Raw genomic sequence first — 57,671 nt, 5'->3', positions numbered from 1 at the left:
GGTCAGCGCACGCCTGACCGATAACAACAATATGGTATTGGCCAGTGTCGAGCGCAATCTCAGCAATGGCCGCTACCGGTTGATCAGCGACTTCCTGTTTGGCGAAACCCGCCAGTTCGAGCGCAACCTGAGCCTCGATAACATGCCGAATGAACCTATCGGCACCCTGAGCCTGACCGTGGACACCTTTGCGTTCGGCAGCCCGTTCCTGCACCGTACTGAAATCACCCTGCTCAACAGCTTCGCCCGCAGCCTGCTCCTGGCCGCCATTCTCTGCGCCTTTTCTTACCTGGCCCTGACCAAGCCGCTGGTCGCCCTGATTCGCGATCTGACCCACCATGACCCTCGCCGCCGTGAGCAGCAGAAGCTGGTCTGCCCGCCCGGCCATGAACGCGATGAAATCGGCATCCTGGTCGAAACCGTCAACCGCCAGATCGAGACCGTCGCCAGTGAGTTCGCCCAGCGCCGCGAAGCAGAAAATCGCCTTACCACGCATTTGGACGAACTGGAAAACATCGTTGCGGCGCGCACCACAGAATTGAAGTCGAGCAACCTGCGCTTGAGCCAGTCCAACGAAGAACTGCAACAGGCACGCAGTACCGCGCTGGACATGGCCCAGGCCCGCTCGGCGTTCCTGGCGCATATGAGCCATGAAATCCGCACCCCGCTAAATGGCCTGCTGGGCATGCTGGCGCTATCGCTCGACGGCCCGCTGAGCGCCGAACAGCGCCAACAACTGATGATTGCCCACGACTCGGGCAAAGTATTGGTCGAACTGCTCAACGATATTCTGGACATGTCCAAATTCAATTCGGGTCATCTGGAATTCGAGCGCATTCCGTTCGACCTGTGCAACCTGATCGAGGACACCGCCACCCTGCTCTCGCAGAACAGCGCGCCCAGCGTTGAACTGACCTGCCTGATCGCGCCGGACTTTCCCTCACTGATCATCGGCGACCCGACCCGGGTCCGGCAAATTGTCAGTAACCTGCTGTCCAACGCCCTGAAGTTCACCCGCTTTGGCCGGGTTGACGTGCGCCTGACTCATTACCAGCAGCCGCAGAGCCTTGATTACCGGGTGCGTATCGAGGTACGTGACACCGGTATCGGTATCGCCCGGGAAGCCCAGGCGCGAATCATTCAGCCCTTTACCCAGGCCGAAGCCGCCATTACCCGCCAGTTTGGCGGCACCGGGCTGGGCCTGGCGCTGACTCACAATCTGTGTGAAGCCATGGGCGGCGAACTGAGCATCGAATCGCAGCCCGGGTTTGGCAGTCGTTTCTGCGCAGACCTGCCGCTGCCGGTGCACCTGTCTGCGATCATGCAGAACCGGCTCAGCGGTCATGTCACCGTCATCAGCATGGCCGGCAGCGGCCTGGTGGAATTACTCGGCAGCCTGCTGCCCGCCTGGGGCGTCACCCTGGAGCGCCGCAGCATCGACGAGGCCAGCACCTTGCTGGAGGCACCTCAGCAACCGGACCTGCTGGTCACCGACTGCCCGGAATGCCTGTTCGATATCCGCCGCATTACATCGATCCCGATTCTGCTGGTGACGGCCTACGGCAACTTCATGCCTGGCGAGCAGGTCACCGCGTTGGCGCCGCTGCAGCAACAGGCCCGCCCGCTGGCTCGCAACGCCTTGTACCAGACCTTGCGCCGCACCCTGCGCCAAGAGTCCAGTGACAGCGCCGAGCACACCGAAAAAAAACCCAGCCTGCCGCACAAGGCACGCATCCTGTTGGTCGAGGACAACCCGGTCAACCAGATGGTGGCCAAGGGCATGCTCAATAAGCTGGGCTGCGAAGTGATCATCAGCAGCCACGGTGGCGAGGCGCTGGAACAGCTGGAGTCCGGCAGCTTTGATCTGGTGTTGATGGACTGCAATATGCCAGTCATGGACGGCTACGAAGCCAGCCAGCAGATTCGCCGCAGCGGACGCTGGCCGGACCTGCCCATCGTCGCGCTGACCGCCAACGCGATGCCCGAAGAGCGTGAACGCTGCCGGGCAGCCGGAATGAACGATTACCTGGCCAAACCGTTTCGCCGCGCCGACCTGCTCAGTGTGCTGGATCAATGGCTGCCCGCCACTCAGGGCCTGCCGCCCATCGCCCTGTGAGGCTCAGCGCAGCAGCGCTTCGATCTCGTCGTGCAGTGCCTCGGGCTTGGTCAGCGGCGAGAAACGCTTGACCTGCTGGCCATTGCCACTGATCAGGAACTTGGTGAAATTCCATTTGATCTGCTTGCTGCCCAGCAAGCCAGGTGCGCGCTGCTTGAGCTGGACGAACAATGGATGGGCATTGTGGCCATTGACGTCGATTTTGCTGAACAGCGGGAAACTGACCCCATAGTTCAACTCGCAGAAGCCGGCGATCTCCTGATCGCTGCCCGGCTCCTGCTTGCCGAACTGATTACACGGAAAACCAAGCACCACCAGGCCGCGCTCGCGGTAGCTCTGCCAGAGTTGCTCCAGTCCCTTGTACTGCGGCGTGAAGCCACACTGACTGGCGGTATTGACCACCAGCAAGGCTTTGCCGGCATAGTCGCCCAAGGTCTTGCGCTCGCCACTGAGTGTGGTGCAGGCAATGTTCAGCAGGTCCTGGCTCATGCTTATGTCCCTTTGTATTCAATGGCAGATTGGTTGACGCCGTCAGGCGCTCGGCACCAGGTCAAGGCACACCGAGTTGATGCAATAGCGCAGCCCGGTGGGCGGCGGGCCATCCGGAAACACGTGGCCCAGATGCGCATCACATTGAGCGCAGACCACCTCGGTACGAATCATGCCGTGGCTGACATCGCGTACTTCAAGTACCGCACTGTCGTCCAGGGTCTGATAAAAGCTGGGCCAGCCGCAGCCGGAGTCGAACTTGGTCGCCGAATCGAACAGCGCCAGCCCGCAGCACACACAATGATAGATGCCCGCCGTTTTAGTGCTGTTGTATTTGCCGGTAAACGGCCGCTCGGTAGCCTTGAGCCGACACACCTGATACTGCAGCGGATCGAGCATCTCTTCCCACTCTTTGAGGGTCTTTTGCAACTTGTCCACTGATACACCTCCGGTTCGGAAAAACCCCGATCTGTGTCTTTTCCACGGGTCGGGTGGCACGTATGATTGCGCCTCATCAGTCATCAGTCTGTCACCCGCTTCAAGACCAGACAAACCCATTTTCACGGCCATTGCGCCGCACATCGTTGCCGCACGTCCATCTTCGGGATCATCAACATGCAGTTCAGCAAATCGAACAAGCTCGCCAACGTCTGCTACGACATTCGCGGGCCGGTGCTCAAGCACGCCAAGCGTCTGGAAGAGGAAGGCCATCGCATCCTCAAGCTGAACATCGGCAACCCGGCGCCATTCGGTTTCGAAGCCCCGGACGAAATTCTTCAGGACGTGATCCGCAACCTGCCGACTGCCCAGGGCTACAGTGACTCCAAGGGCCTGTTCAGCGCCCGTAAAGCGGTCATGCAGTACTACCAGCAGAAGCAGGTCGAAGGTGTCGGTATCGAAGACATCTACCTGGGCAACGGCGTGTCCGAGCTGATCGTGATGTCGATGCAGGCGCTGCTCAACAATGGCGACGAAGTGCTGATCCCGGCGCCGGACTACCCGCTATGGACCGCCGCCGTGAGCCTGGCCGGTGGCAACCCGGTGCACTATCTGTGCGACGAGCAGGCCAACTGGTGGCCGGATCTGGCCGACATCAAGGCCAAGATCACCCCAAACACCAAAGCCATGGTGATCATCAACCCTAACAACCCGACCGGTGCGGTCTACCCCAAAGAAGTGCTGTCAGGCATGCTTGAGCTGGCCCGCCAGCACAACCTGGTGGTGTTTTCCGACGAGATCTACGACAAGATCCTCTATGACGAAGCCGTGCATATCAGCACCGCCTCGCTGGCCCCGGACGTGCTGTGCCTGACCTTCAACGGCCTGTCCAAGTCGTATCGCGTGGCAGGTTTCCGCTCCGGCTGGCTGGCCATCTCCGGCCCGAAGCATGCCGCCCAGAGTTACATCGAAGGCATCGACATCCTGGCCAACATGCGCCTGTGTGCCAACGTACCGAGCCAGCATGCGATCCAGACCGCGCTGGGCGGCTACCAGAGCATCAACGACCTGGTGCTGCCACCTGGCCGGCTGCTGGAGCAGCGTAACCGTACCTGGGAGCTGCTCAACGACATCCCGGGCGTCAGCTGCGTCAAACCGATGGGTGCGCTCTACGCGTTCCCGCGCATCGACCCGAAGGTCTGCCCGATTCTCAACGATGAAAAGTTCGCGCTTGACCTGCTGCTCTCGGAAAAGCTGCTGATCGTTCAGGGCACCGCGTTCAACTGGCCATGGCCGGATCACTTCCGCGTAGTGACCCTGCCGCGGGTCGATGACCTGGAACAGGCGATCGGTCGGATCGGCAACTTCCTCAAGAATTATCGCCAGTAAATGGCTGCCGCCGATCCTGCCACCCTGGCAGGGTCGGGAATTTCCCCCGCTGACCCGATGTCCACTATCGGGTCACGCTCAGCCACTGTTCAGCCCGAAGGTTTTATTCTCAGGCAGGACGAGGCGACACAGTTTGAAATAGTCCCCCTGTTGAATAGCGACTGGCATCGCCTTATATACCCGGCATTACGCTGCAATTTATCCGAGGAGAACCTTTCGACCATGATGCGCATTCTGCTGTTCCTGGCCACCAACCTGGCGGTGGTGCTGATTGCCAGCATCACCTTGAGCCTGTTTGGCTTCAACGGGATCATGGCGGCCAACGGGGTTGATCTGAACCTCAATCAGCTCTTGCTGTTCTGCGCCGTGTTCGGTTTTGCCGGCTCGTTGTTCTCTTTGCTGATTTCCAAATGGTCAGCAAAGATGAGTACCGGCACCCAGATCATTACCCAGCCGCGCACTCGCCATGAACAATGGCTGCTGCAAACCGTCGAGCAACTGGCCCGCGAGGCCGGGATCAAGACTCCGGAAGTCGGGATTTTCCCGGCCTACGAGGCCAACGCTTTCGCCACCGGCTGGAACCGTAACGACGCGCTGGTCGCCGTCAGCCAGGGGTTGCTTGAGCGCTTTTCGCCCGACGAAGTGAAGGCCGTGCTGGCCCATGAAATCGGCCACGTGGCCAACGGTGACATGGTCACCCTGGCGCTGGTGCAGGGTGTGGTGAACACCTTCGTGATGTTCTTCGCACGGATCATCGGCAACTTCGTCGACAAAGTGATCTTCAAGAACGAGAGCGGCCAGGGCATTGCGTTCTACGTGACGACCATCTTTGCCGAGCTGGTACTGGGCTTTCTGGCCAGCGCCATCGTCATGTGGTTCTCGCGCAAACGTGAATACCGCGCCGACGAAGCCGGCGCGCAACTGGCCGGCACCCAGGCCATGATCGGCGCCCTGCAACGCCTCCAGGCCGAGCAAGGTGTGCCGGTCCAGATGCCGGCCACTCTCAGCGCCTTTGGCATCAATGGCGGCCTCAAGCACGGCCTGGCAGGCCTGTTCATGAGCCACCCGCCGCTGGAAGTACGGATCGAGGCACTGCGCCGTCGCGGCTGATGACAGGCCGCTACGCAAAGGGCGACCTTGGGGTCGCCCTTTTTTATGGGGTCAACGCTCCAGCTGATAGACCTGCTCCTGAAGCCGCGTTGCACCGGCCTTGCGCGCCTTGATGCTGTTGGGCAGCTCATCGACTTGCTCAAGCAGGGTGGCTCGCCAGCGCCATTGCGACAACAACCCGACCTCCTCGGGCGACACCGCAAAAGGCGGGCCCGGCAGTTGCTCCTGCTCGTAGTCGAGCGTGACCAGCAGCCCAGCGCAGGACGCTGGCAGCAAGCGATCCAGCAGCTCGACATAGCGCTTGCGCATCGGTACCGGCAAGGCAATCATCGCGGCGCGGTCATACAGCCCCTGCACCGGCCCGAGCAGCTCAGGGTCGAGATTGAAGATATCCCCGCACCACAACTCACAACCTGCCCCGCTGTACACCTCAAACGCACCGCGCCGGGTAATCTGCGGTTTCACCTGACGCTCGCTGAAGTAGTCCTGCACCGCTTTGGCCGACAGTTCGACGCCCACCACGTAATGGCCCTGCTCGACCAGCCAGGCCATGTCCAGGCTCTTGCCACACAGCGGCACCAGCACCCGTGCGCCGGGCGCCAGCGGCAAGCCGGGCCAATAGCGCGCCAGGTAGGGGCTGGGGGCAGCCTGATGGAAGCCAATCTGGCTGTTGGCCCAGCGCTCGTGCCAGAAGTCCGGCTCCATTGATCCTCCCGAAAATTCGATTAAAAGCCCGAAAAACTTATATTGGAACTGGATAGGTATTGTGCCTGAAGATGAAGGCTCACTCCCATCCGGTAGCCGTCCATGTTTCCCAGCCTGTTCATTTCTCACGGTTCTCCCATGCTTGCCCTGGAACCGGGTGCCAGCGGCCCGGCCCTGGCGCGCATCGCTGCGAACCTGCCGCGCCCACGGGCGATCGTGATTGTCTCGGCGCATTGGGAAAGCCCGCAACTGGAGGTCAACGTCAATCCACAGCCTGACACCTGGCACGACTTCGGTGGCTTTCCCGCCGAACTGTTCGCGGTGCAATATCCAGCCTCTGGCGCTCCTGAGGTTTCGGCCCAGGTTGCGGCGCTACTGAGCGCCGACGGCCTGCCGGTCAAGCTGAACCAAAGCCGCCCGTTTGACCATGGGGTGTGGGTGCCGCTGAGCCTGATGTATCCGCAGGCAGACATTGCGGTGGTCCAGGTGTCGCTGCCCAGCCAGCACGGCCCGCAGTTGCAGACCCGAATTGGCAAGGCGCTGGCACCGCTGCGTGACCAGGGCATTCTGCTCATCGGCTCCGGCAGCATTACCCACAACCTGCGCGAACTGGACTGGCAGGCCGATCCCGAGCGGGCCACTGATTGGGCATTGGCGTTTCGTGACTGGATGATCGACAGGCTGGGCAGCGACGACGAAGCGGCGTTGCATGATTACCGTCGCCTGGCACCCCATGCGGTGCGTAATCATCCGAGTGATGAGCATCTGTTGCCGCTGTATTTCGCCCGTGGCGCGGGAGGTGCGTTCAGCATCGCCCATCAGGGGTTTACCCTGGGGGCGCTGGGGATGGATATCTATAGGTTTGGATGAGGCGTTACACCTGAGTTTTCGCCGCCACAGACCTCTGTGGGAGCGACCTTGGTCGCGAAGGTTTTTCGGTCGGTGCAAGATTGTTTACCGCGGTTGCCTGTACCGCCAAGCCAAAAAATGCCTGGCTGTCGTGCAGGCAAAAAAAATCCCCGAACCAGTCGGGGATTTTTTTATTCGCTCAGATCAATCTTCGCGATAGCGGCGCAGTTTGAGCTGCTTACCGGCTACGCGGGTGTCCTTGAGCTTGGCCAGCAGACGCTCCAGACCTTCTTCGGGCAGTTCAACCAGGCTGAAGCTGTCACGGATCTGGATACGGCCGATGGCGTCACGCGCCAGACCACCTTCGTTAAGGATCGCACCCAGCAGGTTCTTGGCAGCGATGCCGTCACGGGCACCCAGAGCAGTACGGCAACGCGCACGGCCTTCACCCAGTGGCAGCGGTGCACGACGCTCGCGCTCTGGACGGTCACCACGCTCGGCGCGCTCACCGCGATCAGCACGTGGGGCGTTGTTTGGAACCAGCGGACGCTCACGCTCGATATCGGCCAGGGTCAGCGCCTGACCCAAGGTGGCCTTGCGCAGCAGCGCGGCAGCCAGGGCACGCGGGGTACAACCGATATCGGCAGTCAGGCGGTCCAGCAGCTCGCCATGGCTGGCTTCAGCATCAGCCACCAGCGGCGTCAGGCTGTTGGTCAGTTTCTTGATGCGGGCGCTGAGGATGGTCTGGGCGTCCGGCAGGCGGACTTCCGCAACCTTCTGGCCTGTTACACGCTCGATGACCTGGAGCATACGGCGCTCACGCGGGGTGACCAGCAGCAATGCACGGCCTTCGCGACCGGCACGGCCGGTACGGCCAATACGGTGCACGTAAGACTCAGGGTCGTACGGCATGTCGACGTTGAATACGTGAGTGATGCGCGGTACGTCCAGACCACGGGCGGCGACGTCGGTCGCGACCACGATGTCCAGACGGCCATCCTTGAGCGAGTCGATGACGCGCTCACGCTGGTTCTGGGCGATGTCACCGTTCAGTGCAGCAGCCTTGTAGCCTTTGGCTTCCAGGGCGCCAGCCAGGTCCAGAGTGGCCTGCTTGGTGCGTACGAACATGATCAGGGCGTCGAAGTCTTCGACTTCCAGCAGGCTCAGGACCGCGTTGGTCTTCTGGTCAGCGTGAACCAGCAGGTGAGCCTGCTCGATCTTGGTGACGGTCTGGGTCTTGGTCTGGATCTTGACGTGCTGCGGGTTACGCAGGTGACGCTCGGCGATCGCACGGATCGACGGCGGCAGGGTCGCCGAGAACAGTACGGTCTGACGGGTTTCCGGCATGGCATCGAAGATCACTTCGAGGTCATCCATGAAGCCCAGCTTGAGCATTTCGTCAGCTTCGTCCAGAACCAGGTGGTTCACGGTGGTCAGGACTTTCTCGTCACGACGCAGGTGGTCACACAGACGGCCCGGGGTGGCGACGATGATTTGCGCGCCGTTGCGGATAGCCTTGAGCTGCGGGCCCATCGGTGCACCGCCGTAGACAGCGACGACGTTCACGGCCGGCATCTGTTTGGCGTAGGTTTCGAACGCAGTGGCCACTTGCAGGGCCAGCTCGCGGGTGGGCGCCAGGATCAGGGCCTGGGGCTCACGCTTGCTCGGATCGATACGATTGAGGATCGGCAGGGCGAACGCGGCGGTCTTGCCGGTACCGGTCTGCGCCTGGCCAATCATGTCGTGACCGGCAAGAATGATAGGGATCGATTGTTGCTGAATGGCCGAAGGCTCTTCGTAGCCTGTAGCGATAACAGCAGCAACAATATTCGGATGAAGATCGAGAGCGGCGAAGCCGCCGTTTTCCTGGGTCATGGGTCTGCCTCTGGTGCATCCGCAAAGACCCATGCTGCAAAGCTGCGCGTGCCGTGTACGACTCAAGAGTCACCCTGGCTGCTTTGTGGCGGGGATTTGCGAAAACAATTGATGAATGGATCGTTCAGGATAGTCCGGCTTGCGAACCAGCCACCGAAGCAGGCTCCGGCTAATGCATCCCTCTGAACGACGGCCCGGTGAAAGGCCGGCGCGCACTATACCGGAATTGCCAGGTTAAGTGAGGGTTTTTTTATGAAAAATTGGCCATTTGACACACGTTTCATGCAGCGCGGCGCCGCCGTTTTCGCGGGTGATGCAGGCGCCGAGCAGCGTATATCGGTACATCCCGGCTAAATCGATTCATGTTCGCTGACAATGGCCCTGCCTGCGCCGTCTGTCTACTGCGACAATCTGCCCGCCGCCGCGTGTCATGAAGCCGGGCGAATGTCCTTGATCAGCGTCTGTAACGAGTAGCCCAAGCGTGGCGCCAGAGCCTCTGCACGGGCCATCAGGGCATCGACTTCAAGCACCTGTTCAAGGTCCGCCGGCACAATCAGAATGACATTGCCTTCCTTGACCGGCAGTTCCCAGTAATGCCGATGATAAAGCCCGCGCAACAGCGCCGCGCCCAGCGGCCTGCCGTCATCGTTCGCCCACTGGTTGATGACCAGCCAGCCGCCGGGGGTCAGACGTTTCTGGCAGTTCTCCAGAAAACTCCAGGCCAGATGCCCGGCACCCGGGCCGACATCGGTGTACAGGTCGACGAAGATCAGGTCGGCAGGCTCGGCGGTTTCCAGCAACTGCAAGGCATCGCCGACCCGGATATAGAGCCGCGGATCATCTTCAAGCCCCATGTACTCCATGGCCAGACGCGGTACTTCAGGGCGCAACTCGATGGCCTCGACGTCTTCCAGCGGCAGGAATTTCAGGCACGCCTGGGTCAGGGTGCCGGCACCGAGGCCCAGGAACAACGCGCTTTCCGGCGCCTCATGGCACAGCGCACCGATCAGCATGGCACGGGTGTAATCGTACTCCAGCCAGGCCGGGTCGGCGGTGAAGGTGCAGCTCTGTTCGATCGCATCGCCAAATTCGAGAAACCGATAATCTTCGACTTCCAGTACACGGATCATGCCGAAGTCATCGTGGACCTCGGCCAGGATTCGTTCTTCACGCTCGTCGGTCATGACCTCTCCTGGCGGCTGGCTCATGCAGTGCTGAGCGCAAAATGCGAATTGTCGACCAAATGCCGGGCCTTGTCACAACATTGATCTGCTGGCTGTCGTCGCCCGGCATTCGGTAGACCCCATCAAGCTGCCAGGGTCTGTTGCCGTTTCAGCACAGACCGCGTTGCAGCGCCAAATCGTGTCAGGCGGGCGAAGGACGCAGGAAATGGTCGCTGCCTTTTCAAGCCTTTCGAAGAGCGGAGCGCCGCCCGAGCTGGCGCGATTTGGGGCGCAAACCGTACGGCCGTGGCTGTGTTGTCACACGCATTCCAACAGAGTGAAGCCTATGCCGGCCGACAAACAGACCTCGACGCGGTTGTGATGAAACGGCAACAGCCCCTAACATGCGGCTCCCGACTTGCCCTGACATGAGCCGACAATGAACCAACCGTGGAGCCCGGACAGCTGGCGGGCCTTGCCGATCCAGCAACAACCCCTGTACCCCGATGCCGCTCATGTGCAGCGCGTCGAGCAGACCCTGGCCGGTTTTCCGCCACTGGTGTTCGCCGGTGAGGCACGCGAGTTGCGCCGCCAGTTTGCCGAAGTGACCGAGGGGCGCGCCTTCCTGCTGCAGGGCGGTGATTGCGCCGAGAGCTTCGCAGAATTCTCCGCTGCGAAGATTCGCGATACCTTCAAGGTCTTGCTGCAGATGGCAATTGTCATGACCTTTGCCTCGGGCTGCCCGGTGGTCAAGGTCGGGCGCATGGCTGGCCAGTTCGCCAAGCCGCGCTCGGCCAATGATGAAACCATCGATGGCGTGACCCTGCCGGCCTACCGCGGCGACATCGTCAACGGCATCGGCTTCGACAGCCAGAGCCGTGTGCCGGACCCGGACCGCCTGTTGCAGGCCTACCACCAGTCCACCGCCACCCTGAACCTGCTGCGCGCCTTCGCCCAGGGCGGTTTTGCCGACCTGCATCAGGTCCATCAATGGAACCTGGATTTCATCGCCAACTCGGCACTGGCTGAAAAATACAGCCAACTGGCCAACCGTATCGACGAGACCCTGGCCTTTATGCGCGCCTGCGGCCTGGACAGCGCCCCGCAACTGCGCGAAACCAGTTTTTTCACCGCACATGAAGCGCTGCTGCTCAACTATGAAGCGGCCTTCGTGCGCCGTGACAGCCTGACCCAGGACTTTTACGACTGCTCGGCACACATGCTCTGGATCGGCGACCGTACCCGACAGCTCGACGGCGCCCATGTCGAGTTCTTGCGCGGCGTGCATAACCCGATCGGGGTCAAGGTCGGGCCAAGCATGAACACCGAGGATCTGATTCGTTTGATCGATATCCTCAACCCGGACAATGACCCAGGGCGCCTGAACCTGATTGCGCGGATGGGCGCTGACAAGGTCGGTGATCACCTGCCGGGGCTGATCCGCGCCGTCGAGCGCGAAGGCCGCAAAGTGCTGTGGAGTTCCGACCCGATGCATGGCAATACCATCAAGGCCAGCAGCGGCTACAAGACCCGCGACTTTGCGCAGATCCTCAGTGAGGTGAAGCAGTTCTTCCAGGTTCATCAGGCCGAAGGCACCCATGCCGGCGGCATTCATATCGAGATGACCGGGCAGAACGTCACCGAATGCATTGGCGGTGCACGGCCGATCACCGAGGATGGCTTGTCAGACCGCTATCACACCCATTGCGACCCGCGGATGAACGCCGACCAGTCGCTGGAGCTGGCGTTCCTGATTGCCGATACGCTGAAACAGGTCAAGCGTTGAACCACCGCGCGCTCAGACCTTGAGCGCGAGGATCACCGCGCAAACCATCAGGAACACGCAGAACAGCTTGCGCAACTGCCGCTCCGGCAGCGAATGCGCAAGCTTGACGCCCCAACTGATGCTGGCCAGGCCGCCCACCGCCAGTGGCACGCCCATGTGCCAATCAACATGTTGGTGCCAGGCGTAGGTCAGCAACGTGATGCCGGTACTTGGCGCGGCCAGCGCCAGTGCCAGGCCTTGGGCCACCACCTGACTGGCACCGAACAGGCTGGTCAGAATCGGCGTCGCCACCACGCCGCCACCGACACCGAACAGCCCGCCGGTAATCCCTGAACCAACCCCCAGCAACCAGAGCCAGCGCTCGCGCTGAAGGCCAGCCCCGAGCCGGGTCGTGCTGCGGATCATCTGCATCAGATTGAAAACGATCAGTATCAGCAGAAAGCCGACAAACCCCAGGCGCATGCTCTGCGGGTCCAGGCTGACTGCCCACAGCGACATCAGCCAGGCAAAAATAAAACTGGGCACAATCAGCATCAGCGCGTGGCGCAGTTGAATCCTGTTGCGCTGGTTATAGCGCCATAGCGCCAGCAACACGTTGGGCAACACCATCAACAGCGCCGTGCCCTGAGCCAGTTGCTGATCCAGGCCGAACAACACGCCCAGCGCCGGGATCGCCACCAACCCGCCACCAATCCCGAACAAGCCACCCAGCGTGCCCATCGCCGCACCGAGCAACACAAACATCACCACATCAATCACGCCACTTCCCCGGTTCAGACTGTGCGCCGGCCTGAATTATCTGGCGCATTAAAGATCACAACACTAAATTACGCCCCTGCTTCGAATGCACCAGGAGTTTTCATGACTGACACACCTTCGACCTGCGACGCGCTGAAACTGGATAACCAGTTGTGCTTTGCGCTGTATTCCACCTCATTGATGATGACCAAGGTCTACAAACCGCTGCTCCAGGCGTTGGGCCTGACCTATCCGCAGTACTTGGCCATGCTGGTGCTCTGGGAACGTGACGGTCTGACGGTGGGAGAAATCAGCACCCGTCTACTCACCGACCCCGGTTCCCTGACCCCCTTGCTCAAGCGCCTGGAAGGCGAAGGCCTGCTCAGCCGTACCCGCAGCAAGGACGATGAGCGCGTGGTGCTGCTGCACCTGACCGAGCAGGGCCGTGCCCTGCAACTCAAGGCACAAGCCGTCCCCAATTGCATTCTCTCGGCCAGCGGCCTGGACCTGGAACGACTGGTCAAGCTGCAAGAGCAATTGCTGGACCTGCGCGACAACCTGAGCACGCATCGCTGATGCCGATTCAGCGATGTCAGGCTGGCAAGTGTCTAGGATAACCCTTTGATGCCAATTTGAAATATAAAGATACAATCGCAGCAGACGGCGACGCTGGAATGCCTTCTTGATAGTAAATGTAAAGCATTAACATTCGCATCCTAAATAATAACGCTTACACACACTCAGGATGCATCACCCATGTCTGCCCCATCACGCCTTTCGCCCTTGGCTATCGGCATCTCAGCCCTGCTTGGCGCAGGTTTTGTCAGCGCCGCCTCGACCACCCTGCCAGAACTGTCGATCAACGCCAACGCTGAACAGGAAGAAACCAGCCCACGGGTCAAAGAGGTCAGCACCGCGACACGCACCTCAACCCCGGTCCGCTATGTGCCGCAGGCCATCGACACGGTCAAGACCGCCAATGTACTGGACTATGGTGTCAAGGACCTGGGCACGGCGCTGAGCGGCCTGCCGAACATCAGCGACAGTTCCGATACCCGCTTTGACGGCCTGCGTATTCGCGGCTTCGATGCCAGCAACGACTTCTATCTGGACGGCATCCGCGACGACAGCCAGTACGTCCGCGACCTGCACAACACCGAGCGGCTGGAAGTTCTCAAAGGCCCGGCGGCGGTGCTTTACGGACGCGGCAGCCAGGGCGGTATCGTCAACCGGGTCAGCAAGGCACCGCAGGCCGGACGCCGCTCGACCCTCGAAGCCCAAGGCGGCACCAATGACCTGCGCAGCCTGTACGCCGACCTGAGCACCGACCCCAGCGAGAACATCAGCCTGCGCCTGAACCTGGGCAACATGGACAGCAACAGCTTCCGTGATGACATCTCCAGCCATCGCCAGTTATTCGCCCCGTCGATGAGCTGGCAACTGACCCCGAAGCTGAACTGGCTGGTGCAGTACGAGTACAGCCGCTTCGACCGCACCCCGGATCGTGGCATTCCGGGTATCGGTGGCCGCCCGGCGGACGTCAGCCGCGACACCACTTACGGCGACAGCCGCGACTACATCGACGACAAGGCCCAGTCGCTGCGCTCAAAGCTCAGTTATGAGCTCAACGAACGCTGGCAACTGCGCCAGACCCTGGGGATCTTCAAACTCGACAGCGATTTTGATAACACCTACCTGACCGGCTATACCGCCGCGACCAACCGGGTCACCCGCGCGCGCTTCCAGCAAGACCTGCATACCCGCAATATCTTCAACAACATCGAGCTTGAAGGCAGCTTCGACACCTTTGGCCTGGAACACCGGGTGCTGACCGGGATCGAAGTGGGCAACCAGCGCCGCGACCCCAGGCTCTACAGCGCCGCCAACGGTTCGGTGCCCTCGCTCGATCCCTATAACCCGGACCGCAACCAGCGGCACACCGGGCTGATGAGCCCGTCGAGCCACAACTACACCGAGGTCGACAGCCGCGCACTGTATGTACAGGATCAACTGCGCCTGAACGACCAATGGCAACTGCTCGGCGGTTTGCGCTACGACCGCTTCGAGGTCGACACCACCAACCGCCTGCGCGATATCAGCGAAGCCCGTGACAGCCATAGCACCAGCCCGCGTGTCGGCCTGGTCTGGACGCCACTGCCAGAACACTCGTTCTATGCCTCCTGGACCAAGACCTTCTCGCCGGTCGGCGGTGGCCTGATCGGTATCACCCCCGGAGCCACCGGCAATACCAATGATGTCAGCCCAGAGTTGACCAAGCAGAAGGAAATTGGCGTCAAGAGCGACTGGCTCAATGATCGTCTGAGCACCACCCTGGCCATTTATGAGCTGGAGCTTTACAACCGCCGCACAACCGATCCGAACGACCCGAGCCTGACAGTGCTCACCGGTATGCAGCGCTCGCGCGGCGTGGAACTGACAGCGACCGGGCAACTGGCCGGCAACTGGTACGTGCGCGGCGGCATCGGTATTCAGAACGCAACCATCGTCGAGGACAACAATGGCCTGGCGGGCAACCGGGTCAGCAACGTCGCCAAGCGCAACGGCAGTGTGTTCCTGACCTGGAAGCCGGAAAGCGGCTGGTACGCCGAAACCGGCCTGACCCTGGTCGGCCAGCGCTATGCAGATAACCAGAACACCACGGTACTGCCTGGCTACGGCCGCTGGGATGCCCTGGCCGGCTACCGGCAGAAGGACTGGGACCTGCGTGCGGCACTGAATAACCTGACCGACCAGAACTACTACAGCTCGGCCACCAGCGCCGGGCAGATCCGTCTCGGTGATCCGCGCAGCCTGGTGGTAACCGGGACCTATAGCTTCTGATCCTGATCGTTCAACGACTGTATGCACGCCGCAGGACCGGTTTGGCCCTGCGGCGTGCAGGTTCTGACACCTTCTTCTACCCTTGCTAAGCGCCAGCCCGAGAAATTCCCAACAATTAACTTGCGCGCAAGATAATTGCAGGATACATTTCACCTCACATTAGTTAGCGCGCTAAATTTTAGCGCAAAACAAAACCAACGAGGAAATCTCATGAAAGCGCTCTACACCGCAGTAGCAACCTCCACCGGTGGCCGTGATGGCCGTGCGATCTCCAGTGACAACATTCTCGATGTGAAGCTGGCCACCCCAAAAGAACTCGGCGGCGCGGGTGGTGAAGCCACCAACCCTGAGCAACTGTTTGCCGCCGGCTACTCGGCCTGCTTCATCGGCGCCCTGAAGTTCGTGGCCGGCCAGAGCAAGCGTAGTATCCCGGCAGACGCTTCGATCACCGCTCACGTGGGCATTGGTCAGATTGAGGGTGGCTTCGGTCTGGACATCGACCTGCATATCAGCCTGCCGGGCCTGGAACAGGCTGACGCCCAGCAACTGGTCGATGCAGCGCATAAGGTCTGCCCGTACTCCAACGCCACCCGTGGCAACGTTGATGTACGCCTGCACGTGACCGTCTGATTGCTGCAAACGGTTTGGCTTGCACTAACGGGAGATCCCTTGCGGATCTCCCGTTTTTTCATCCGCAACGAAAAAGCCCGCAACACTGTGCGGGCTTTTTCGTGAAGCGTGGCTACAAAGCAGTGCTTATTTGGCACGGCCTTTGTAGGAACCGCCTTCACGGGTATCGATCTCGATCATGTCGCCGATTTCGATGAAGTCAGCAACGCTCAGCTCGGTGCCGTTTTTCAGTTTGGCAGGCTTCATCACTTTGCCAGAGGTGTCGCCACGAGCGGAACCTTCGGTGTAGTCAACCTGACGCACGATGGTGGTCGGCAGCTCTACCGAAACCAGACGCTCTTCGAAGAACACGGCTTCGCAAACGTCGGTCATGCCTTCTTCGACGAATGGCAGAACGGCGTCGATGTCTTCGGCGTTCAGCTCGTACATGGTGTAGTCGGTGGTGTCCATGAACGTGTAGGTGTCACCGCTGATGAACGACAGGGTGGCTTCCTTGCGGTCCAGGATCACATCGTCCAGCTTGTCGTCTGCACCGTAGACAGTTTCAGTCTTGTAGCCGGTCAGCAGGTTTTTCAGCTTGGTCTTCATGATCGCGCTGTTACGGCCGGACTTGGTGAACTCAGCCTTTTGAACCAGCCAAGGATCGTTGTCGATACGAATCACGGTGCCGGGTTTCAGCTCTTTACCAGTTTTCATTGCAGATATCCGAATTTGGATGGAGTTAGCGAAGGCTCTGTACGAGAAGCAGCCTGTGCAGGCGGTTTTTCGTACAGAGCCTGATATCAAGGCCGCGTATCATAGCGAATTTCGGTAAAACTGTACCAGCGCTGAGGCGAGGTCGCTGCGCGCTGCCTGCTGTTGGCACCAATGTTCTGCATGCTCACGCATTTGCGGCCAATATCGATTCAGTTGCTGCCAGCCCTCTTGCACCTCCTCCCCGGCGCTCCAGGCGCGCCACAGCTCGGCAGTCGCCTGCGCAGCTTCTGCGGGCAACGTCGCAAGGTAGAGCGCCAGAAACGCCTCCAGCTTGGGCCGGTGGGCATCGTCCTGCTGCTGATAAATGTGCCAAAGCATCGGCCGCGCAGCCCATTGCGCCCGGACGAACGAGTCTTCGCCGCGCACCACATTGAAATCGCAGCACCACAACAAGCGGTCGTATTGTTCCTGAGCTACGAACGGCAGCACTTGAATGGTCAAAGCCCCGCGCCGACGAATGGCACCGGCTTGCAGGCCGCCCTCCCCCAGCCAGCGCTGCAAGTCGCCGACAATGCGCCCTTGCGGCACCAGCAAGTGGGTGACAACGCCTTCGCCGAGCAACTGGTCCAGCCAACTGCCTAATGCCGGATTTTCATAAGCGAACAGCGAAATCAACCGCGCACCGGACTCAGGCTGTACCCCAAGCCCGCGCAGGAAATCCTGCTGGGCAGCGGGGTCGGCCTGAAACGCCTGGCGTTGGGCAATCAGCGACTGCTCACGGAGCAAGCCGCCAGTCTGCTCGGTAAAGCCTGGAAAGAAGAAGAACTTCTTCAAACCATTGGCTTGCGGCGATGGCAGACCATGACAGCCACTGACCCAGTCCTCGGCACTCAGATAATCGAGGTTCAGCCATACCGGTCGCGGGCTGCGTTGCAACATGGCCTGGGTGTAGGCCTCGGGCACGCGACAGGCAAAGGCTTCGAGCACAACATCGGGAATTGAGGCAGGCTGCCAATCCTCAGGCCAGTGGCAGACCTCAACGCCGGCCTGGCACTGCCGGGCCGCCAGTGGATCGGCGTGCGGGCACAGGCGCACGAAGGCCGACAGATCGTTGATCCACAAGCGTACGGCAAAGCCATGCTCGGCCACCAATTGGCGGGCCAGACGCCAGGTGACGCCTACATCGCCGTAGTTATCCACGACATCGCAAAAGATGTCCCATGAAACTTGCATTACGCTTCCCGAAGCCGACCTCAAAGCGGCGATTGTCGCCCGTAACAAGCGCTTTGCACCAGCGCCGGGCGTGGCACAATGAATCATCTGCGCCCTCCACCGCCTACGCCGTCAAAGGAAGTGATCGCCATGTCCAGCCAAAGCCGTCGTCACGAACTCTACGTGTCACTCAAGTTGATTGTGTGCATTGCCCTGGGCATCTGGCTCGGCGCCGTTGCCGTGATCCTGACCGGCCCGCTGCTGCTCAAGGCCTTGCCTGAAACCCAGACCCGCGCCCTGGCCGAAGCGGTCACTCGGGTCGCCCCAGCGCCAGCGCCAGAACCGGCCCTTCAACAACCTGATGCGATGTTCAAGAAGTTCGAGCAAAGCCTGCGCGAAAGTGAAGCACGCCAGGCGCGTGAATACGCTGAGGCGCAGCAGAACAAACACTTCAATCGCGCCAAGTGCGACTTCTGGATGCAACAGGATCGCACCGCGCCCAGCGAAAAAAGCCGGGCCAGCATCAATGAATTCTGCGGATAACCCATGGACAAAAATCACCTGCTGCACCTGATCGTCGAACGCTTGCAGCATGACCTCGACATTGCCGTGCGTGCCGCACAAACAGCCTATGAGGCCGCGACCCACGAAGAGAACATTGCCGAAAACAAGTACGACACGCTGGGCCTGGAGGCCTCCTATCTGGCCGCCGGCCAGGCACGCCGGGTCGAAGAGATTCGTCAGGCGCTGAGCGTTTATCAGCAGACAGCGTGCAAACCCTTCGACGAACAACGCGGGATTCAGGTCGGCGACCTGGTGATGCTCGAAACCGAGCACGGTGACTCGCGCCAGCTATTTCTGGGACCCGATGCCGCAGGCCTGAAGATTCAGGCCGATGACCAGTTGATCACGGTGATCACCTCACGCGCACCGCTGGGCCACAGCCTGCTGGGCAAGGCTGAAGGCGATAGCGTGGAAATCGTCGTCAGCGGTCAGCGTCAGGTCTTCGAGGTCACGCAAGCACTGTGACGTCCTACCCATTAGTGGGCTTGCGGGTGCGGAGAGTTTGTGGGTAAGGTTCGTTGTCGCTGTAGGAAAGTGACGGGGCAGTTTGAAGGACTAATTACCCAAGGAGATTTTTCATGACGAACGTCATCGCATTTCCTGACGCCCATGAACGTAATCGCCTGAAGTCCAATGAGCATCCGGCGCTGAAGTACCTGAGCAAGAAGGAACTGCAACTGATCGAGCAGTTGCGCCTGACCAGCCATGCCGGCCGGCAGTACATCTACGACTATGCCCATCTCATGAGCCTGACCCGGCCACTGCATCCTGCGCCGCAGGATTGACCAGCGCCGCCGTCCCATCCAGCAAGGCGACGAGCACGCCCGCCGCCTGTCGCTGCAGGTCGTTTAGTGGGTCAACGACCAGACCAGCGCAGAAATCGCTACCACGCCGGACATCACCACAAACACGTTGGACAGCTTGCCCGAGTATTTGCGCATGGCCGGCACCTTACGGATCGCGTACATCGGCATCAGAAACAGCAACACCGAGATCACCGGCCCGCCCAGGGTTTCGATCATGCCCAGGATACTTGGGTTGATGGTCGCAACGATCCAGCACACCACCAGCATGCACAGCGCTGTCAGACGATCCAGAGCCTTGCTGCCCGGACGCGCGCCGGACTTCAGCACCAGCCCCTTGAAGCCCTCACTGGCGCCGATGTAATGCCCCAGGAACGACTTGGAGATCGCCACCAGCGCGATCAGCGGCGCGGCAAACGCGATGGTCGGGTTCTGGAAGTGGTTAGCCAGGTAGGACAACACTGAAAGGTTCTGGGCTTTGGCTTCAGCCAGTTGAGCCGGCGACAGGGTCAACACGCAACTGAACACAAAGAACAGCACCATCAATACCATTAGCAAATGGGCGCGGGACAGAATTTTGGAACTGCGTGCATCGGCCTGCTCACCGTACAGGCGCTTCTGATCCACCGCGAACGCCGAGATGATTGGCGTGTGGTTGAAGGAGAACACCATCACCGGGATCGCCAGCCACAGGGCTGGCAGGAAGGTCGCAGGCTCAGGCAGCGTGGAGGCCGTGCTGAGGATACCGCCATTCCAGTGCGGAATCAGGAACACCGCCAGAAACAGCAGCGAGACGATGAACGGATAGACCATCATGCTCATCACTTTAACGATGACCCGCTCGCCGCAACGCACCACCGCCAGCAGGCCGAGGATCAGCGCGAACGCCAGCAATGCACGTGGCGGCGGCGCGATGTGCAACTGGTTGACCAGAAAGCTGCTGACGGTGTTGGTCAGGCCAACGCTGTAGATCAGCAGAATCGGGAAGATTGCGAAAAAATACAGCAGGGTAATCATTGCCCCGGCGCCTTTACCGAAGTGTTCTTCGACCACCTCGGTGATATCGCCGCCGCTGCGACCCGAAAGTACGAAACGGGTCAGGCCGCGGTGGGCAAAGAAGGTCATCGGGAAAGCCAGGATCGCCAACGCCATCAAAGGCCAGAAGCCGCCGATACCGGCACTGATGGGCAGGAACAAGGTACCTGCGCCGATGGCGGTGCCGAACAGGCCCAGCATCCAGGTGGTATCGTTGCGATTCCAAGCAGCATTCTCTGCGGGGACTGTATCCAGGCGTTCTACGACGCTATTGGCCTGATCGTTCATCCGGTCGTGTCTCCGTTTCCGGTAATTGCACAAGCAAGGACGCCACGGATGGAATTGGCAGCGCGGCGCCCGCCCTGAAAAGCAGGGGCGCGATTTTCCGTGATCAGAACCGGAAAGCAAGGAATATCAGATCAACCGTGCGAAAAACACCGTAACAAATGGCAAAACGAGCACATTCATCTGGTTGACAGCACAAAGCGTGCATTGCGAGGTACACCCAGGCAGGCAGCAAACGTCTGTGGGGCTGAAAAACAAAGGCCGATCAGGATCGGCCTCGTTCATGCTGCGCTGACGTTACTCGATGGCCAGCTTGTCACGATTCCTGTCGAGCAGGGTCTTGCCGATGCCACTGACCTCAATGAGCTCGTCGACCGAGGTGAAGTTACCATTGCTTTCACGGTACGCCACGATGGCATTGGCCTTGTTAAGACCAACGCCGGACAGCGCTTTCTGCAGGGTCAAGGCATCTGCGGTATTGATGTTGATTTTGTCAGCGACCTGCTGGGCCTGGCCGGCCATGGCTTCAGCCCCCAGGGGCATGGTTTCAGCCGCCATGGGATTGGCAGCAGCCCCCATCGGGTTGGCAACAGACGTCAGGGAGGCAGTTGCCAGCAGGACGGACAAAACAGAAGAAAGCAATACATTACGCATGACAGGCACTCCTTGGGTTTATAGGTTCAAGCAGCATTCCAATGCTGCCCCTGAAAGCTAATCCAGTAAGCGAACCTGTAAAAGTGCCTGAGCGTGTCAGGGAATTACCTCACAAACAGTCACGAAACAGCCAGTTCTTACCCCGTTTCGCCCTGCTTTTTCAGGTTTCCCGGCGCCGCTCCTGATGAATCCAGTCAACGATATCTTCATCCGGTGCATAGCCGCTGACGGTCTCGCGCAGCAGCTGCCGAACCGTGTGGTAATCGTCCTTGTCGACCGCTGTCAGCAAGCGGGTCAATAACACTTTGAGCATATCCCAGGACAAGTAGTCCTCATTGGCACTCATGATCATCGGGTGCTCGGTGGCCACCACGTTGTCGCCGATCAACAACTCTTCATAGAGCTTCTCTCCCGGCCGTAAACCGGTGAACTCGATGGAAATATCGCCGTGCGGGTTTTTCTCCGAGCGAATGCTCAGGCCCGAGAGATGGATCATCTTTTCCGCCAGCTCGATGATTCTTACCGGCTCCCCCATGTCCAGCACAAACACGTCGCCGCCCTGCCCCATGGAACCGGCCTGGATCACCAGTTGGGCGGCCTCGGGGATGGTCATGAAATAACGCGTGATCTTCGGGTGGGTAACCGTTAAGGGCCCGCCAGTCTGGATCTGCTTGTGAAACAACGGAATCACCGAGCCTGAAGAGCCCAGCACATTACCAAAGCGCACCATGATGAAGCGGGTCTTGTTGACCTGATACACATTGGACTGATCACCAAACATCACCGGTGCCGCTTCGCGGCTGAGCGCTTGCAGGATCATCTCCGACAGGCGCTTGGTGCTGCCCATGACATTGGTGGGGCGCACCGCCTTGTCGGTGGAGATCAGGACAAAGTTGGAAACTCCGGCCTGCAACGCCGCCTGTGCGGTATTGAGGGTGCCAACCACGTTATTGACCACGCCCTCGGCAATATTGTGCTCGACCATCGGCACGTGCTTGTAGGCCGCCGCATGGTAGACGGTGTCGACCTTCCAGGTTTTCATCACATCGAGCAGTCGGGGATGGTTGCGCACCGAGCCCAGGATGGGCAACAACTTGACCGAAAGCGCTTCACGGGCCAGACGTTGCTCCAGCTCACTGACAATGGTGTAAAGGTTGAATTCGCTGTGATCCAGCAACAGCAGCGTGGCCGGCTTGAGCAGCAGGATCTGGCGGCACAGCTCCGAACCGATCGAGCCGCCGGCACCGGTGACCAGTACGGTCTGGGCCTTGATACAGTGTTCCAGCAGGTTATCCTGGGCCGGCACTGAATCACGCCCCAGCAAGTCCGCGATATCAACTTCCTGCAAGTCATCGACCTTGACCCGCCCTGCTGCCAGGTCCATGAAACCAGGCACACTGCGCACATGCAGCGGGAAGCCCTCCAGGTAGCCGAGAATCTCACGGCGCCGGCCACGGGTGCATGAAGGCACCGCCAGCAGGATCTCCTGGGCGCCGGTCACCTCGATCATGCGCTGGATATGCTTGGGCTTGTAGACCTGCAACCCGGAAATGACCCGGTTGGAAATCGACTCATCGTCGTCGATGAACGCCACGGGGCGCATCAACCGCCCCATGCGCAGTGCAGCTACCAATTGATTACCGGCGGCTCCGGCACCGTAGATAGCCACCTTGCGCAGGCCATCGTCGCGGCTGGCGAAGGGCACATGCTGCACGGCAGCAAACCAGTCACCGAGAAAATACTGGCGCATGGCAAGGCGCAGCCCACCGATCATGACCATGCTCAACCACCAGTAGTTGAACATGATCGACCGCGGCACGATCTGCTGATGGTTGCTGTAGACGTACACCACGCAACCGAGAATCAGCGCCGAAAGAGTCACCGCCTTGATGATTGCGATCAGCGCATCGTTGCCGAAATAGCGCATCACCGCCCGGTACATGCCGAAGCGAATGAACAGCGGGATCGAAACCAGCGGGGCACTGACAAACAGCCAGGTGTACTTGTCCAGCGGGTTGATCAGATCATCGACCCCAAGACGGACCACAAACGCCATCCACAAGGCGAACCAGACCAGCAGGACGTCAGTGCCGACCTGAATGATCCGTTTCTGGCGACGCGGCAGCGCCAGCAGAAAGGTTCGTATCTTGTCCATGGTGTCCTCAATCAATCCTTGCCACCTCGTTTGAAACCTCACTACAACCATCCAGGCCCCGAGCTCGTCGAAGCAATTGTTACAATCTATATGAAAAACCGCTGGTCCGCGCTGTCAAATCAGCCCCGCTCAACCTGCCCGGCCTTGAATTTCAAGGCCAGCCACACCAATGGCAACCAGCAAAGGACCAGACCTGTCACGCCATCGACCCAGCCTTTGGCCACCAACAGTGCCCAAGGCAATAACCAGACCAGATTGATCACCAGCACCGCCAGGGTTACCGGCAGATGCCGAGCGTAATGACGCGAAGCAAACTGATAGGCATGGCTACGATGCGCTTCATACACTTTCTCGCCGCGCAGCAAACGCCGGATCAGGGTCAAGGTAGCGTCCACCACAAACACGCCGAGCAGGATCAGCCATGCCCAGAACAGTGAAGGCGACACCCAGCCAGCCTGCAAGGACAGTACGCCGAGTACAATGCCCAGAAAACCACTGCCGGCATCGCCCATGAAAATTCGTGCCGGCGGAAAATTCCAGTACAGGAAACCTGCCACTGCAGCCGCCAGCAATGCGGGGACCAGCACCTGATCGCCAGGCCCGGTCAGCGCATAGATCAGACACGCACTGCCACACACAGTTACCGCTTCAATGCTGGCGATACCGTCAATGCCATCCATGAAGTTGTACAGGTTGAGCATCCAGACCAGATAAAACACCGCCAGAACGTTGCCCAGCCAACCCAGCTCCAGTGACCAGCCCAGCAGATGCAGCGGCGCCATACCGCCCAGCCACGCCAGTGCCCAGATCGCTGCGGCAAAATGCCCAAGCAGACGCCAGCGGGCGGCAATGTGCCCGTGGTCGTCCATAAAACCGATAACCGCCACCAGGCCACCGGCCCCGGCCAGGGCCATCAGCAGATCGGCAGGCATGCGTCCTGTCGCGCCTAACCACGAAACCGCCAGCAAGAATGCGATGACAATTGATACTCCGCCGCCACGGGGCGTCGGTATCGAATGCGAACTACGAGCATTGGGAATGTCCATCAGGCTACGAGCCAAGGCATACCTGCGCAGGACTGCAGTCAACAGCAAGGACAACAGCGCAAATCCGAGAACCCACAACCACTCAACCATGCTTTTTATTTTCCAGATAATGATTCGCGGTTTCGCGCAGCGCCTGATCGACACTTACCGGCGGCCGCCAATCCAACAGCGTACAGGTCTGCTCGATGTCGACCTGCAAAGAGCCGCACAGGCGCTGCGAAAACGCCCGCTTGCCCAATAGCGCGGCCAGTGTGCTCAACAACCACATTGGCACTGGCAATAACCTAGCGGGCTTGCCCAATGCCTTGCCAACACGCTTGAGTAATTCAGTGGTCGACAGATCCTGCGCATCACTGACCAGCAAGGTCTGGTTGGCCGCGCCTGGATGTGCCAGGCAAGTCACCAGCAGGTCCACCAGATTCTCCAGCGCCACCAGACTACGCCGGTTGTTTATCGCCCCCAACGGCAGAGGAACACCTTTGTCCAGCCAGCGCATCATGTTCAGAAAGTTGGCCTTGACCCCAGGCCCATAAACCAGCACAGGACGGACGATGACCACCTCCATGCCAGTACGCGCAGCCAGCTCACGCAGTTGCTGCTCGGCGGCCTGCTTTGACACGCCATAGGGATCTTCAGGGCGACCGGGGTCGCTGGCCTTGAAAGGCGAGCCAGCCAGCGAGTACTCGCCGTTGACCTTGATCGAGCTGATAAATACGAATCTTCTGACACCTGCGGCAACCGCCTGTTCCGCAAGGTTAAGCGTCGCGGCCACGTTAGCCTGGAAATATTCCGCCTGCGGGTCGACGGCAGACTCGTCGAGTACATGAACTCTGGCGGCGCAGTGCACAACCACATCGATACCTGCGACAAACTCATGCCAGCGGTTATCGGCAGACAGGTCATCGACCATGACCACTTCAACCGCCGGGTCCAGCCCGTGCCCAACCTGACGCACAGCCGCCCGCACGCAGGGCACCTCAAGGGCAACCAGACGCCGTACCAGAGCCCGGCCAACAAATCCTGTCGCGCCCGTTACCGCAACCGCTACAGGCTGGCGCATTCCCTGACTCTCAATATCTGACCTCTGAACACGGAAAAAACACGGATGGGTAATTCCAATAAGCAGCAAGTTTAACATCATGGCAGCCTGGCTGACCGACTGGACGCAGGATCAGCTATCACCGGGAATCAACAACTGCAGCGGCCTGTCGCCGGTCGCATAAAGCTGTTCAAGCGCCTTGCCCAGCGCACGTTTGGCAGGTATTTCGCCGTGCACCAGACGTATTTCTGAGGGCCAACGCTGCATGTCACGCACAAATGCCAATAACCCCGATTGATCGGCGTGCGCGGAGTAACCCGCCACCGTGCTGACCCCTGCCCGGATAGCAAAGCGTTGCCCGTCAAGCGACACCTCACCCTGCCCCGCCGCCTGCTGTATCAGTGAACCCGGCGTGCCCCTGGCCTGATAACCGACAAACAGCACATGGTGACGGGGCTCTTGCAGCATCGCCTTGAGGTAATTGACGATCCGGCCACCCACACACATGCCATGCCCGGCAATCACAATGGCGGGTCGCAACGTACTGCTCAGGTAGTTGACCACTTGCTGGTGCTGCGCGTGGCTGTCGATGGTAATCAACTGCGCGAATGCCAATGGTGCCCGACCCTCTGCCAGTCGTTGCTGCGCATCGTCATCCCAGTGCGCTTTGCATGCCTGATAGACCTGGGTAAAGCGGCTGGCCAGTGGCGAGTCAAGAATCACTGGCAGTTGCTGCCAGTCGATGTGCGCCAGCGCCTGCGGACAATCACCTGCCGGTAACTGCCCAGGCAGCGCCTTGCGCTGCAGAATATCCTCAAGCTCGTACAACAGCTCTTGCGTGCGGCCAATGCTGAATGCCGGCAACAGCACGGTGCCGCCATCAACCAGCGCCTGATCAATGAGCTTTTCGAGGCGCTGCTGACGATTGCCGCGATCCTTATGCAAACGGTCGCCATAGGTGCTCTCAAGCACCAGGATGTCAGCGTACTCAGGTGCACGCAGGTCGCGCAGGATCGGCGTCTGGCAAGCGCCAAGATCGCCGGAAAACACCACCCGTGTTGCGCGCCCGTCCTCCCCATGGCGAACATCACATTCAACATACGCCGAACCGAGGATATGCCCCGCCCTTTGCAGACGCAATCGGCAACATGACAGGCCTGTGCCGGGCAACTCGAACCACTGATCAAAGGCCAAGACCACCAGCTGCCGTTCGAGCTGGCGCAGCAGAGCCTTGTCCGCTACAGCGCAGTGCCTCAACACATCCTCGATAACCAGCGGCAACAGCCTGGCGGACGGCTCGGTGCACAGCACAGGCCCACGGTAGCCGGCAGCCAGAAGCGCTGGCAGGCGGCCGACATGGTCGTTGTGAACATGGGTGATCACCAGCGCTTTGATTACGCCCAGATCCATATCAGGCGCTGTCATGCTCAATTCGCCACTGTCCGCACCACAGTCAATCAGCAGGCTTTCATGAGGCGCCATAAACAGCTGGTGACACGACCCCGTAACCCGCTCGATCGCGCCATGGTGAACAATATGCGGGTAATCCATGCAACTTCCTCCAGCAACCTGTTCAGTTCGGGAGGCATTGTGCCTTGGGGAGAGGCACTTTCAAGCCGGGACGGGAATGCCCAGAAAGCCGGATTTTTGCAGCAAGATAGCCGAAGAAGGTCGGATTTAATCCGAAAAAGCTGAAACTCAAGAATTAACCTGAGCACTTAATCGAACATTCGCTCACAAGGTGATGAATATTCCTACAAGCGTAGAGAACATAGGCTACACAATAGCGAGAAAGATATCAGCCAAGCCTGTAGGCAAGCATGGCAGCAGCAGGCACAGCGCCCATAGCCCTGAGCTAAAGGACGTCTGCCGCTATCCCCATCAGGCGGTACGACTGGAGGCCGAACGCTTGGTCCGCAAGCTACCAAACCAGGCCAGCACAGGACCGATCAACATGCCCAGTAACAACGCCAGGATAACAGGCACAGCCAGCGCCAGCTCAGGTGCCGACCAACCGAAGAACACCAGGCCTACAGGCTGACGGTTCTCCAGGACGAACACTGTGGTCACCAGCACCAACAGCAAGACGATGGTTACCGCCAGCACTCGTTTGAAAATACGCATTCACTGATCCTTTTCTACGCTGTAGCCCATCGCCTCTTCTTCCTCATTCACCCGATCACGCAGCTCTTTACCGGGCTTGAAGTGAGGAACGAACTTGCCGTCCAGGCTTACCGACTGGCCGGTCTTCGGATTGCGCCCAACACGGGGAGCACGATAATGCAATGAGAAGCTGCCAAACCCGCGGATCTCGATTCGATCGCCGGTAGCCAGACATTGAGACATTTGTTCAAGCATGGTCTTGATAGCCAACTCGACATCCTTGGATGAGAGAAGACCCTGATGGGTGACAATTCGTTCGATCAACTCCGACTTCGTCATATTTTTCCCTTCTTTTTCAAGCAGCTAGATCAGTGCTTCGAAGGTTTTAGCATGACCGGATGATTTTGAACAGCCTGCATCTTGACTTATGTGCGGCCTGGTTGATACGGCATATTCAGGTGACGAGAGGATGACGCGCGGCAGCTTGCAGCCCGCCTCGCTTTGCGCCAGACCGGATGGATTTGCATCGCGCAACAAGGGCGTCCGGGATGAGTGACGAAATATTTCTTGCGCGCACAAAAAAGGGCGACCGAAGTCGCCCTTTTTCAATGGATCACAGAACTCAGTTCTGCTTTTCCATTTGAGCACGCAGCAGGTCACCGATAGTGGTAGGACCAGTGCTTTCAGTAGCTTCTGGCTTGTTGCGCAGGCTCTGAATGGCTTCTTTCTCGTCTTCGACGTCTTTCGACTTGATCGACAGGTTGATTACGCGGCTCTTGCGGTCAACGCTGATGATCTTGGCTTCGATCTCTTCGCCTTCTTTCAGAACGTTACGCGCGTCTTCAACGCGGTCACGGCTGATTTCGGAAGCTTTCAGAGTCGCTTCGATGTCGTCGGCCAGAACGATGATGGCGCCTTTGGCGTCAACTTCTTTCACGGTACCGCGAACGATCGCGCCCTTGTCATTGACAGTGACGTACTCGGAGAACGGATCGCTTTCCAGTTGCTTGATACCCAGGGAGATGCGCTCACGCTCCGGGTCAACCGACAGGATAACGGTGTCCAGCTCGTCGCCCTTCTTGAAACGACGAACGGCTTCTTCACCGGCTTCGTTCCAGGAGATGTCGGACAGGTGAACCAGACCGTCGATGCCGCCGTCCAGACCAATGAAGATACCGAAATCGGTGATCGACTTGATGGTGCCGGAGATACGGTCGCCCTTGTTGAACTGGCCAGAGAAGTCTTCCCATGGGTTGGACTTGCACTGTTTGATGCCCAGGGAGATACGACGACGCTCTTCGTCGATGTCCAGAACCATGACTTCCACTTCGTCGCCAACCTGAACGACTTTCGACGGGTGGATGTTTTTGTTGGTCCAGTCCATTTCGGAAACGTGCACCAGACCTTCCACGCCTTCTTCCAGCTCTGCGAAGCAGCCGTAGTCGGTCAGGTTGGTAACGCGTGCAGTAACGCGGGTGCTCTCTGGGTAACGAGCCTTGATAGCAACCCATGGGTCTTCGCCCAGTTGCTTCAGACCCAGCGAAACGCGGTTGCGCTCGCGATCGTACTTCAGAACCTTGACATCGATCTCATCGCCAACATTGACGATTTCCGATGGGTGCTTGATACGCTTCCAGGCCATGTCGGTGATGTGCAGCAGGCCATCGACGCCGCCCAGATCCACGAATGCGCCGTAGTCGGTGAGGTTCTTGACGATACCCTTGACTTGCTGGCCTTCCTGCAGGGATTCCAGCAGCGCTTCGCGCTCTGCACTGTTCTCGGCTTCCAGGACACTGCGACGGGAAACGACAACGTTGTTGCGCTTCTGGTCCAGCTTGATGACCTTGAACTCGAGCTCTTTGCCTTCGAGGTGGGTAGTGTCGCGAACCGGACGAACGTCGACCAGCGAGCCCGGCAGGAACGCACGGATGCCGTTGACGTCGACGGTGAAACCGCCCTTGACCTTGCCGTTGATGACGCCCTTGACCACTTCTTCAGCGGCGAAAGCTGCTTCCAGAACAATCCAGCACTCGGCGCGCTTGGCTTTTTCGCGGGACAGCTTGGTTTCGCCAAAGCCGTCTTCGACCGCGTCCAGCGCAACGTGCACTTCGTCACCGACCTTGATGGTCAGCTCGCCAGCGTCGTTGTAGAACTGCTCGAGCGGGATGACGCCCTCGGACTTCAGGCCAGCGTGTACGGTTACCCAGTCGCCGTCGATGTCGACAACGATACCGGTAATGATTGCGCCTGGCTGAAGATTCAGGGTTTTCAGGCTTTCTTCAAAAAGTTCTGCAAAGCTTTCGCTCATTTTAATTCCTGTGTGATCAAGGGCGAAGAATACGCCCATCTGCCACGTTCCAGACCACGTGGGTTTCGTTCATGTAAAAGGAAGCCTGCAGGATGTAGTCTGGTCTCCCGCATGGCTCCTTGATCATCCCGTGATATCGCGCAGGGCGACTTCACTGAGGATGCGTTGCAACACCTGGTCGATGGATAACTCGGTGGAGTCCAGCTGAATGGCGTCGTGCGCCGGCTTGAGCGGGGCTACCGCTCGCTGGGTGTCACGCTCGTCGCGAACACGTATCTCATCTAGCAGACTCGACAGACTAACATCATCACCCTTGGCCTTCAACTGCAGGTAACGACGACGCGCGCGTTCTTCGGCACTGGCGGTCAGGAAAATCTTCAATGGCGCATCGGGAAACACCACGGTCCCCATGTCCCGACCGTCAGCGACCAGACCCGGTTGCTCCTGAAAAGCCCGCTGACGCTGCAACAAAGCGTCCCGCACTGCCGGCAGCGAAGCCACTTGAGACGCGCCACTGCCGACCTGCTCGTTGCGGATCGCATGGGTCACGTCTTCACCTTCAAGAATGATGCGCTGCTGCTGACCGTTGTCACCGACCTCGAATTGCACATCGAGGTGCGCTGCCAGCAATTTGAGCGCCTCTTCATTGGTCAGGTCGACCCCGTGGTTACTGGCCGCGAAGGCCAGCAGACGGTACAGCGCACCAGAATCGAGCAGACACCAGCCCAACTGGGTCGCCAGCAAACCGGCAATAGTGCCTTTGCCCGAACCACTGGGTCCGTCAATGGTGATGACAGGTGCTTTGATTTTCACGATTGTTCCTCTTGCGCGACGGACATGCCAACCTGGGCGCACAGTGCCAGGAAATTGGGAAAGGATGTCACGACATTGGCACAGTCGCGGATCCGTATGGGCGCCGAGGCCCGCAAAGCGGCAACGCTGAACGCCATCGCAACGCGATGATCGCCACGGGCATCCAGCTCACCGCCCGTAAAAGTACCACCGTCGATAATGATGCCATCGGCGGTTGGCTCGACCTTGATACCCAATACCTGCAAACCGTCTGCCATGATCTGGATCCGGTCACTGTCACGGGCGCGCAACTCCTGAGCACCACGCAACACCGTGCGACCACGCGCGCAGGCTGCCGCGATGAACACCACCGCAAATTCGTCGACGGCCAGCGGTATCAACGCCTCGGGAATCTCGATACCGGTCAGCGGCGCCGAGCGCACCCGCAGATCGGCGACCGGCTCACCGCCAGCCTGACGCGGGTTCTCCAGCTCGATATCGGCCCCCATCAGACGCAGGATATCGATCACACCCGTGCGGGCCGGGTTGATGCCGACGTGCTCAAGCAGCAACTCGGAACCCTCGGCAATCGAGGCGGCGACCAAAAAGAACGCTGCGCAAGACATATCCGCTGGCACCTCGATGCGCGTGCCGTTCAGCCGATGCCCCGGCTCGATACTCAAGCGCCCCGCGCTGCGCTGGATCGGGTAACCAAACCCTTCCAGCAGCCGCTCGGTATGATCGCGAGTCGGTGTCGGCTCAATAATCGTAGTACGCCCTTGGGCATACAGCCCTGCCAATAACAAGCAGGACTTGACCTGCGCACTGGCAGTCGGCGCCTCAAAGACCTGCCCGACCAGTTGTCGGCCACCGCGAATGGTCAGCGGCGGACGACCCTCAGCGCCACTCTCGACGACCGCCCCCATGGCCCGCAATGGCTCGGCGACGCGGTTCATGGAACGCCGCGATAACGTGGCATTGCCGGTCAGGGTGCTGTCGAAGCTCTGCGCAGCCAGCAAACCGGCCAGCAGGCGCATCGAGGTCCCGGAGTTACCCAGGTAGATCGCCCCCGGCGCCGACTTCAGACCGTGCAGGCCAACGCCGTGGATCGCCACCCGGCCCTGATGCGGGCCTTCGATAACCACGCCCATGTCACGGAACGCCTGCAGGGTCGCCAGGGCATCTTCACCCTCAAGCAAACCCTCGACCTCGGTAACGCCTTCAGCCAGCGAGCCGAGAATGATCGCCCGGGTGGAAATCGACTTGTCGCCCGGCACTCGCACCCGACCAGCCAGCCGCCCGCCGGGGCTCGCCACAAACGCCAGATCAGCAGCCACCTCAGGTTCGACATAGGCACGCCGGGCAAGAATCTTGCCGAAATGCTCACGCGCCATGCGCGCCCGGGTGAACACACCGAGCAACTGGTGACCATCGCCTGCCTCGACCGCCTCGCGCAGCGCATCCAGATCGCTGCGATAGGTGTCCAGGGTCCGCAGCACCGCTTCGCGGTTGGCCAGGAAGATGTCATGCCACATCACCGGATCACTGCCGGCGATACGGGTAAAGTCGCGAAAACCTCCCGCCGCGTAGCGGAAGATTTCCAGGTTTTCGTTACGCTTGGCCAGCGAGTCAACCAGGTTGAATGCCAGCAGATGCGGCAAGTGACTGGTCGCGGCCAGCACTTCATCATGACGCTCGACGCGCATGTGCTCGACATCCGCGCCCAGTGCAGCCCACAACTGATGCACCACGCTGACCGCGTCCGGATCGGTCTGCGGCAGCGGCGTGAGGATTACCTTGTGGCGACGGAACAGGTCGGCATTCGAGGCTTCGACGCCGCTCTGCTCAGAACCGGCAATCGGATGCCCGGGCACGAATCGCGCCGGCATTGCACCGAATGCTTCTTGCGCGGCACGCACCACATTGCCCTTGGCGCTGCCGACATCGGTGAGGATGGCGTTGCCAAGGTCCAGCGGCGCCAAACGCGCCAGGACCTTCTCCATGCCCAGTATCGGCACCGCCAACTGGATCACGTCGGCGCCCTCACAGGCCTTGGCCAGATCCTCTTCGCAACGGTCCACCACGCCCAACTCGACCGCCAGGCGGCGCGACTGGGCATTGAGGTCAACCCCCACCACCTCGTGGCACAAACCGCTCTGGCGAATACCCTTGGCAAAGGAGCCACCGATCAGACCGAGCCCGACCACCACCAGGCGGCCGATCAGCGGCCCGTTGGATTGCACACTCATGATTTCAGAGCACCGCTTTGGGGTAGGAACCCAGCACTTTGAGCGCTACGGCTTCCTGGCGGATCTGCTCCAGCACGGCCTTGACCAGCGGGTCCTGATGATGCCCGACGAAATCGATGAAGAACACATAGGTCCACTTGCCGCTGCGCGAAGGACGGGTCTCGATACGGGTCAGGTCCAGGCCGTTTTCATGGAACGGCACCAGCAGCTCATGCAGGGCGCCCGGCTTGTTGCTCATCGACACGATGATCGAGGTTTTATCATCACCGGTCGGCGGCACTTCCTGATTGCCGATGATCAGAAAACGCGTGGAGTTGTCTGGACGATCTTCGATCTTTTCTGCCAAACGGGTCAGGCCATACAGGCTAGCCGCCATATCGCCAGCAATCGCTGCCGAATTCCACTCGCTTTTCACCCGCTTGGCGGCATCGGCATTGCTTGCCACCGCCACGCGCTCGACATTCGGGTAGTGCGCATCCAGCCATTTGCGGCACTGGGCCAGGGACTGGGCATGGGAGTAGATGCGGGTGATGCTCTGGGTCTTGGTGCTTTCGCCCACCAGCAGGTGATGGTGGATGCGCAGCTCGACCTCGCCACAGATCACCATGTCATGCTCAAGAAAACTATCGAGCGTGTGGTTGACCGCACCCTCGGTGGAGTTTTCGACCGGCACCACACCAAAGTTCACCGCACCGGCAACCACTTCGCGGAACACTTCGTCGATCGCGGCCATCGGCCGGCTGACCACTGCATGGCCGAAGTGCTTCATGGCCGCTGCCTGGGTGAAGGTGCCCTCAGGACCGAGATAGGCAACATTGAGCGGCTGCTCCAGCGCCAGGCACGAAGACATGACCTCACGGAACAGACGCGCCATTTCTTCGTTGCTCAACGGGCCACGGTTACGCTCCATGACCCGCTTGAGCACCTGAGCTTCACGCTCGGGCCGATAGAACACCGGCGCCTCGCCTTCGGCCAGGGTCGCCATCTTCACCCGCGCCACGTCCTGGGCGCAGCGTGCCCGCTCGCTGATCAGTTCCTGGATCTTCTCGTCGAGTGCGTCGATGCGCACGCGAAGCGCCTTGAGCTCCTGATCGGACATCAACCGTGCTCCTTCTCGAAGTCTTTCATGTAGGCGACCAGCGCATTGACGGCATCCAGGCCCACGGCGTTGTAGATCGAGGCACGCATGCCACCTACCGAGCGATGCCCCTTGAGGTTGAGCAGACCATTGGCCTGGGCACCGGCCAGGAACGGTTTGTCAAGGCGGTCGTCAGCCAGGCGGAACGGCACGTTCATCCACGAGCGGTCAGCCTTGTTGATCGGGTTGTTGTACAGCGCGCTGGCATCGATGTAGTCATACAGGGTGCGCTGCTTGAGATCATTGACCTTGGCCACGGCCTCGACGCCACCCTGCTCCTTGAGCCATTCGAACACCAGCCCGGACAGATACCAGGCCAGGGTCGGCGGCGTGTTGTACATCGAGCCATTGTCAGCCGCGACCTTGTAGTCGAGCATGGTCGGGCACAGGGCGCGGGCACGACCGAGCAGGTCTTCGCGGATGATCACGACAACAATGCCGCTTGGGCCGATGTTTTTCTGCGCGCCGGCGTAGATCATGCCGAACCGCGAGATATCCACCGGACGCGAGAGAATGTCCGACGACATGTCGGCAACCAGCGGCACGTCGCCGGTTTCTGGAATCCAGTTGAATTCCAGGCCGCCAATGGTTTCGTTCGGCGCGTAGTGGACGTACGCCGCGTTTTTCGACAGCGTCCACTCTTGCTGAGCAGGAATGGCGAAGTAATCGTAAGGCTTGGCGGTGGCAGCCAGGTTGATCTTGCCGTAGCGGGCCGCTTCTTCCATGGCCTTGTGCGACCAGATACCGGTGTCGACGTAGTCGGCTTCACCGTTTTCCGGCAGCAGGTTCAGGGCAATCTGGGCGAACTGCTGGCTGGCGCCACCTTGCAGGAACAGCACTTTGTAATTGGCGGGAATATGAAGCAGATCGCGAAGATCCTGCTCGGCCTTTTCGGCGATGGACACGAACTCGTCGCTGCGATGGCTCATTTCCATGACCGACAGGCCCTTGCCTTGCCAGTCCAGCAGCTCGGCCTGGGCGCGCAGCAGAACAGCTTCAGGGAGCGCAGCAGGACCTGCGCAGAAGTTAAAGGCTCGCTTGCTCATATCCACTCTCGTCAAATGCTTCGGGTCTGTTCACGCTACAGGCAGCCTGCCAGCACAGCGCTGGATGGCCGGCAGGCACCTCAATCCGGGACCGGTGCACAGGCATCACACCTTACTGCACCGCAAAGGCGCAGGGGCAGGCACGCGTTTTCACGAACGAACCTGCCCCCGAGCTATTTACTGCATTGCTTCAGTCTGCGGACTCTTCGTCACCCGCAGCGTCCGCTGGTTGCTCATCATCCGTCTCGCTGGCAGCCGCGCCTTCATCAAGCTCTTCATCTTCGATCTCGGAAGGCTCCTGAACCCGCTCCAGGCCAACCAGAGTTTCATCGCTGGCCAGCTTGATCAGGGTCACACCCTGGGTATTACGGCCCAGGCTGGACACTTCGTCGACCCGGGTACGAACCAGAGTGCCCTGGTCGGAGATCAGCATGATCTCTTCACCGTCGAGCACCTGGATCGCCCCGACCAGACGGCCGTTACGCTCGTTGCTGACCATGGCAATCACGCCCTGGCCGCCACGCTTGTACTCGGGGAACTCGCTGATAGCCGTACGCTTGCCATAACCACGCTCGGAAGCGGTGAGAATCTGGCTGCCCTCTTCCGGGATCAGCATGGAAATCAGCTTCTGCCCTTCAGCCAGACGCATACCGCGCACACCACGAGCGGTACGCCCCATGGCACGCACTTCGTTCTCGTTGAAGCGGGTGACCTTGCCACCGTCAGAGAACAGCATGACTTCGCGACTGCCATCGGTGATCGAGGCGCTGATCAGCACATCGCCTTCATCGAGCTCCAGGGCGATCAGGCCCACACTGCGTTGACGGGCGAACTGCTCCAGCGGCGTCTTCTTCACGGTCCCGTTGGCGGTGGCCATGAAAATGAAGTGGCCGACGGTGTACTCCTCGACCGGCAGCATGGTGGTGATGTACTCACCCTCATCCAGCGGCAGCAGGTTAACCAGCGGACGACCGCGGGCGGCACGCGACGCTTCAGGAATCTCGTAGGTCTTGAGCCAGTACACCTTGCCTTTGCTGGAGAACATCATCAGCGTGGTGTGGCTGTTGGCGACCAGCAGGTGCGCGATGTAGTCCTCATCCTTGATCCCGGTAGCAGACTTGCCCTTACCGCCACGGCGCTGGGCCTGGTAAGCGGTCAACGGCTGGGTCTTGGCGTAGCCACCGTGGGAAATGGTCACCACACGGTCTTCTTCGGTAATCAGGTCGCCCAGGGTCAGGTCGCCAGTCGACTCGATGATCTCGGTGCGGCGCGCATCGCCGTATTCGGCACGGATCAGTTCCAGCTCTTCGCGAATCACTTCCATCAGGCGCGTGGCGCTGTTGAGGATGCGGATCAGCTCGCCGATCTGGTTGAGGATCTCCTGATACTCGCCCAGCAGCTTCTCGTGCTCCAGACCGGTCAGACGGTGCAGACGCAGATCGAGGATCGCCTGGGCCTGTTCCGGCGACAGGAAATACTTGCCATCACGCAGGCCATATTGCGGATCGAGGTTTTCCGGACGGCAGGCATCGGCGCCGGCGCGCTCGACCATTTCCACCACCGCACTGGATTCCCAAGGCGTGCTGATCAGCCCTTCCTTGGCCTCGGCCGGCGACGGCGAAGCCTTGATCAGGGCAATGACCGGGTCGATGTTCGACAGCGCAACCGCCTGGCCTTCAAGGATGTGGCCACGCTCACGCGCCTTGCGCAGTTCGAACACGGTGCGGCGGGTAACCACTTCGCGACGGTGACGAACGAAAGCTTCCAGCAGGTCCTTGAGGTTGAGGATCCGTGGACGACCGTCGATCAGCGCGACAATGTTGATGCCGAAGACGCTTTGCAGTTGGGTCTGGGCGTAGAGGTTGTTGAGCACCACCTCAGGCACTTCGCCACGACGCAGCTCGATGACCACCCGCATGCCGTCCTTGTCGGACTCGTCACGCAGCTCGGTGATGCCTTCGAGGCGTTTTTCCTTGACCAGCTCGGCGATCTTTTCGATCAACCGGGCCTTGTTGAGCTGGTACGGCAGCTCGGTGATGACGATCTGCTGGCGGCCACCGACTTTATCGATGTCTTCGACGATCGAGCGGGCCCGCATGTAGATGCGCCCGCGACCAGTGCGATAAGCCTCAAGAATGCCGGCACGCCCGTTGATTACACCAGCGGTCGGGAAATCCGGGCCGGGGATGTACTGCATCAGTTCGTCGACCGACAGCTCGGGGTTGTCGATCAGCGCCAGGCAACCGTCGATGACTTCACCGAGGTTGTGCGGCGGAATGTTGGTCGCCATGCCCACGGCAATACCGCTGGAACCGTTGACCAGCAGGTTGGGAATCTTGGTCGGCATGACCGCCGGGATCAGCTCGGTGCCGTCGTAGTTGGGCACCCAGTCGACAGTCTCTTTGTGCAGATCGGCCATCAGCTCGTGGGCGAGCTTGGTCATCCGCACTTCGGTGTATCGCATCGCCGCCGCGTTGTCGCCGTCGACCGAACCGAAGTTGCCCTGGCCATCGACCAGCAGGTAGCGCAGCGAGAAAGGCTGGGCCATCCGCACGATGGTGTCGTAGACCGCAGTGTCACCGTGGGGGTGGTACTTACCGATCACGTCACCGACCACACGGGCGGATTTCTTGTACGGTTTGTTCCAGTCGTTGCCCAGTTCACTCATGGCGTACAGCACACGCCGGTGCACGGGCTTCAGGCCATCGCGAGCATCCGGCAGTGCCCGCCCGACAATCACGCTCATGGCGTAATCCAGGTAGGACTGTTTCAGCTCGTCTTCGATATTGACCGGAAGAATTTCTTTGGCCAGTTCACCCATGAGAAGCCTGATTCCTTTTTCTGGTGAAACCCCAACGCCCCCTGCGGAACGATCAAGGCTCGCCGCCCCCGGTTGACACCAGGCGACGACTTACGACAAATCAACGGGTTACGCCATGGATCTGCGCAGTTGGAGGGACTGCGAATAGCGCCCCCGAAAACCGCCGGATGTTAGCACAATCGCCGTCACGCTCACATCCCTTGCAAGCAATGGATGTGAGCCACTTGAGCGCGGCAACGCCGAGAGACGCTCTCAGGCCGCCAGAGAACCACCGACAATCCTGCCTGGCAGGCGACGAACGGCAATCAATGCAGGTGCTTGCGGCTCATCAACTGCGCCAGCCGGGCGGTATCGGGCCGTTCGACCACGCCCTTTTCAGTGACAATGGCGTCAATCAGGTCCGCCGGAGTGACATCGAACACCGGATTGAACGCGCCGACTCTGGCAGCCAGTGGCTGGCCGCCCACATCCAGCAATTCAAGGCCATCGCGCTCTTCGAGGACGATGCCGTCACCACTGGTGGTGTCCATGTCGATCGACGAACTCGGTGCCACGACCATGAACCGCACGCCGTGATGCATCGCTGCCACCGCCAGTTGATAGGTGCCGATCTTGGCTGCCACATCACCGTTGGCGGTGATCCGGTCAGCACCGACCACCACCCAGGTAATCCCCTTGGTACGCATCAGATGCGCTGCCGCCGAGTCGGCAATCACACTGACCGGGATGCCTTCGCTGGCCAGCTCCCAAGCGGTCAGCCGCGAACCTTGTAACCAAGGCCGGGTTTCATCGACATAGACCTGCTCGATCATGCCTTCCAGGTGCGCGGCGCGGATCACCCCCAGCGCCGTACCGAACCCGCCGGTGGCCAGCGCGCCGGCGTTGCCGTGGGTCAGCACCGCCTGCAGGTTGCCCTGCTGCTTGCGGATCAGTTCGGCCCCCAGTTGTGCCATGGTCAGGTTGGCATCGCGATCAGAGAGATGAATAGCCGCCGCTTCGGCCGCCAGAATTCGCAACGGGTCGTCATCAGACTTCAAACGTTGCAGGCGCTCTCGCATGCGGCTCAGCGCCCAGGACAGGTTGACCGCCGTGGGCCGCGCAGCGTCCAGCAAAGCGAAGTCGGCGTCCAGCGCCGACTGCCAGTCGCCACCGGCCGCCATCCGCGCCCGCGCCGCGAGCAGCACCCCATAGGCAGCACTGACGCCGATCGCCTGCGCGCCGCGCACCACCATGGCGCTGATCGCGGCCGCCACCGCCTGGACATCATGACAGGCCAGCCAGGCCTCTTCGCGCGGCAATACCCGCTGATCAAGCAAGTACAGGGCGTCTTCCCGCCAATCGATGGCCTTTACTTTTTCCGCAGCCAACAACTGATCGCGCATCGCCCACTCCATCGTCAACAATCCAGAACCTGAATAAAAAAGCGACCGATTATAGCGAGCCGGCCAACCAGACGCTCGGGTATACTTCGCCATTACCAGGCTCAAAGCCCGTGCTGCAAGTGACCCACCACCTTGCCTGACCACCGACTCACGCTGTCGTTGTACACAATCTGAACCAACCCCGGAAGTCTGTCATGCCCACAGCCAGTACACCCGTTGACCTTCTGCTCCTGCCGGACTGGCTGGTGCCGGTCGAACCTGCCGGGGTGGTGCTGAGGGAACATGGCATCGGCATCCGCGACGGCTGCATCGTCTGGATCGGCCCAAGGACCGATGCCCTGCGCCTGTCACCAACAGAAACCCGCGAGCTGCCGGGGATGCTGCTGGCTCCCGGCCTGATCAACGCCCACGGCCACGCGGCGATGACCCTGTTTCGCGGCATGGCTGATGATCTGCCGCTGATGACATGGCTGCAGGAACACATCTGGCCTGCCGAAAGCCGCTGGGTCGATGAAGCATTCGTGCGCGACGGCACCGACCTGGCCATTGCAGAGCAGCTCAAGGGCGGCGTTACTTGTTTTTCGGACATGTACTTCTACCCCAAAGTGGCTGCCGAGCGGGTGCACGACAGCGGCATGCGCGCCCAGATCTGCGTGCCGGTGCTGGATTTTCCGGTGCCCGGCGCACGCAACATCGACGAAGCGCTGCATGTCGGCATCGAACTGTTCAATGACCTGCTCCATCATCCGCGCATCAACGTCGCCTTCGGCCCCCACGCGCCCTACACGGTCAATGACGAGAACCTGGAACGGGTGCGGGTCATCGCCGATGAACTCGACGCCATGATCCATATGCATGTGCACGAGACCGCCTTCGAAGTGCAACAATCGGTCGAGCAGCGCCAGGAGCGTCCACTGGCCCGCCTGCAGCGCCTTGGCCTGCTGGGGCCGCGCTTCCAGGCCGTGCACATGACCCAGATCAGCAACGAAGACCTGGCCTTGCTGGTAGAAAGCAACACCAGTGTCATTCACTGCCCGGAATCGAACCTTAAACTGGCCAGCGGCTTCTGCCCGGTAGAGCGACTGTGGCAAGCCGGGGTCAATGTCGCAGTGGGCACCGATGGCGCGGCGAGCAACAACGATCTGGACCTGCTGGGTGAAACCCGCACCGCCGCCTTGCTGGCCAAGGCCGTCGCCGGCTCGGCCAGCGCCCTGGACGCGCACCGCGCATTGCGCATGGCCACGCTCAACGGCGCCCGTGCCCTGGGTATCGAGCAGCAAACCGGCTCGCTGGAGCTTGGCAAGGCTGCCGACCTGGTCGCGTTCGACCTGTCAGGGCTGGCCGTACAACCGGTCTATGATCCGGTATCACAATTGATCTACGCCAGCGGCCGCGATTGCGTACGCCACGTATGGGTCGCCGGCAAGCCATTACTGGAAGATCGCCGCCTGACCCGCATGGATGAACAAGCCCTGTGCGCAAGCGCCACGGCATGGGGTCGGCGCATTGCCGACCGCACTCAATGAATGTCCAGCGCCCCCTGACCATCCGTCTGTTGGCGGCTGCCGGACTCCACCGAATTCACATCTTCAAGAGGGACATCCGATGAGCAACGTCGATCGCGCTGAAATCGCCAAATTCGAGGCCCTGGCCCATCGCTGGTGGGACCGCGAAAGTGAGTTCAAACCTCTGCACGACATCAACCCGCTACGGGTCAACTGGATCGACGAGCGGGTCAGCCTGGCCGGCAAGAACGTCCTCGACGTCGGCTGCGGCGGCGGCATCCTAAGCGAGGCCATGGCCTTGCGCGGTGCCACCGTGACCGGTATCGACATGGGCGAAGCGCCGCTGGCGGTGGCCCAGTTGCACCAGCTCGAATCCGGGGTGCAAGTCCAATACCGGCAGATCACTGCCGAAGACCTGGCGCTGGAAATGCCCGAACAGTTCGATGTGGTCACCTGCCTGGAAATGCTCGAACACGTGCCTGACCCGTCCTCGGTGATCGCGGCCTGCTGCCGTATGGTCAAACCGGGTGGCCAGGTGTTCTTCTCCACCATCAACCGCAACCCCAAGGCCTACCTGTTCGCCATTGTCGGGGCCGAGTACATCCTCAACATGCTTCCGCGTGGCACCCACGATTTCAAGAAATTCATCCGCCCTTCGGAACTGGGCGCCTGGAGCCGCGCTGCCGGACTGCAGGTCAAGGACATCATCGGCCTGACCTACAACCCGCTGACCAAGCATTACAAGCTGGCCGTCGACGTTGACGTCAACTACATGATCCAGACCGTGAAGGAGGCCTGAGCATGCGCTTGAGAGCGGTCCTGTTCGATATGGATGGCACGTTACTGGACACCGCCCCGGACTTCATCGCCATTTGCCAGGCGATGCTGGCCGAGCGCGGTTTTGCGCCAGTGGACGACAAGCTGATCCGCGACGAAATCTCCGGCGGCGCCAAGGCCATGGTCTCGGCAACCTTCGGCCTGTCGCCCAGCGCTCCGGAATTCGAAGCCCTGCGCCTGGAGTTTCTCGAACGTTACCAACACAACTGCGCAGTGCACAGCCGCCTGTTCGACGGCATGGCCGAGTTGCTTGCCGACATCGAAAAAGCCGGGCTGATCTGGGGCGTGGTGACCAACAAGCCGGTGCGCTTCGCCGCACCGATCATGGAGCAACTGGGCCTGGCGCAGCGCTCGGCACTGTTGATCTGCCCGGATCATGTGACCCACAGCAAACCGCATCCCGAGCCACTGATCCTGGCCTGCAGCCGCCTGGACCTGGATCCTGCCAGCGTGCTGTTCGTCGGCGACGACCTGCGCGACATCGAGTCGGGCCGCGATGCCGGCACCCGCACGGCCGCCGTGCGCTATGGCTACATTCACCCCAACGACAACCCGAACCATTGGGGCGCCGATGTGGTGGTGGATCATCCGCTGCAGTTGCGCCAGGTCCTCGATAACGCTCTGTGCAGCTGCTGAGCACTGCCCGACTCCAAGGAAGACTGACAATGTTCGACTATTGCGCCCGCCCCGAGCTACTCAAAGGCCGGGTCATTCTGGTCACCGGTGCCGGCCGCGGTATCGGTGCTGCCGCAGCACGCAGCTACGCCGCCCACGGTGCGACGGTGCTGTTGCTGGGCAAGACCGAAGCCAACCTCAGCCAGGTCTACGACCAGATCGAAGCAGCCGGCCATCCGCGCCCGGCGGTGATCCCGTTCAATCTGGAGACCGCCCTGCCACATCAGTACGACGAACTGGCAGCGATGCTCGAAGCCGAATTCGGCCAGCTTGACGGCCTGTTGCACAATGCCTCGATCATTGGCCCGCGCACGCCGCTGGAACAGCTGTCGGGTGAAAACTTCATGCGCGTGATGCACATCAACGTCAACGCCATGTTCATGCTTACTCAGGCGCTGCTGCCGTTGCTCAAGCAATCGAGTGACGCCTCGGTGGTGTTCACCTCCAGCAGCGTCGGACGCAAGGGCCGTGCTTACTGGGGCGCCTACGGCGTGTCGAAGTTTGCCACCGAAGGGCTGATGCAGACCCTGGCCGATGAACTGGACGGTGTGGCGGCGGTCCGTGCCAACAGCGTCAACCCCGGCGCGACCCGCACTGACATGCGCGCCCAGGCCTATCCTGCCGAGAATCCCCTCGACAACCCCACTCCCGAACAGATCATGCCGGTGTACCTGTACCTGATGGGGCCGGACAGCGCTGGCATCAACGGCCAGGCGTTCAACGCCCAAAAATGATGTGCAAGGCGTCACATGCGGCGGCAAAACGACGCATAGTGACGCCGAAATCTGTTAAAACATGCCCCTGCGTCAAGCCGCTGCCGCTATCTTGGGCGCCATCTCATCTGTAAGACGTTGTTTTTTCTAGCATTCAGGATGAATGAACCGATTGGCATGCATTTCGCTCTAACCAAACCAGCCTCAAGGAATGTGCTGAGGAGTGAATAGATGAGTTCTCCACCCCGGATCGACCCAGTAGTCATTGATACCAGCAGCGTGCCGCGCCCATCCGCGCGCCCTCGCCTGTCAGTTCAGGAACACCCTGTGGACATGCGTCAACTGGGTTATCAACTGGCTCAGCAACTGCAGACCAGCCTGGAGGCCGACCGCATCCTGGAGATGTTCTGCAAGGGGCTGACCCAGGCCGGGCTGCTCGATGGCCTCACTTACAGCCATGCCGCCAGTGACCTGCAACTGTCGTTCGGCGACTGCACCCCACCTGCCACCCGTTACGATCTCAGCCATGCTGGCGAGCCGCTCGGGCAACTGGAACTGCATCACCGCCATCCGTTGGGTGCTGCGCTGGGCGATGACCTGCAAGGGCTGGTCAGCTGCCTGCTCTACCCTTTGCGCAATGCCTTGCTGTACCGGATGGCGATCAAAAGCGCGTTGCGTGATCCGCTGACCGATACCGGCAATCGTGTGGCGATGGATCAGGTTCTGACCCGGGAGGTGGATGACTCGCGGCGTTATCGCCAGCCGCTGTCGTTGCTGATGCTGGATATCGACCATTTCAAGCAGATCAATGACACCCATGGGCACGTCAATGGTGACCAGGTACTCAAAAGTGTGGCGCAGACGCTCAAGCAGCAAGTGCGCAATGTCGACCGGGTGTTTCGCTACGGCGGCGAGGAGTTCGTGATCATTCTGGCGAACACTGATCGCGAGGCCGCGGCGATGATTGGCGAACGTTTGCGCCAGACGGTGGAGGCGCTGGAGGTCGTTGGTCTGGATGGCCTGCGGCCAAGTATCAGCCTGGGCTGCGCGACATTATTGCCGGCCGAATCGGTCGACAGCTTGCTGCGCCGGGCTGACAGTGCGCTGTATGCGGCCAAGCGTGAAGGCCGCAACCGGATGATGATGGCGGGCTGAGCCCGCCACAGGAGCGGCGTTAGCCACGATACATTGCGTGTTTCGAATGTTCTTCGCGGATAAATCCGCTCCCGCACATCCCCACCCGACCCGTATCTTTACGCAGGTTCGGCGAGCAGTTCACGTACCGGCTTACTGCTGCGTTCAAGTTGCATACAGCGTTCCAGAAACAGGTACATGTAGTCGTAGCTGCGGGTAATGGCCTGACGCAATTCATATTGCTGCGCTTCGCTGGCATGGTTGCCGATCAGGGTGCAGATGATTTCCAGCGCTTCCCATGGATGGGCGTCGTCGTACTGGGCGTGCATCTTCAGCCATTTCATGGCCCGTTTGCGGGACTCATCCGGGAAGGCTTCGGCGTAGGTGCCGGTGGAGCACACCAGGGCAGCCCATTCGCCGGTAGCGCCCTCGATAGCATAGTTGGTCGCCGCCATGGCCACTGCCAGGCTGTCGCTGGTGCAGCTCTGCGAGCACCAGTGGCTCAACGCATGCAGCTCAGGCGCAACGCGCTGCGCCTTGAGGTCGCTGAGGCTGACGTCGTGGGCCTCGCACCAGTTGACCCAATAATCGGCGTGATTAAGTTCGACGCGAATATTGCGCATTAGCCAGCGGCGCGCCATGTCTTCACCGGGATGACGGCCAAAACGGGTCTTGATCAGGTTCTGCGCCATGTACACCGAAAACTGCTCCACCACCGGCCAACCGCCAATCAGGTAATGGCGCATGACCATAGGGCTCAGGCGTGCGTCACGCATCCGCTGGTACAGCTCATGCCCGACCACGCGAGCCTTGGCGCCACTGCAATCGTTGATCAATTGCTGTGCCCAACCCGGGTAACTGCCCGGTTCCATGAGTGGGCCAGTTCGGACAAAAGTGTCGATCATTGTATAACTCCATTTATTCGCACCTCACGGGTGCTACGTTTCGATCCTGCCCCGGTAGAGCGAAACCTCCTCCCCCCCTGCCGGAGCCATCCTTTCCCGTGCTGGCAGCACGCCACGCCGCACGGGCTCCTTATAAAGACTTTCGCGAGTCAATAATTCGGGGCGACCGATCAGGTAACCCTGCGCAAAATCCACGCCCATTTCCTGCAGAACCGCTTCGATCAAAGGCGTCTCGACATATTCGGCAATGGTCCGCTTACCCATCACATGGCCAATGTGGTTGATGACCTCCACCATCGAGCGATTGACCGCGTTGTCGAGCATGTCCTTGACGAAGCTGCCATCAATTTTGAGAAAGTCCACCGGCAAATGCTTGAGGTAGGCAAACGACGACATGCCCGCACAAAAATCGTCAAGCGAGAACTGGCATCCCAATGCCTTGAGTTCGTTGATGAACACGATCGCACTGCCCAGATCGGCGATTGCCGTGGTTTCGGTGATTTCAAAGCAGATGGTCTGCGGCGCCACGGCGTACTGGCTGAACTGCTCCTTGAGGTAGCCCAGAAAGGCCGTGTCGCCAATACTGGCACCGGACAGATTGATAGCACATAACACCCTGGGCTCGGCATGCTGTTCGTCGCTCCGGCACTCGGCAATCAGTTTGAACACGCTACGCACCACCCAGCGATCCAGCGAGGTCATCAGGCCAAAGCGCTCTGCAGCAGGGATAAAGCGATCCGGAACCACGATGTTGCCGGACTCGTCACGCAGGCGCAGGAGAATCTCGATGTGCCGTACCGGGTCGCCATCATCACCGAGCGGGGCAATTTCCTGAGCGTACAGACAGAAACGGTTTTCTTCCAGCGCACGATGCAGGCGCTGAATCCAGGCCATCTCGCCAGAGCGCAGCGACAACTCCAAATCATTGGGGTGATACAGCTGGATACGGTTGCGGCCCTTTTCCTTGGCCATATAACACGCCAGGTCGGCGGCGCGCAGGGCATCCTCCAGGCTGATCTGAGCCGCGCCGATCAGTACCACACCGATGCTCACAGTGATCACCAGCGCGCGGCCTTTCCAGACAAAATGCAGGTTCTCCACCACGCTGCGCAGCCCTTCAGCGACGCCCTGCACTGAATCGGCCGGGCAATCGTGCAGCAAAATGCCAAACTCGTCGCCGCCCAGCCGCGCCAGGGTGTCACCCTCACGCAAGCCTTGCGGCAGCACCGTGCACAGGTGTCGTAACAGGGCATCACCGGCCGCATGTCCGTAGTTGTCATTGATCAGCTTGAACTGGTCCAGATCGAGCAACATCAGCACTCGCTCGAGCTCTTGCGCCACCGGCTGTTCAAGCAGTTGCTCAAGCCGATATTCGAACTCGCTGCGGTTGACCAGCCCGGTCAAAGGGTCATGAGCGGCGTGCCAGGAAAGATTGGCGATGTATTGGCGCTCTTGGGTCAGATCGTGCAGCACCAATACCGCGCCGCTGATCTGGCCGTCGGTGAGAATCGGCGCACCGACCAGAGAAACCGCAACAGTGCTGCCGTCCAGGCGCTGGATCAGTTTGCAATGCAACGCGCCGCTCTTGAACTGACCGCCGAGGACATGCTCGATCAGCGTGGCACTCTCGCGCCGGGCATGCTCGTCCAGCAGGTTGAACAGCGCTGCCAGCGGCGTGCCGGCCGCCTGGTCACTCTGCCAGTGGGTCAGTTGCTCGGCGGCCGGGTTCAGGTACAGGATATTGCCTTGCACATCCGTGGTAATGACCCCGTCAACAATTGACTCCAGCGTAACCTGGGCGCGTTTTCTTTCGCGTTGCAAGTCATCGGCAATCGCCCGGCGCAGCACCAACAGGTTGTGGGTGCGCAGCAAGGCCAGCGCAATCAGGATCAGGGCCGTCAGCAGATTGATGACGATCAGCACCCGCAATAACGATCGAGACCCCTGCCCCAGCGCCTCACTGAAGGCCATGGCCGCCGGGGTGATACGGGCATTGAGCTGCTCGATTCGCTCGCGCCATTGCGCCACGGTCTGCGCATCAGGCTGCCCTTGAGCGATGTGCTGGCGCATGCTGCTCGCCAGCTCATCAAGCTCGGCCAGATAAGCATCGCCCTGCAACCACCAATGCAACGCTTGCTGCATGGCCCCGATGTCACGGAAATGGCGATACAGCCAGATGATGCGTGCGACATCTTCAGGATGATTGCCGCCTTGTAGAACACCCGCACGCGCCGCGGCGAGATCAGGTTCAGGGAGATCGAGCGCCTCGCGCAGCTTGCGCCCGCCCTCAGGGATGGCAATCGCCTGGCGATACCTGAGGTAGTCGTGCGGGTCATGGCTCAAGGCATACAGGTCCAGATAACGGACCGCGTCCTTCTGACCTTTGGACCAGAGGCTTTCACCACCGACATAGCTGCGCATGGCCGACATCATGTACAGGCTGAAGCAGCCGAGCAGCGCCTGAAACAGCACCACGACAATAAAAGGCCATACGATGCCCAGCAAACGCGGTCGGGCAAGAGTCCGTGCGGGCTTCATGAAGTTCGTTTCACCGATTGCCTGACTGATGATCCTCAGCCAAGCCTAGGCCAAATCCATGATCGCGGCAGGGCGATTGGCGACAATTGCCAGAAATGCTGCAACGCGTCTCAAACCTGCTGCAGATGCCCGTACAACCGAGCATACAAACCGCCGTCAGCGATCAGTTGCTGATGGTCGCCGTCTTCGGCAATGCGCCCGCCATCGAACACCAGCACCCGGTCAGCCTGCTTCACGGCGGACAGGCGGTGGGCAATGATCAGCGTGGTCCGGCTTTGCAGAAAGCGGCCCAGAGCCTGGTGCAGGCTGTACTCGGTCGCAGCATCCAGCGCCGAGGTGGCCTCATCAAGAATCACCACCTGCGGCTCAGAGAGGATCATCCGCGCAATCGCCAGGCGTTGCCGCTGGCCGCCGGAAAGCCGTACCCCGGAACGTCCAACCACGGTATCGAGCCCCTGCGGCATGCTGCGCACGGTGGCGTCCAGTTGCGCGATCTGCAACGCCTGCCAGCAAGCCTCATCACTGCGATCGCGTCCCATGGTCAGGTTGGCGCGGACACTGTCGTTGAACAGTGCCGGATGCTGCAACACCACTGCGACGCGCTCACGCAACCGCTCAAGGCCGATCTCCTGCTGGGTTGCACCGCCAAACCGGATGCTGCCGGCATCAGCTGTGTACAAGCCCAGTAACAGCTGCACCAGGGTGCTCTTGCCGCCTCCGCTGGCGCCCACGATGGCGACCTTTTCACCGGGCGCAATCGACAGATTCACCTGATCCAGGACCCGCTCGGCGCCGTAACCGAAACTCAGGCCACACACTTCAATGCCCACTGTCTGCCGGCCGGCAAACGGGTCGGCGTGGCCGGGATAACGCGGTTCATCGGCCCGCGCCAGCAGTTCGTTGATACGGCTCAGCGCGCCGCCAGCGGCGTACCAGGCGTATTGCAGGTTAAGCAACTGCTCCACCGGGCCAATCATGAACCACAGGTAGCTGAACACCGCCAGCATCTGACCGATGGACAGATCAGAGAACAGCACAGTGAGCATCGCCGCCGCACGAAACAGATCGATACCGAACTGGAACAACAGCGCACTGGCGCGCCCTGAGGCATCGCTTTTCCATTGTGAATTGACCGCGTAGTCACGCACCTCGCGGGCACGCAGGCCAAGCCGGCCCAGGAAAAAGCCCTGGTGATTGCCGGCACGAACCTCCTGTATCGCCTCAAGGGTCTCGCTCAAGGCTTCGCTGAAGCGTGCGGTGCTGTCGTTTTCCAGTTTTTTAAGGTGTTTGACCCGCTTGCCCAGCCGTACGGTGGCGAAGATCACCAATGGGTTGAACAGCAAAATCAACAGCGCCAGCTTCCAGTGCATCCACATCAGGACGGCAGCCGTGCCGGTCAGGGTCAGCATCGCTACCAGAAAGCGGCTGAGGGTATCGCCGACGAACTTGTCCAGCGTGTCCAGATCAGTGACCAGATGGGTGGTCACCGTCCCGCCGCCGAGACTCTCGTATTCACGCAGGGCGATACGCTTGAGGCGCTCGATCAGACGCAAGCGAATGCGATAGACAATGTCTTTGGACAAGCGGGCAAACAACCGCGCCTGCAACACGTTGAACAGCAGCGCCCCCAGACGCAGCAGCAAAGTCGCCAGCAGCATCAGGCCGATATAGCCCACCGCCTGGTGCAGGCTTTCAGGCAGCAGCCGGTCCATGAAGCGCAACGCCGTATCGCCATGGCCCAATAGCACTTCATCGACCAGCAGCGGCAACAGCAAGGGAATCGGCACACTGCACAGGGTGGCCATGATCGCCACGCCATTGGCCGTCCATAACGCCTTTTTGTGGCGCAACACCAGCGCGCGAATATCCGCCCAGCTCAGCCGATCGGTCGTGGTGGAAGTTGCCGCCGTGTCGCCGGGTGTATCAGGCACTGGCAGCGCGCTCCAGCCAACGGGCCAGCAATGGCGCCAGGGCGTCCACGGGCTGGTAGCCGTTGGTCAGCAACGCCAGTTGGCCGTTACGTTCGGCCAGCAAAGTCGGAAAGCCGGCAATCCCCAGCCCCTGAACCCAGGCAAAATCCGCCGCCGTGGCGCTTTTGAGTTCGGCGCTGTCGAACAGCTCGGCAAACTGCAGGCGATCCAGCCCCGCCTGCTCGGCCAGCTCGGCCAACAGTGAACCTTGAGTCACGTCGCGGCCTGCGGCATAAAACGCTGCCTGAATCAGGCCCACCAATCGCCAGGCCGCCTGCGGGTCGAGCTGTCGTGCGGTGACCACCGCCCGGCACACCGGGGTGGTGTCATAGACAAAACCTTCAGGCAAAGCCGCGTCGAACAGAAACGGCTGGCCGGTGGTCTGCTGCACCGACTGCCAGTGATCAAGGATGTAGCGCCGGGTGGAAGGGTCCAGCGGCGCATCGTTGGCGCGCAGTCCGCCCATCACCAAGTGCAGTTGCACACCGCTGTCCTGTGCCTGGCGCACCAGAGCCTCGGCGACCGGAGCGAAGCCCCAGCACCATGAACAAAGCGGGTCCATCACATACACCAGACGAGCGGACATGGCTCAGGCCTCCGTTTCCGATGCTTGGCGATAGTTGTAGCCGATCGGGTGTGGCTGATTACGCGCCTTGGCCAGCTCGATCTGCTTCTGCCGGTCGATGGCGCTGCGGCGGGTCTTTTCGCTCAGGGTATTCCAGCAATGCGGGCAACTGATACCCGGCACGTAATGCTCGCTGGCACGGTCCTCGACACTGACCGGATTACGACAGGCATGACATTGATCGTAGTCGCCTTCAGACAAGTCGTGACGTACCGTTACGCGGTTGTCGAACACAAAGCAGTCGCCGCGCCACAGGGTCTGCTCCTGCGGCACCTCTTCGAGGTACTTGAGAATCCCGCCCTTGAGGTGATAGACCTCTTCGAAGCCTTCACCGAGCATGTAGCTGGAGGCCTTTTCGCAGCGGATGCCGCCGGTGCAGAACATGGCGACCTTCTTGTGCACCTTCGGGTCGAAGTTGGCCTTGATGTAGTCGGGAAACTCGCGGAAGGTGGTGGTTTTCGGATCGATCGCGCCTTCAAAGGTGCCGATCGACACTTCATAGTCGTTGCGCGTATCGATCAACAGCACTTCAGGGTCGCTGATCAGCGCGTTCCAGTCCTGCGGCTCGACATAGGTCCCGACCGCCTTGTTGGGGTCGACGCCTGGCACGCCCAGGGTCACGATCTCTTTCTTGAGCTTGACCTTGGTGCGATAGAACGGCTGTTCGTCGCAGTAGGATTCCTTGTGGTCGATGTCCACCAGCCGCGGGTCACTGCGCAGCCAGGCCAGCAAACCGTCGATCCCCTCGCGGGTTGCAGACACGGTGCCGTTGATACCTTCCTCGGCAATCAGCAGGGTGCCTTTGACGCCGTTGGCGAGCATGGCATTGAGCAGCGGCTCACGCAGCTCAAGGTAATTGTCGAGGGTGACGAACTTGTATAGCGCAGCCACGACGATCGGCGCGGTCATCGACGTTTGAGTCATCAATATCTCCAGGTGGTGACCCTCGCAAAGGGCCTACCGGACAGAACAGAAATGAAAACGCGCCGGCCAAGTGCGGCGCGGCGCGGATTCTAGCAAAAAACCTGAGCTGGCAGACAGCGCTGGATATTGACCTGGATCAATAAGCCGCAGGCCTCAGGCGTGACCGCCTGCGCAGGTCGGCGACGCCGGTACATCGCTGTTTGCCGCCCACTCTTGCGGGGTGTAAGTGTGCAGCGCCAGCGCGTGAAACTCTTGCATCAGGCCGCCGAGAGTGGCATAGACCTTTTGATGACGCTTGACAGCATTGAGCCCCTGGAATGACTCGCAGACCAGGATCGCCTTGTAGTGCGTCTCCTGGCCCCGGCTGTGCATATGGCTTTCATTCAGCACTTGCAGGTGCAGAGGTTGCAGGTCGGCCAGGGCCGTTTCGATACGTTGCTGCATGCTCATGATCGGTACGATGTCTCAGAGTGGAGGCTCAAGGTTTTTTCGCAGGTGCGGCCTTGGCCGGCTCAAGCTCGGCACTCATGTCGGCGAGCAGCTTGTTGACCACAGGACCTGCGCTTTCCAGACGAGTCTGGGTCAGTTGCACTGACTGCTGCGACAGCTCAGGCATTTTGCTCAGCACCTTTTTGCCGACCGGTGACTGATAGAAATTCACCAGTTCTTTGAGCTCGGCCTCAGTGAAGTTGCTGGTGTAGATCTTCACCAGCTCAGGTTTGAGCTTGTTCCAGCCAACCGCCTGGTCCAGCGCTGCGTTGGCCTTGGCCTGATAGGTCTCCAGCAGGGCTTTCTTCGAAGCCGGCGCCTTGGCCTCGGCGAAGCGCTGGGCAAACAACTGCTGAACCTGCCCGTAGATCGGCGTGGTGAGTTTGTCAGCGTTGGTCAGCTTCAGAAGCGTCTCGGCGCTGGCATTCTGGCTGGCCGTGTCGGCAAGAACCTGACCGCTGGCACACGCCAGAGCCAGCACGGTGAACATGACGCGAAGACGGATCATCGGGTTTCCTATTTGGGCAAACGAGGCATGGCCTCAATGTTTTTCATTCTGCGCAGATGTTCGCATCGGCCTCAACCCCTGCGTTGCCAGCGGTCATGAGCCTGCGGGGAACCCGAGGGTGATATCGGCGACTAAACTCTACCGGTCAGCAGCACAGACCGAACGTATTTTCGAGGAGTCGTACAGTGAGCCGTACCGAAACCGATAGCCTTGGTCCGATTGAAGTCCCGCAAGATGCCTACTGGGGAGCGCAAACCCAGCGCTCGCTGATCAACTTCGCCATCGGCCAGCAGCGCATGCCGCTGCAAGTGGTGCATGCCTTGACGCTGATCAAGAAAGCCGCCGCGCGGGTCAACAATCGCAATGGCGACCTGCCCGCCGATATCGCCCGGCTGATCGAGCAGGCGGCTGACGAAATCCTCGACGCCCAGCTCAATGACCAGTTTCCGCTGGTGGTCTGGCAAACCGGCAGTGGCACGCAGAGCAACATGAACGTCAACGAAGTGATCGCCGGACGCGCCAACGAGCTGGCCGGCCAGGGTCGCGGCGGCAAGTCGCCGGTGCACCCCAACGATCACGTCAATCGCTCGCAAAGCTCCAACGACTGCTTCCCCACGGCCATGCACATCGCGGTCGCCCAAGCGGTTCAAAATCAACTGCTGCCGGCTGTCGCAGAACTGGCTGAAGGCCTGACCGAGCAGTCCAGACGGCATAGCCAACTGGTCAAGACCGGCCGTACCCACATGATGGACGCCACGCCGATCACCTTCGGTCAGGAACTGTCCGGTTTCGTGGCCCAGCTTGATTACTCGGTCAAAGCCATTCGCGCCACCCTGCCAGCAGTGTACGAGCTGGCTCAGGGCGGCACGGCGGTGGGGACCGGCCTCAATGCCCCGAAAGGCTTTGCCGAAGCGGTGGCGGCCGAACTGGCAGCGCTCTCGGGTTTACCATTCGTCACCGCGCCAAACAAATTCGCCGCCCTGGCCGGTCACGAACCATTGGCCGCCTTGTCCGGCGCCCTGAAGACCCTGGCCACCAGCCTGATGAAAATCGCCAACGACTTGCGCCTGCTCGGCTCCGGCCCGCGCGGCGGGCTGGCCGAAGTGCGCCTGCCGGCCAACGAACCGGGCAGCTCGATCATGCCCGGCAAGGTCAACCCGACCCAGTGCGAGGCCTTGTCAATGCTTGCCTGCCAGGTCATGGGTAACGATGTGACCATCGGTTTTGCCGCCAGTCAGGGGCATTTACAGCTCAATGTGTACAAGCCGGTGATCATCCATAACCTGCTCGAATCCATCGAACTGCTGGCAGACGGCTGCCGAAACTTTAATGAGCACTGTGTGGCTGGCATGGAGCCAGACACCGCGAAGATGGCTGAGCATCTGGAGCGCGGACTGATGCTGGTCACCGCACTCAATCCGCATATCGGTTATGACAAAGCCGCACAGATCGCCAAGAAGGCCTACACCGAAGGGCTTACCCTGCGCCAGGCAGCTCTGGACCTGGGCTACCTGAGCGACGAGCAGTTCGACGCCTGGGTACGCCCGCAAAACATGCTTGAGGCGGGTAGTCATGGCTGAGGCCCGTAGTGGCGCCACTCCGCTTGAAGGTAATGGCAAGCGAATCCTGCTGATCTATGGCACCCCCAAGGCTGGCGGGTTATGCCATGCACTGGGCGATGCCTACGCCCTGGGCGCGCGCGGTGAGGGCCATGTCGTGCGCAGCCTGAAGCTGGGCGAAATGGCATTCGATCCGATCCTGCGTGGCGGCTATGAGCAGGGTCAGCCACTGGAGGCCGATTTGCTCGATGCCCAGCGGCTGATTCATTGGGCCGAACATCTGGTGCTGGTCTATCCGGTCTGGTGGAGCGGCCTGCCCGCGCTGCTGAGTGGTTTCTTTGATCGGGTCCTGATCCCGGGCTTCGCCTTCAGGCTCCATGGACGCGAAGACCCGGACAATCAACTGCTCAAGGGCCGCAGCGCGGAACTGCTGATTAGCCTGGACACGCCACCGCGCTACTTTCGCTGGATCTTCGGCCGCTGGATTTTCGGCGCCCCGCCCCACCGGCAGATCACGCGCACGATTCTGGGTTCTTGCGGGATCAGGACCACTCGCCTGACCGAGTTTGCCCCGGTGCGCAGCGCCAGCGAGGCACAGCGCCAGCAATGGGTGCGCCAGGCAGAGCAGTTGGGCCGAGGTTAAGGTTTATCTGCGGCTACCTGAATGCCAGGCAAAAGCCGAACCCTGTAGGACCCGTGGGAGCAGCCGGGGACATTAAGCACTTAACCGAACAATATTGGCTTTAGCCATGAAGCTTGCCGTTCGACAAACGAGCATTGCGGGCCCGCCAACCGGCCATCAGCGACGGCACCAGGGCGGTAAACGCCGAACCGGTCACCACCAGCACCGCGCCCCCATACCCCAACAGATTAAGCTGCTCGCCCTGCACATGGTCGGGCCACAGCCAGGCCGCTACCGCGACGCACGCCAGCGTAATCAGCGGCGTCAGCGCCAGAGTCGCGCTGATCCTTGAAGCTTCCCAATGCACCAGCGCTTCGGCAAACGCGCCGTAGGCCACCAGGGTGTTGAGACAGCAGGCGAACAGCAGCAAACCCTGCACGGTATCGAGCTGCAGCACTTGCAGTGGGTGCGCCCACGGCGTGATCAGCAAGGCGCAGAACAGGTAGATGACCATCATCACCTGGCGTGAGTCCCAGACCGTGAGCAATTGCTTCTGGCTAAGGCCATAGAAGGTCCAGACCAATGACGCCAGCAATATCACCAGCACACCGACGGTGTAGCTGCCCAGTGAGCTGAACAGTTCGGCCAACCGCTCGTTGAAGAACAGCACAAAGCCGGCCAGCATGATTAGCAGCCCCATGCCCTGCCCCAGTGTGAAACGCTCCTTGAACACGAAGATACTGGCGATCAGCAACATGATCGGCCCGGTCTGGATCAACAGTTGCGTAGTACCCGGGCTGAGCAGCTTCAACCCCACCAGATACAGCACATAGTTGCCCACCAGCCCCAATACCGCCATGACCACCAGCCCCTTGCCGGTCTTGCCCAGCGGTTTGAAGCTCGGCAGGCCCCTGCTCGCCTTGAGCCAGATGAACAGCAACAGCCCGGAAACGAGCAAGCGGTACCAGGTCACCGTGACCGGGTCCATGACCTGCAGAACCTGTTTGAGTTTGACAGGCAGGATGCCCCAGAGCAGCGCGGTCAACAGCGCCAGACCGAGGCCCAATAGCCAACGGCCGGAAGATACGTGCATGAATGGTTCCAGAATGGCGGGAAAATGGTGCGGTCACGATCATTCTAGATAGCGGGCTATCGAGCTGACAGTTACAGCTACCTGCAAATACAACCTAACAGCGGCCTGTCTGCGATGACAGAGGCCGTCCTTGATGGTCGGGCACCTCACCCATGGTTACGCCGATAAACCTCATCACCCATGGCCGCAATCTGCCCGTCGATCAACGCATCAAAAGGCTTTAGCAAGGCATCAAAGCCTGTGGGCGCCTCCAGCACTTGCAGTGCCTGGACGATCGACTCCAGGGTCGACAGCGCCTCGGGACCAGGCGCTTTGCGCAGCCGATAGCGAGAAGCCGTTACCTGCGCCAGACTTAGCCGGGGCAACGCTGCCAGCGCCGGGTTCAGATGCAGCAGCTTACGCGCTTTGCGCCAGGTGCCGTCAGGGACCACCAACAAGGTCGGCAAGCCATCAGCAGGCACCGGTGCAACCACCTCAGCCTGCGCCCCCGGAAACAGCAAGCGCGCCTGATAACCGGGCTGATGGAGCAATTGCGGCAGGTCATCGAACACTTCACCCACCAGCAACTGCGCATTGCGCAGCCCCAGAGTCGCCAGACGCGCAGTATTGAGGGCGTGCCCCACCTCGCTGGGATGCTGCAGCACCAACACCCGGGTACGACTATCAAGACTCGGAATCAGCGCACACAGGCAGTGGCTGAGCGGGCGCAGGCAACGCTCGCAACGCTGGCGGGACATCGGAAACCTCGAAATCGGCCAATCTACAACAGCCCTTTACCGAACAGAAGCGGCGCGTCTGTCGGCACTGCCTCTGAGCCGGGAAAGGATTGCGTTAACCTGCCAAGGCTGGCACTGCGGTAATGGTGCCAGGTGAGCAGCCAACACCCGGAGGTCCCTATGGATCGCGAGGGGGTCACCCAGCGCGTGCTCGATGCACTGGGCATCATTCTGGTGGACAAGTCACACATACGCGACAACGCCACGTTCGCAGAAATGCTGCTGGACGACGACGATGTACAGATGCTGCTTGAGCGGCTCGAAGAGACGTTTGGCTGTCAGTTCCCGCAGCGGGTCCGCGAAAGCGCCAGAAAGCGCCCGGACCGGGTCTCGGTGCCGGTGATCGTTGACCTGATCATGCTGATGGGCCGGGACCTGCCTGGCCGACGCCTGAGGCGCTAGCCCCGAGAGCATCAGGGCTTGCACGGCAGCTGGGCTGTTATCGACGGCGCTGGCGTCGCTCGTCGTCGCTACGCACGGGGATCGGCTGCAATTTGGGCCGTTCTATCAGGCCCAGGGCAACGCCGAGATCATGAAGCCATTCCTGCAATTTGTTGTTCATAACGCCCCCTTGGGGAAAAACCGGCGACTACAGACTATCGGCCGCCTGTACTGATTCTAGAGCCTGACCGGCATGCCGCCAGTCACCGCTCTGCAAACATGGGCAATGTGACATCTATCAGCCCAATCGTCATCCATTGGCGATGAACGGCCCGGCTACTCAGGCAAGTGCAGCGTGCCGTCTTCGTCGGTCATTGCCCGCTCGAGCAGGTCGGCCGGAAGACTCTTGCTGGCCCGTGCCCCCAGTAGACGCAGCTGTTCACTACGGCTGACCAGATTGCCACGCCCTTCAGTGAGTTTATTGCGTGCGGCCGCATAAGCCTTATCCAATTGTTGCAAGCGATTGCCGACTTCATCGAGGTCCTGAATGAACAAGACAAACTTGTCGTAAAGCCAGCCGGCCCGCTCGGCGATTTCCCGGGCATTCTGGCTCTGTCGCTCCTGCTTCCACAGGCTGTCGATCACCCTCAGGGTGGCCAGCAAGGTAGTCGGGCTGACAATCACGATGTGGCGGTCAAACGCTTCCTGAAACAGATTTGGCTCGGCCTGAAGGGCCGCGGCAAAAGCCGCTTCGATCGGCACGAACAGCAGCACGAAATCCAGACTGTGCAGGCCTTCCAGACGTTTATAGTCCTTGCCGGACAAACCCTTGACGTGATTGCGCAGCGACAGCACATGCTGTTTCAGTGCTGCCTGGCCCAGCACCTCGTCAGGAGCATTGACATACTGTTGATAAGCGGTGAGGCTGACCTTGGCATCGACCACCACCTGCTTGTCACC

At 60.4% G+C, this 57,671-nt stretch carries 53 protein-coding genes (2 of these 53 running past the window's edge); 19 read left to right on the top strand and 34 right to left on the bottom strand.

All coding sequences use genetic code 11. The features are described from left to right. Positions 1–2,116, top strand: the 3' portion of a protein-coding gene (locus tag NRB16_RS16710) for a response regulator (RefSeq protein WP_253115099.1). 251 nt of this gene lie to the left of the window's left edge; only the last 2,116 of its 2,367 coding nucleotides appear in the window; its start codon lies beyond the left edge, outside the window; it ends in the stop codon at positions 2,114–2,116. Between the two features lie 3 nt (positions 2,117–2,119). On the opposite strand, the gene NRB16_RS16705 is transcribed toward NRB16_RS16710, so the two are convergent. Continuing rightward, the gene (locus tag NRB16_RS16705; RefSeq protein WP_045481939.1) at positions 2,120–2,605 is read right to left on the bottom strand and encodes a glutathione peroxidase; all 486 of its coding nucleotides are present in this window, start codon (positions 2,603–2,605) and stop codon (positions 2,120–2,122) included. A 42-nt stretch (positions 2,606–2,647) separates the two neighbouring features. Continuing rightward, positions 2,648–3,043 carry a peptide-methionine (R)-S-oxide reductase MsrB gene (gene msrB / locus NRB16_RS16700; protein WP_045481942.1) on the bottom strand — a complete coding sequence of 132 codons (396 nt, stop codon included), beginning with the start codon at positions 3,041–3,043 and terminating at the stop codon, positions 2,648–2,650. 177 nt (positions 3,044–3,220) lie between these two features. Here msrB and NRB16_RS16695 point away from each other — a divergent pair, with 177 nt between their 5' ends. Together NRB16_RS16695 and htpX are read left to right on the top strand one after the other, a co-directional pair. After that, positions 3,221–4,432, top strand: a complete 1,212-nt coding sequence (locus NRB16_RS16695; RefSeq protein ID WP_045481946.1) for a pyridoxal phosphate-dependent aminotransferase — start codon at positions 3,221–3,223, stop codon at positions 4,430–4,432. Between the two features lie 222 nt (positions 4,433–4,654). Further along, on the top strand, positions 4,655–5,542 hold the full coding sequence (gene htpX / locus NRB16_RS16690) for a protease HtpX (RefSeq protein ID WP_045481949.1): 888 nt from the start codon (positions 4,655–4,657) through the stop codon (positions 5,540–5,542). 51 nt (positions 5,543–5,593) lie between these two features. On the opposite strand, the gene NRB16_RS16685 is transcribed toward htpX, so the two are convergent. Further along, a complete protein-coding gene (locus tag NRB16_RS16685) occupies positions 5,594–6,247 on the bottom strand; it encodes a thiopurine S-methyltransferase (protein WP_257106531.1) in 654 nt (217 codons plus the stop codon). 102 nt (positions 6,248–6,349) lie between these two features. Between NRB16_RS16685 and NRB16_RS16680 the strand changes: the two genes are divergently transcribed. Then, a complete protein-coding gene (locus tag NRB16_RS16680; protein WP_257106530.1) occupies positions 6,350–7,117 on the top strand; it encodes a class III extradiol ring-cleavage dioxygenase in 768 nt (255 codons plus the stop codon). Positions 7,118–7,300: 183 nt separating this feature from the next. Here NRB16_RS16680 and NRB16_RS16675 read toward each other — a convergent pair whose 3' ends face one another. Next, positions 7,301–9,004, bottom strand: a complete 1,704-nt coding sequence (locus tag NRB16_RS16675) for a DEAD/DEAH box helicase (RefSeq protein ID WP_173426679.1) — start codon at positions 9,002–9,004, stop codon at positions 7,301–7,303. Positions 9,005–9,399: 395 nt separating this feature from the next. Continuing rightward, positions 9,400–10,155, bottom strand: coding sequence for a spermidine synthase (locus tag NRB16_RS16670; protein ID WP_045481961.1), 756 nt, complete (start codon positions 10,153–10,155; stop codon positions 9,400–9,402). A 418-nt stretch (positions 10,156–10,573) separates the two neighbouring features. On the opposite strand from NRB16_RS16670, the gene NRB16_RS16665 reads away from it, so the two are divergent. Further along, entirely contained in the window at positions 10,574–11,920 is a 1,347-nt protein-coding gene (locus tag NRB16_RS16665; protein ID WP_257106529.1) for a class II 3-deoxy-7-phosphoheptulonate synthase, read from the top strand. Positions 11,921–11,932: 12 nt separating this feature from the next. Here the strand turns inward: NRB16_RS16665 and NRB16_RS16660 are convergent, their stop codons facing one another. Continuing rightward, positions 11,933–12,664: a sulfite exporter TauE/SafE family protein gene (locus NRB16_RS16660; protein WP_144403360.1), complete on the bottom strand. Its 732-nt coding sequence runs from the start codon at positions 12,662–12,664 to the stop codon at positions 11,933–11,935. A gap of 117 nt (positions 12,665–12,781) precedes the next feature. On the opposite strand from NRB16_RS16660, the gene NRB16_RS16655 reads away from it, so the two are divergent. From NRB16_RS16655 to NRB16_RS16645, 3 genes are all read left to right on the top strand, one after another. Continuing rightward, positions 12,782–13,234: a MarR family winged helix-turn-helix transcriptional regulator gene (locus NRB16_RS16655; RefSeq protein ID WP_045481970.1), complete on the top strand. Its 453-nt coding sequence runs from the start codon at positions 12,782–12,784 to the stop codon at positions 13,232–13,234. Between the two features lie 180 nt (positions 13,235–13,414). Further along, positions 13,415–15,499: a TonB-dependent siderophore receptor gene (locus NRB16_RS16650; RefSeq protein WP_257106528.1), complete on the top strand. Its 2,085-nt coding sequence runs from the start codon at positions 13,415–13,417 to the stop codon at positions 15,497–15,499. Between the two features lie 210 nt (positions 15,500–15,709). Next, positions 15,710–16,129, top strand: a complete 420-nt coding sequence (locus tag NRB16_RS16645) for an organic hydroperoxide resistance protein (RefSeq protein WP_253115089.1) — start codon at positions 15,710–15,712, stop codon at positions 16,127–16,129. 126 nt (positions 16,130–16,255) lie between these two features. On the opposite strand, the gene NRB16_RS16640 is transcribed toward NRB16_RS16645, so the two are convergent. Beyond that, positions 16,256–16,825: an elongation factor P gene (locus NRB16_RS16640; protein ID WP_045481975.1), complete on the bottom strand. Its 570-nt coding sequence runs from the start codon at positions 16,823–16,825 to the stop codon at positions 16,256–16,258. 99 nt (positions 16,826–16,924) lie between these two features. After that, complete coding sequence (gene earP, locus NRB16_RS16635; RefSeq protein WP_257106527.1) at positions 16,925–18,058, bottom strand: elongation factor P maturation arginine rhamnosyltransferase EarP; 1,134 nt, start codon at positions 18,056–18,058, stop codon at positions 16,925–16,927. Between the two features lie 129 nt (positions 18,059–18,187). On the opposite strand from earP, the gene NRB16_RS16630 reads away from it, so the two are divergent. The 3 genes from NRB16_RS16630 (at position 18,188) to NRB16_RS16620 (ending at position 19,386) form a co-directional block, all read left to right on the top strand. Continuing rightward, entirely contained in the window at positions 18,188–18,580 is a 393-nt protein-coding gene (locus NRB16_RS16630; RefSeq protein WP_045481978.1) for a hypothetical protein, read from the top strand. 3 nt (positions 18,581–18,583) lie between these two features. After that, complete coding sequence (locus tag NRB16_RS16625; protein ID WP_045481981.1) at positions 18,584–19,066, top strand: elongation factor GreAB; 483 nt, start codon at positions 18,584–18,586, stop codon at positions 19,064–19,066. Between the two features lie 113 nt (positions 19,067–19,179). Then, the gene (locus tag NRB16_RS16620; RefSeq protein WP_045481983.1) at positions 19,180–19,386 is read left to right on the top strand and encodes a hypothetical protein; all 207 of its coding nucleotides are present in this window, start codon (positions 19,180–19,182) and stop codon (positions 19,384–19,386) included. A gap of 63 nt (positions 19,387–19,449) precedes the next feature. Here NRB16_RS16620 and NRB16_RS16615 read toward each other — a convergent pair whose 3' ends face one another. From NRB16_RS16615 to mtnA, 15 genes are all read right to left on the bottom strand, one after another. Continuing rightward, positions 19,450–20,727: an aromatic amino acid transport family protein gene (locus NRB16_RS16615; RefSeq protein WP_045481985.1), complete on the bottom strand. Its 1,278-nt coding sequence runs from the start codon at positions 20,725–20,727 to the stop codon at positions 19,450–19,452. Positions 20,728–21,021: 294 nt separating this feature from the next. After that, positions 21,022–21,378: a helix-hairpin-helix domain-containing protein gene (locus tag NRB16_RS16610; RefSeq protein WP_045481987.1), complete on the bottom strand. Its 357-nt coding sequence runs from the start codon at positions 21,376–21,378 to the stop codon at positions 21,022–21,024. 160 nt (positions 21,379–21,538) lie between these two features. Further along, positions 21,539–23,533: a nucleoside-diphosphate sugar epimerase/dehydratase gene (locus NRB16_RS16605; protein ID WP_253115083.1), complete on the bottom strand. Its 1,995-nt coding sequence runs from the start codon at positions 23,531–23,533 to the stop codon at positions 21,539–21,541. Positions 23,534–23,652: 119 nt separating this feature from the next. Continuing rightward, positions 23,653–24,669, bottom strand: a complete 1,017-nt coding sequence (locus NRB16_RS16600; protein ID WP_045481992.1) for a glycosyltransferase family 4 protein — start codon at positions 24,667–24,669, stop codon at positions 23,653–23,655. Further along, complete coding sequence (locus NRB16_RS16595; protein ID WP_045481994.1) at positions 24,662–25,639, bottom strand: SDR family oxidoreductase; 978 nt, start codon at positions 25,637–25,639, stop codon at positions 24,662–24,664. The genes NRB16_RS16600 and NRB16_RS16595 overlap by 8 nt, the downstream gene beginning before the upstream one ends. A 111-nt stretch (positions 25,640–25,750) precedes the next feature. Continuing rightward, positions 25,751–27,169: an MBL fold metallo-hydrolase gene (locus NRB16_RS16590; protein ID WP_257106526.1), complete on the bottom strand. Its 1,419-nt coding sequence runs from the start codon at positions 27,167–27,169 to the stop codon at positions 25,751–25,753. Between the two features lie 330 nt (positions 27,170–27,499). Beyond that, positions 27,500–27,742 carry a LapA family protein gene (locus tag NRB16_RS16585; RefSeq protein WP_045481998.1) on the bottom strand — a complete coding sequence of 81 codons (243 nt, stop codon included), beginning with the start codon at positions 27,740–27,742 and terminating at the stop codon, positions 27,500–27,502. Continuing rightward, entirely contained in the window at positions 27,743–28,060 is a 318-nt protein-coding gene (gene ihfB / locus NRB16_RS16580; protein ID WP_045482001.1) for an integration host factor subunit beta, read from the bottom strand. It lies immediately after the preceding gene. Positions 28,061–28,343: 283 nt separating this feature from the next. Then, a complete protein-coding gene (rpsA, locus tag NRB16_RS16575; protein ID WP_045482004.1) occupies positions 28,344–30,029 on the bottom strand; it encodes a 30S ribosomal protein S1 in 1,686 nt (561 codons plus the stop codon). Positions 30,030–30,152: 123 nt separating this feature from the next. Continuing rightward, a complete protein-coding gene (gene cmk / locus NRB16_RS16570; protein ID WP_045482007.1) occupies positions 30,153–30,842 on the bottom strand; it encodes a (d)CMP kinase in 690 nt (229 codons plus the stop codon). After that, the gene (locus tag NRB16_RS16565; RefSeq protein WP_253140782.1) at positions 30,839–33,046 is read right to left on the bottom strand and encodes a bifunctional prephenate dehydrogenase/3-phosphoshikimate 1-carboxyvinyltransferase; all 2,208 of its coding nucleotides are present in this window, start codon (positions 33,044–33,046) and stop codon (positions 30,839–30,841) included. The genes cmk and NRB16_RS16565 overlap by 4 nt, the downstream gene beginning before the upstream one ends. A gap of 28 nt (positions 33,047–33,074) precedes the next feature. Further along, complete coding sequence (pheA, locus tag NRB16_RS16560; RefSeq protein ID WP_045482010.1) at positions 33,075–34,169, bottom strand: prephenate dehydratase; 1,095 nt, start codon at positions 34,167–34,169, stop codon at positions 33,075–33,077. Further along, positions 34,169–35,254, bottom strand: a complete 1,086-nt coding sequence (gene serC / locus NRB16_RS16555) for a 3-phosphoserine/phosphohydroxythreonine transaminase (RefSeq protein WP_257106525.1) — start codon at positions 35,252–35,254, stop codon at positions 34,169–34,171. The genes pheA and serC overlap by 1 nt, the downstream gene beginning before the upstream one ends. Positions 35,255–35,444: 190 nt before the next feature. Next, positions 35,445–38,075, bottom strand: coding sequence for a DNA gyrase subunit A (gene gyrA / locus NRB16_RS16550; protein ID WP_257106524.1), 2,631 nt, complete (start codon positions 38,073–38,075; stop codon positions 35,445–35,447). A gap of 305 nt (positions 38,076–38,380) precedes the next feature. Continuing rightward, on the bottom strand, positions 38,381–39,457 hold the full coding sequence (gene mtnA, locus NRB16_RS16545) for an S-methyl-5-thioribose-1-phosphate isomerase (RefSeq protein WP_253140700.1): 1,077 nt from the start codon (positions 39,455–39,457) through the stop codon (positions 38,381–38,383). A gap of 194 nt (positions 39,458–39,651) precedes the next feature. Here mtnA and NRB16_RS16540 point away from each other — a divergent pair, with 194 nt between their 5' ends. The 5 genes from NRB16_RS16540 to NRB16_RS16520 all read left to right on the top strand — a co-directional run bounded on the left by NRB16_RS16540 (position 39,652) and on the right by NRB16_RS16520 (position 44,342). Continuing rightward, complete coding sequence (locus tag NRB16_RS16540; RefSeq protein ID WP_045482022.1) at positions 39,652–40,983, top strand: TRZ/ATZ family hydrolase; 1,332 nt, start codon at positions 39,652–39,654, stop codon at positions 40,981–40,983. Between the two features lie 79 nt (positions 40,984–41,062). After that, positions 41,063–41,761, top strand: a complete 699-nt coding sequence (ubiG, locus tag NRB16_RS16535) for a bifunctional 2-polyprenyl-6-hydroxyphenol methylase/3-demethylubiquinol 3-O-methyltransferase UbiG (protein ID WP_257106523.1) — start codon at positions 41,063–41,065, stop codon at positions 41,759–41,761. A 2-nt stretch (positions 41,762–41,763) separates the two neighbouring features. Continuing rightward, positions 41,764–42,435 (top strand): N-acetylmuramic acid 6-phosphate phosphatase MupP, encoded by a 672-nt coding sequence (gene mupP / locus NRB16_RS16530; RefSeq protein ID WP_045482027.1) that lies wholly within the window; start codon positions 41,764–41,766, stop codon positions 42,433–42,435. A gap of 29 nt (positions 42,436–42,464) precedes the next feature. Continuing rightward, complete coding sequence (locus tag NRB16_RS16525) at positions 42,465–43,208, top strand: YciK family oxidoreductase (RefSeq protein WP_045482029.1); 744 nt, start codon at positions 42,465–42,467, stop codon at positions 43,206–43,208. A 210-nt stretch (positions 43,209–43,418) separates the two neighbouring features. Next, the gene (locus tag NRB16_RS16520) at positions 43,419–44,342 is read left to right on the top strand and encodes a GGDEF domain-containing protein (RefSeq protein ID WP_253140699.1); all 924 of its coding nucleotides are present in this window, start codon (positions 43,419–43,421) and stop codon (positions 44,340–44,342) included. Between the two features lie 98 nt (positions 44,343–44,440). Here the strand turns inward: NRB16_RS16520 and NRB16_RS16515 are convergent, their stop codons facing one another. The 7 genes from NRB16_RS16515 to NRB16_RS16485 all read right to left on the bottom strand — a co-directional run bounded on the left by NRB16_RS16515 (position 44,441) and on the right by NRB16_RS16485 (position 52,280). Next, positions 44,441–45,226 (bottom strand): TenA family transcriptional regulator, encoded by a 786-nt coding sequence (locus NRB16_RS16515; protein ID WP_257106522.1) that lies wholly within the window; start codon positions 45,224–45,226, stop codon positions 44,441–44,443. Between the two features lie 33 nt (positions 45,227–45,259). After that, a complete protein-coding gene (locus NRB16_RS16510) occupies positions 45,260–47,764 on the bottom strand; it encodes an EAL domain-containing protein (RefSeq protein WP_257106521.1) in 2,505 nt (834 codons plus the stop codon). A gap of 110 nt (positions 47,765–47,874) precedes the next feature. Beyond that, the gene (locus NRB16_RS16505) at positions 47,875–49,695 is read right to left on the bottom strand and encodes an ABC transporter ATP-binding protein (protein ID WP_045482038.1); all 1,821 of its coding nucleotides are present in this window, start codon (positions 49,693–49,695) and stop codon (positions 47,875–47,877) included. Beyond that, on the bottom strand, positions 49,688–50,320 hold the full coding sequence (locus NRB16_RS16500) for a DsbA family protein (RefSeq protein WP_045482040.1): 633 nt from the start codon (positions 50,318–50,320) through the stop codon (positions 49,688–49,690). Before NRB16_RS16500 ends, NRB16_RS16505 begins: the two co-directional genes overlap by 8 nt. A 3-nt stretch (positions 50,321–50,323) precedes the next feature. Beyond that, the gene (locus NRB16_RS16495) at positions 50,324–51,268 is read right to left on the bottom strand and encodes a rhodanese-related sulfurtransferase (RefSeq protein WP_045493690.1); all 945 of its coding nucleotides are present in this window, start codon (positions 51,266–51,268) and stop codon (positions 50,324–50,326) included. A 168-nt stretch (positions 51,269–51,436) separates the two neighbouring features. Beyond that, positions 51,437–51,733 carry a BolA family transcriptional regulator gene (locus NRB16_RS16490; protein WP_045482042.1) on the bottom strand — a complete coding sequence of 99 codons (297 nt, stop codon included), beginning with the start codon at positions 51,731–51,733 and terminating at the stop codon, positions 51,437–51,439. A gap of 28 nt (positions 51,734–51,761) precedes the next feature. Continuing rightward, a complete protein-coding gene (locus NRB16_RS16485; protein WP_045482044.1) occupies positions 51,762–52,280 on the bottom strand; it encodes a DUF2059 domain-containing protein in 519 nt (172 codons plus the stop codon). 185 nt (positions 52,281–52,465) lie between these two features. On the opposite strand from NRB16_RS16485, the gene NRB16_RS16480 reads away from it, so the two are divergent. Both NRB16_RS16480 and NRB16_RS16475 read left to right on the top strand, forming a co-directional pair. Beyond that, positions 52,466–53,860, top strand: a complete 1,395-nt coding sequence (locus tag NRB16_RS16480) for a class II fumarate hydratase (RefSeq protein ID WP_045482046.1) — start codon at positions 52,466–52,468, stop codon at positions 53,858–53,860. Beyond that, positions 53,853–54,482, top strand: coding sequence for an NAD(P)H-dependent oxidoreductase (locus tag NRB16_RS16475; RefSeq protein ID WP_257106520.1), 630 nt, complete (start codon positions 53,853–53,855; stop codon positions 54,480–54,482). The genes NRB16_RS16480 and NRB16_RS16475 overlap by 8 nt, the downstream gene beginning before the upstream one ends. Positions 54,483–54,582: 100 nt before the next feature. Here the strand turns inward: NRB16_RS16475 and NRB16_RS16470 are convergent, their stop codons facing one another. Together NRB16_RS16470 and NRB16_RS16465 are read right to left on the bottom strand one after the other, a co-directional pair. Continuing rightward, the gene (locus NRB16_RS16470; protein ID WP_045482051.1) at positions 54,583–55,554 is read right to left on the bottom strand and encodes a DMT family transporter; all 972 of its coding nucleotides are present in this window, start codon (positions 55,552–55,554) and stop codon (positions 54,583–54,585) included. Between the two features lie 146 nt (positions 55,555–55,700). Then, positions 55,701–56,291 carry a tRNA-uridine aminocarboxypropyltransferase gene (locus NRB16_RS16465; protein WP_045482054.1) on the bottom strand — a complete coding sequence of 197 codons (591 nt, stop codon included), beginning with the start codon at positions 56,289–56,291 and terminating at the stop codon, positions 55,701–55,703. 159 nt (positions 56,292–56,450) lie between these two features. On the opposite strand from NRB16_RS16465, the gene NRB16_RS16460 reads away from it, so the two are divergent. Beyond that, positions 56,451–56,732 (top strand): hypothetical protein, encoded by a 282-nt coding sequence (locus tag NRB16_RS16460; protein ID WP_045482057.1) that lies wholly within the window; start codon positions 56,451–56,453, stop codon positions 56,730–56,732. Positions 56,733–56,769: 37 nt separating this feature from the next. On the opposite strand, the gene NRB16_RS16455 is transcribed toward NRB16_RS16460, so the two are convergent. Continuing rightward, entirely contained in the window at positions 56,770–56,892 is a 123-nt protein-coding gene (locus NRB16_RS16455) for a PA1414 family protein (RefSeq protein WP_144403179.1), read from the bottom strand. Between the two features lie 155 nt (positions 56,893–57,047). After that, a protein-coding gene (gene rmuC / locus NRB16_RS16450; RefSeq protein WP_257106532.1) for a DNA recombination protein RmuC crosses the window boundary here: on the bottom strand, positions 57,048–57,671 show its final stretch. It continues 741 nt past the right edge of the window; 624 of the gene's 1,365 nt are visible here — the last part of the coding sequence; the start codon falls outside the window, past its right edge; the stop codon is at positions 57,048–57,050.

The organism is Pseudomonas sp. LJDD11 (assembly GCF_024584215.1).
GTDB lineage: Bacteria > Pseudomonadota > Gammaproteobacteria > Pseudomonadales > Pseudomonadaceae > Aquipseudomonas.
Note: the sequence above shows the minus strand (reverse complement) of the source record. Positions and strands in the feature narration are given on the sequence as shown.

Coding starts and splice junctions, on each gene's coding strand:
- NRB16_RS16610 (WP_045481987.1), bottom strand. CDS start 21,378: ATGCGTAATGTATTGCTTTCTTCTGTTTTGTCCGTCCTGCTGGCAACT.
- NRB16_RS16685 (WP_257106531.1), bottom strand. CDS start 6,247: ATGGAGCCGGACTTCTGGCACGAGCGCTGGGCCAACAGCCAGATTGGC.
- NRB16_RS16670 (WP_045481961.1), bottom strand. CDS start 10,155: ATGACCGACGAGCGTGAAGAACGAATCCTGGCCGAGGTCCACGATGAC.
- NRB16_RS16465 (WP_045482054.1), bottom strand. CDS start 56,291: ATGTCCCGCCAGCGTTGCGAGCGTTGCCTGCGCCCGCTCAGCCACTGC.
- NRB16_RS16620 (WP_045481983.1), top strand. CDS start 19,180: ATGACGAACGTCATCGCATTTCCTGACGCCCATGAACGTAATCGCCTG.
- NRB16_RS16660 (WP_144403360.1), bottom strand. CDS start 12,664: ATGTTTGTGTTGCTCGGTGCGGCGATGGGCACGCTGGGTGGCTTGTTC.
- rpsA (WP_045482004.1), bottom strand. CDS start 30,029: ATGAGCGAAAGCTTTGCAGAACTTTTTGAAGAAAGCCTGAAAACCCTG.
- NRB16_RS16605 (WP_253115083.1), bottom strand. CDS start 23,533: ATGGACAAGATACGAACCTTTCTGCTGGCGCTGCCGCGTCGCCAGAAA.
- mupP (WP_045482027.1), top strand. CDS start 41,764: ATGCGCTTGAGAGCGGTCCTGTTCGATATGGATGGCACGTTACTGGAC.
- NRB16_RS16665 (WP_257106529.1), top strand. CDS start 10,574: ATGAACCAACCGTGGAGCCCGGACAGCTGGCGGGCCTTGCCGATCCAG.
- earP (WP_257106527.1), bottom strand. CDS start 18,058: ATGCAAGTTTCATGGGACATCTTTTGCGATGTCGTGGATAACTACGGC.
- ubiG (WP_257106523.1), top strand. CDS start 41,063: ATGAGCAACGTCGATCGCGCTGAAATCGCCAAATTCGAGGCCCTGGCC.
- NRB16_RS16600 (WP_045481992.1), bottom strand. CDS start 24,669: ATGGTTGAGTGGTTGTGGGTTCTCGGATTTGCGCTGTTGTCCTTGCTG.
- NRB16_RS16470 (WP_045482051.1), bottom strand. CDS start 55,554: ATGCACGTATCTTCCGGCCGTTGGCTATTGGGCCTCGGTCTGGCGCTG.
- serC (WP_257106525.1), bottom strand. CDS start 35,254: ATGAGCAAGCGAGCCTTTAACTTCTGCGCAGGTCCTGCTGCGCTCCCT.
- NRB16_RS16630 (WP_045481978.1), top strand. CDS start 18,188: ATGTCCAGCCAAAGCCGTCGTCACGAACTCTACGTGTCACTCAAGTTG.
- NRB16_RS16525 (WP_045482029.1), top strand. CDS start 42,465: ATGTTCGACTATTGCGCCCGCCCCGAGCTACTCAAAGGCCGGGTCATT.
- ihfB (WP_045482001.1), bottom strand. CDS start 28,060: ATGACGAAGTCGGAGTTGATCGAACGAATTGTCACCCATCAGGGTCTT.
- NRB16_RS16645 (WP_253115089.1), top strand. CDS start 15,710: ATGAAAGCGCTCTACACCGCAGTAGCAACCTCCACCGGTGGCCGTGAT.
- NRB16_RS16615 (WP_045481985.1), bottom strand. CDS start 20,727: ATGAACGATCAGGCCAATAGCGTCGTAGAACGCCTGGATACAGTCCCC.
- NRB16_RS16515 (WP_257106522.1), bottom strand. CDS start 45,226: ATGATCGACACTTTTGTCCGAACTGGCCCACTCATGGAACCGGGCAGT.
- NRB16_RS16625 (WP_045481981.1), top strand. CDS start 18,584: ATGGACAAAAATCACCTGCTGCACCTGATCGTCGAACGCTTGCAGCAT.
- NRB16_RS16490 (WP_045482042.1), bottom strand. CDS start 51,733: ATGAGCATGCAGCAACGTATCGAAACGGCCCTGGCCGACCTGCAACCT.
- NRB16_RS16475 (WP_257106520.1), top strand. CDS start 53,853: ATGGCTGAGGCCCGTAGTGGCGCCACTCCGCTTGAAGGTAATGGCAAG.
- NRB16_RS16640 (WP_045481975.1), bottom strand. CDS start 16,825: ATGAAAACTGGTAAAGAGCTGAAACCCGGCACCGTGATTCGTATCGAC.
- NRB16_RS16495 (WP_045493690.1), bottom strand. CDS start 51,268: ATGACCGCGCCGATCGTCGTGGCTGCGCTATACAAGTTCGTCACCCTC.
- NRB16_RS16650 (WP_257106528.1), top strand. CDS start 13,415: ATGTCTGCCCCATCACGCCTTTCGCCCTTGGCTATCGGCATCTCAGCC.
- NRB16_RS16595 (WP_045481994.1), bottom strand. CDS start 25,639: ATGCGCCAGCCTGTAGCGGTTGCGGTAACGGGCGCGACAGGATTTGTT.
- NRB16_RS16460 (WP_045482057.1), top strand. CDS start 56,451: ATGGATCGCGAGGGGGTCACCCAGCGCGTGCTCGATGCACTGGGCATC.
- mtnA (WP_253140700.1), bottom strand. CDS start 39,457: ATGCGCGATCAGTTGTTGGCTGCGGAAAAAGTAAAGGCCATCGATTGG.
- gyrA (WP_257106524.1), bottom strand. CDS start 38,075: ATGGGTGAACTGGCCAAAGAAATTCTTCCGGTCAATATCGAAGACGAG.
- NRB16_RS16455 (WP_144403179.1), bottom strand. CDS start 56,892: ATGAACAACAAATTGCAGGAATGGCTTCATGATCTCGGCGTTGCCCTG.
- NRB16_RS16655 (WP_045481970.1), top strand. CDS start 12,782: ATGACTGACACACCTTCGACCTGCGACGCGCTGAAACTGGATAACCAG.
- NRB16_RS16680 (WP_257106530.1), top strand. CDS start 6,350: ATGTTTCCCAGCCTGTTCATTTCTCACGGTTCTCCCATGCTTGCCCTG.
- NRB16_RS16510 (WP_257106521.1), bottom strand. CDS start 47,764: ATGAAGCCCGCACGGACTCTTGCCCGACCGCGTTTGCTGGGCATCGTA.
- NRB16_RS16705 (WP_045481939.1), bottom strand. CDS start 2,605: ATGAGCCAGGACCTGCTGAACATTGCCTGCACCACACTCAGTGGCGAG.
- NRB16_RS16520 (WP_253140699.1), top strand. CDS start 43,419: ATGAGTTCTCCACCCCGGATCGACCCAGTAGTCATTGATACCAGCAGC.
- htpX (WP_045481949.1), top strand. CDS start 4,655: ATGATGCGCATTCTGCTGTTCCTGGCCACCAACCTGGCGGTGGTGCTG.
- NRB16_RS16485 (WP_045482044.1), bottom strand. CDS start 52,280: ATGATCCGTCTTCGCGTCATGTTCACCGTGCTGGCTCTGGCGTGTGCC.
- NRB16_RS16540 (WP_045482022.1), top strand. CDS start 39,652: ATGCCCACAGCCAGTACACCCGTTGACCTTCTGCTCCTGCCGGACTGG.
- NRB16_RS16500 (WP_045482040.1), bottom strand. CDS start 50,320: ATGTCCGCTCGTCTGGTGTATGTGATGGACCCGCTTTGTTCATGGTGC.
- NRB16_RS16590 (WP_257106526.1), bottom strand. CDS start 27,169: ATGGATTACCCGCATATTGTTCACCATGGCGCGATCGAGCGGGTTACG.
- NRB16_RS16675 (WP_173426679.1), bottom strand. CDS start 9,004: ATGGGTCTTTGCGGATGCACCAGAGGCAGACCCATGACCCAGGAAAAC.
- pheA (WP_045482010.1), bottom strand. CDS start 34,169: ATGTCCGATCAGGAGCTCAAGGCGCTTCGCGTGCGCATCGACGCACTC.
- NRB16_RS16695 (WP_045481946.1), top strand. CDS start 3,221: ATGCAGTTCAGCAAATCGAACAAGCTCGCCAACGTCTGCTACGACATT.
- NRB16_RS16585 (WP_045481998.1), bottom strand. CDS start 27,742: ATGCGTATTTTCAAACGAGTGCTGGCGGTAACCATCGTCTTGCTGTTG.